Source organism: Herbaspirillum sp. WGmk3, from assembly GCF_023952535.1.
Taxonomy (GTDB): domain Bacteria; phylum Pseudomonadota; class Gammaproteobacteria; order Burkholderiales; family Burkholderiaceae_D; genus Herbaspirillum; species Herbaspirillum huttiense.
In genome coordinates this window covers 812,219-866,407 of the sequence record NZ_JAKYWT010000001.1, presented here as the reverse complement: position 1 = coordinate 866,407, position 54,189 = coordinate 812,219, and the positions used below count along the sequence as shown (strand labels likewise).

The 54,189-nt window shown below is 55.8% G+C and carries 66 protein-coding genes (2 of these 66 only partly in view); 49 read left to right on the top strand and 17 right to left on the bottom strand.

The genetic code is table 11. The annotated features are described in order from the left end of the window. Window positions 1-211 carry the 3' end of a hypothetical protein gene (locus MKD49_RS03785; RefSeq protein ID WP_252695510.1) on the top strand. 518 nt of this gene lie to the left of the window's left edge, so the window shows 211 of its 729 coding nt (coding positions 519-729); its start codon lies off the left edge, out of view; its stop codon occupies window positions 209-211. A gap of 554 nt (window positions 212-765) precedes the next feature. Here the strand turns inward: MKD49_RS03785 and MKD49_RS03780 are convergent. Then, window positions 766-1,296, bottom strand: coding sequence for a hypothetical protein (locus MKD49_RS03780; protein WP_252695509.1), 531 nt, complete (start codon window positions 1,294-1,296; stop codon window positions 766-768). A gap of 203 nt (window positions 1,297-1,499) precedes the next feature. Between MKD49_RS03780 and MKD49_RS03775 the strand changes: the two genes are divergently transcribed. From MKD49_RS03775 to MKD49_RS03735, 9 genes are all read left to right on the top strand, one after another. Next, the gene (locus MKD49_RS03775) at window positions 1,500-1,934 is read left to right on the top strand and encodes a hypothetical protein (RefSeq protein WP_034336444.1); all 435 of its coding nucleotides are present in this window, start codon (window positions 1,500-1,502) and stop codon (window positions 1,932-1,934) included. A gap of 491 nt (window positions 1,935-2,425) precedes the next feature. Beyond that, the gene (locus MKD49_RS03770; RefSeq protein WP_034336447.1) at window positions 2,426-2,737 is read left to right on the top strand and encodes a hypothetical protein; all 312 of its coding nucleotides are present in this window, start codon (window positions 2,426-2,428) and stop codon (window positions 2,735-2,737) included. A 100-nt stretch (window positions 2,738-2,837) separates the two neighbouring features. Beyond that, window positions 2,838-3,623 (top strand): hypothetical protein, encoded by a 786-nt coding sequence (locus tag MKD49_RS03765; protein WP_252695508.1) that lies wholly within the window; start codon window positions 2,838-2,840, stop codon window positions 3,621-3,623. A gap of 59 nt (window positions 3,624-3,682) precedes the next feature. Then, complete coding sequence (locus MKD49_RS03760; protein WP_252695507.1) at window positions 3,683-4,000, top strand: SMI1/KNR4 family protein; 318 nt, start codon at window positions 3,683-3,685, stop codon at window positions 3,998-4,000. A 40-nt stretch (window positions 4,001-4,040) separates the two neighbouring features. Next, window positions 4,041-4,277: a hypothetical protein gene (locus MKD49_RS03755; protein WP_252695506.1), complete on the top strand. Its 237-nt coding sequence runs from the start codon at window positions 4,041-4,043 to the stop codon at window positions 4,275-4,277. 89 nt (window positions 4,278-4,366) lie between these two features. Next, window positions 4,367-5,212 (top strand): energy transducer TonB, encoded by an 846-nt coding sequence (locus MKD49_RS03750; RefSeq protein WP_252695505.1) that lies wholly within the window; start codon window positions 4,367-4,369, stop codon window positions 5,210-5,212. A gap of 845 nt (window positions 5,213-6,057) precedes the next feature. Beyond that, window positions 6,058-6,342, top strand: a complete 285-nt coding sequence (locus MKD49_RS03745; protein ID WP_252695504.1) for a hypothetical protein — start codon at window positions 6,058-6,060, stop codon at window positions 6,340-6,342. Between the two features lie 279 nt (window positions 6,343-6,621). Next, entirely contained in the window at window positions 6,622-8,232 is a 1,611-nt protein-coding gene (locus tag MKD49_RS03740) for a methyl-accepting chemotaxis protein (protein ID WP_252695503.1), read from the top strand. 137 nt (window positions 8,233-8,369) lie between these two features. After that, the gene (locus tag MKD49_RS03735; RefSeq protein ID WP_252695502.1) at window positions 8,370-9,332 is read left to right on the top strand and encodes a chemotaxis protein; all 963 of its coding nucleotides are present in this window, start codon (window positions 8,370-8,372) and stop codon (window positions 9,330-9,332) included. 82 nt (window positions 9,333-9,414) lie between these two features. On the opposite strand, the gene MKD49_RS03730 is transcribed toward MKD49_RS03735, so the two are convergent. Both MKD49_RS03730 and MKD49_RS03725 read right to left on the bottom strand, forming a co-directional pair. Beyond that, window positions 9,415-10,197, bottom strand: coding sequence for an SDR family oxidoreductase (locus tag MKD49_RS03730; protein WP_252695501.1), 783 nt, complete (start codon window positions 10,195-10,197; stop codon window positions 9,415-9,417). Beyond that, window positions 10,194-10,520 (bottom strand): nuclear transport factor 2 family protein, encoded by a 327-nt coding sequence (locus tag MKD49_RS03725; protein WP_252695500.1) that lies wholly within the window; start codon window positions 10,518-10,520, stop codon window positions 10,194-10,196. Before MKD49_RS03725 ends, MKD49_RS03730 begins: the two co-directional genes overlap by 4 nt. 102 nt (window positions 10,521-10,622) lie before the next feature. Between MKD49_RS03725 and MKD49_RS03720 the strand changes: the two genes are divergently transcribed. Continuing rightward, on the top strand, window positions 10,623-11,528 hold the full coding sequence (locus MKD49_RS03720) for a LysR family transcriptional regulator (protein ID WP_252695499.1): 906 nt from the start codon (window positions 10,623-10,625) through the stop codon (window positions 11,526-11,528). Window positions 11,529-11,741: 213 nt separating this feature from the next. Here MKD49_RS03720 and MKD49_RS03715 read toward each other — a convergent pair whose 3' ends face one another. Both MKD49_RS03715 and MKD49_RS03710 read right to left on the bottom strand, forming a co-directional pair. After that, window positions 11,742-12,896 (bottom strand): sensor histidine kinase, encoded by a 1,155-nt coding sequence (locus MKD49_RS03715; protein ID WP_252695498.1) that lies wholly within the window; start codon window positions 12,894-12,896, stop codon window positions 11,742-11,744. A gap of 175 nt (window positions 12,897-13,071) precedes the next feature. Beyond that, window positions 13,072-13,449 carry a response regulator gene (locus MKD49_RS03710; RefSeq protein WP_252695497.1) on the bottom strand — a complete coding sequence of 126 codons (378 nt, stop codon included), beginning with the start codon at window positions 13,447-13,449 and terminating at the stop codon, window positions 13,072-13,074. Between the two features lie 492 nt (window positions 13,450-13,941). Here MKD49_RS03710 and MKD49_RS03705 point away from each other — a divergent pair, with 492 nt between their 5' ends. From MKD49_RS03705 to MKD49_RS03680, 6 genes are all read left to right on the top strand, one after another. Beyond that, a complete protein-coding gene (locus MKD49_RS03705) occupies window positions 13,942-14,508 on the top strand; it encodes a hypothetical protein (protein ID WP_252695496.1) in 567 nt (188 codons plus the stop codon). A 91-nt stretch (window positions 14,509-14,599) separates the two neighbouring features. Then, window positions 14,600-15,874, top strand: coding sequence for a hypothetical protein (locus tag MKD49_RS03700; protein WP_252695495.1), 1,275 nt, complete (start codon window positions 14,600-14,602; stop codon window positions 15,872-15,874). Between the two features lie 107 nt (window positions 15,875-15,981). After that, window positions 15,982-16,647 (top strand): hypothetical protein, encoded by a 666-nt coding sequence (locus MKD49_RS03695; RefSeq protein WP_252695494.1) that lies wholly within the window; start codon window positions 15,982-15,984, stop codon window positions 16,645-16,647. A 126-nt stretch (window positions 16,648-16,773) separates the two neighbouring features. Then, window positions 16,774-17,478: a hypothetical protein gene (locus tag MKD49_RS03690; RefSeq protein ID WP_252695493.1), complete on the top strand. Its 705-nt coding sequence runs from the start codon at window positions 16,774-16,776 to the stop codon at window positions 17,476-17,478. 93 nt (window positions 17,479-17,571) lie between these two features. Next, a complete protein-coding gene (locus MKD49_RS03685) occupies window positions 17,572-17,868 on the top strand; it encodes a barstar family protein (RefSeq protein WP_209567421.1) in 297 nt (98 codons plus the stop codon). A gap of 188 nt (window positions 17,869-18,056) precedes the next feature. Next, window positions 18,057-18,311, top strand: coding sequence for a hypothetical protein (locus MKD49_RS03680; protein ID WP_252695492.1), 255 nt, complete (start codon window positions 18,057-18,059; stop codon window positions 18,309-18,311). A 199-nt stretch (window positions 18,312-18,510) separates the two neighbouring features. On the opposite strand, the gene MKD49_RS03675 is transcribed toward MKD49_RS03680, so the two are convergent. Next, window positions 18,511-19,074 carry an alpha/beta hydrolase gene (locus MKD49_RS03675; protein ID WP_252695761.1) on the bottom strand — a complete coding sequence of 188 codons (564 nt, stop codon included), beginning with the start codon at window positions 19,072-19,074 and terminating at the stop codon, window positions 18,511-18,513. 108 nt (window positions 19,075-19,182) lie between these two features. Between MKD49_RS03675 and MKD49_RS03670 the strand changes: the two genes are divergently transcribed. From MKD49_RS03670 to MKD49_RS03660, 3 genes are all read left to right on the top strand, one after another. Beyond that, window positions 19,183-19,653: an Lrp/AsnC family transcriptional regulator gene (locus MKD49_RS03670; RefSeq protein ID WP_209567419.1), complete on the top strand. Its 471-nt coding sequence runs from the start codon at window positions 19,183-19,185 to the stop codon at window positions 19,651-19,653. Window positions 19,654-20,058: 405 nt separating this feature from the next. Next, entirely contained in the window at window positions 20,059-20,421 is a 363-nt protein-coding gene (locus MKD49_RS03665) for a hypothetical protein (RefSeq protein WP_252695491.1), read from the top strand. Between the two features lie 135 nt (window positions 20,422-20,556). Further along, entirely contained in the window at window positions 20,557-20,778 is a 222-nt protein-coding gene (locus MKD49_RS03660) for a hypothetical protein (protein WP_121043187.1), read from the top strand. Between the two features lie 13 nt (window positions 20,779-20,791). Here the strand turns inward: MKD49_RS03660 and MKD49_RS03655 are convergent, their stop codons facing one another. Beyond that, window positions 20,792-21,139 (bottom strand): hypothetical protein, encoded by a 348-nt coding sequence (locus MKD49_RS03655; RefSeq protein WP_252695490.1) that lies wholly within the window; start codon window positions 21,137-21,139, stop codon window positions 20,792-20,794. Window positions 21,140-22,022: 883 nt separating this feature from the next. On the opposite strand from MKD49_RS03655, the gene MKD49_RS03645 reads away from it, so the two are divergent. From MKD49_RS03645 to MKD49_RS03630, 4 genes are all read left to right on the top strand, one after another. Then, window positions 22,023-22,565 carry a CinA family protein gene (locus tag MKD49_RS03645; protein ID WP_227022754.1) on the top strand — a complete coding sequence of 181 codons (543 nt, stop codon included), beginning with the start codon at window positions 22,023-22,025 and terminating at the stop codon, window positions 22,563-22,565. A 97-nt stretch (window positions 22,566-22,662) separates the two neighbouring features. Further along, window positions 22,663-22,941: a general stress protein gene (locus MKD49_RS03640; RefSeq protein WP_252695489.1), complete on the top strand. Its 279-nt coding sequence runs from the start codon at window positions 22,663-22,665 to the stop codon at window positions 22,939-22,941. 189 nt (window positions 22,942-23,130) lie between these two features. Continuing rightward, window positions 23,131-23,616 (top strand): DUF421 domain-containing protein, encoded by a 486-nt coding sequence (locus tag MKD49_RS03635; RefSeq protein ID WP_121043181.1) that lies wholly within the window; start codon window positions 23,131-23,133, stop codon window positions 23,614-23,616. A gap of 1,129 nt (window positions 23,617-24,745) precedes the next feature. Then, complete coding sequence (locus MKD49_RS03630; RefSeq protein WP_252695488.1) at window positions 24,746-25,246, top strand: spore coat U domain-containing protein; 501 nt, start codon at window positions 24,746-24,748, stop codon at window positions 25,244-25,246. A 315-nt stretch (window positions 25,247-25,561) separates the two neighbouring features. Here MKD49_RS03630 and MKD49_RS03625 read toward each other — a convergent pair whose 3' ends face one another. Together MKD49_RS03625 and MKD49_RS03615 are read right to left on the bottom strand one after the other, a co-directional pair. Continuing rightward, a complete protein-coding gene (locus tag MKD49_RS03625; protein WP_252695775.1) occupies window positions 25,562-25,885 on the bottom strand; it encodes a hypothetical protein in 324 nt (107 codons plus the stop codon). 503 nt (window positions 25,886-26,388) lie between these two features. After that, window positions 26,389-28,125, bottom strand: coding sequence for a methyl-accepting chemotaxis protein (locus tag MKD49_RS03615; RefSeq protein ID WP_252695487.1), 1,737 nt, complete (start codon window positions 28,123-28,125; stop codon window positions 26,389-26,391). A gap of 830 nt (window positions 28,126-28,955) precedes the next feature. Between MKD49_RS03615 and MKD49_RS03610 the strand changes: the two genes are divergently transcribed. Continuing rightward, window positions 28,956-30,653 (top strand): diguanylate cyclase, encoded by a 1,698-nt coding sequence (locus MKD49_RS03610; protein WP_252695486.1) that lies wholly within the window; start codon window positions 28,956-28,958, stop codon window positions 30,651-30,653. Window positions 30,654-30,701: 48 nt separating this feature from the next. On the opposite strand, the gene MKD49_RS03605 is transcribed toward MKD49_RS03610, so the two are convergent. From MKD49_RS03605 to MKD49_RS03585, 5 genes are all read right to left on the bottom strand, one after another. Next, a complete protein-coding gene (locus MKD49_RS03605; protein ID WP_252695485.1) occupies window positions 30,702-31,049 on the bottom strand; it encodes a hypothetical protein in 348 nt (115 codons plus the stop codon). Between the two features lie 725 nt (window positions 31,050-31,774). Beyond that, window positions 31,775-32,197, bottom strand: coding sequence for a response regulator (locus MKD49_RS03600; RefSeq protein WP_252695484.1), 423 nt, complete (start codon window positions 32,195-32,197; stop codon window positions 31,775-31,777). Between the two features lie 197 nt (window positions 32,198-32,394). Next, complete coding sequence (locus MKD49_RS03595) at window positions 32,395-32,604, bottom strand: hypothetical protein (RefSeq protein ID WP_252695483.1); 210 nt, start codon at window positions 32,602-32,604, stop codon at window positions 32,395-32,397. Window positions 32,605-32,606: 2 nt separating this feature from the next. Continuing rightward, on the bottom strand, window positions 32,607-33,656 hold the full coding sequence (locus tag MKD49_RS03590; RefSeq protein ID WP_252695482.1) for a phage portal protein: 1,050 nt from the start codon (window positions 33,654-33,656) through the stop codon (window positions 32,607-32,609). Next, the gene (locus MKD49_RS03585) at window positions 33,656-35,437 is read right to left on the bottom strand and encodes a terminase ATPase subunit family protein (protein ID WP_252695481.1); all 1,782 of its coding nucleotides are present in this window, start codon (window positions 35,435-35,437) and stop codon (window positions 33,656-33,658) included. The genes MKD49_RS03590 and MKD49_RS03585 overlap by 1 nt, the downstream gene beginning before the upstream one ends. A gap of 143 nt (window positions 35,438-35,580) precedes the next feature. Between MKD49_RS03585 and MKD49_RS03580 the strand changes: the two genes are divergently transcribed. The 11 genes from MKD49_RS03580 (at window position 35,581) to MKD49_RS03530 (ending at window position 41,762) form a co-directional block, all read left to right on the top strand. Further along, on the top strand, window positions 35,581-36,423 hold the full coding sequence (locus MKD49_RS03580; RefSeq protein ID WP_252695480.1) for a GPO family capsid scaffolding protein: 843 nt from the start codon (window positions 35,581-35,583) through the stop codon (window positions 36,421-36,423). 51 nt (window positions 36,424-36,474) lie between these two features. Then, the gene (locus tag MKD49_RS03575; RefSeq protein WP_252695479.1) at window positions 36,475-37,518 is read left to right on the top strand and encodes a phage major capsid protein, P2 family; all 1,044 of its coding nucleotides are present in this window, start codon (window positions 36,475-36,477) and stop codon (window positions 37,516-37,518) included. Then, window positions 37,518-38,237, top strand: a complete 720-nt coding sequence (gpM, locus tag MKD49_RS03570) for a phage terminase small subunit (protein WP_252695478.1) — start codon at window positions 37,518-37,520, stop codon at window positions 38,235-38,237. Before MKD49_RS03575 ends, gpM begins: the two co-directional genes overlap by 1 nt. A 90-nt stretch (window positions 38,238-38,327) precedes the next feature. Continuing rightward, entirely contained in the window at window positions 38,328-38,819 is a 492-nt protein-coding gene (locus tag MKD49_RS03565; protein ID WP_252695477.1) for a head completion/stabilization protein, read from the top strand. After that, window positions 38,819-39,028, top strand: a complete 210-nt coding sequence (locus MKD49_RS03560; RefSeq protein ID WP_171940853.1) for a tail protein X — start codon at window positions 38,819-38,821, stop codon at window positions 39,026-39,028. The genes MKD49_RS03565 and MKD49_RS03560 overlap by 1 nt, the downstream gene beginning before the upstream one ends. A gap of 40 nt (window positions 39,029-39,068) precedes the next feature. Then, window positions 39,069-39,443 (top strand): hypothetical protein, encoded by a 375-nt coding sequence (locus MKD49_RS03555; protein ID WP_252695476.1) that lies wholly within the window; start codon window positions 39,069-39,071, stop codon window positions 39,441-39,443. Then, complete coding sequence (locus MKD49_RS03550) at window positions 39,440-39,970, top strand: glycoside hydrolase family protein (RefSeq protein ID WP_252695475.1); 531 nt, start codon at window positions 39,440-39,442, stop codon at window positions 39,968-39,970. The genes MKD49_RS03555 and MKD49_RS03550 overlap by 4 nt, the downstream gene beginning before the upstream one ends. Further along, entirely contained in the window at window positions 39,967-40,536 is a 570-nt protein-coding gene (locus MKD49_RS03545; RefSeq protein WP_252695474.1) for a lysis system i-spanin subunit Rz, read from the top strand. Before MKD49_RS03550 ends, MKD49_RS03545 begins: the two co-directional genes overlap by 4 nt. Beyond that, a complete protein-coding gene (locus MKD49_RS03540) occupies window positions 40,490-40,975 on the top strand; it encodes a phage tail protein (protein ID WP_252695473.1) in 486 nt (161 codons plus the stop codon). The genes MKD49_RS03545 and MKD49_RS03540 overlap by 47 nt, the downstream gene beginning before the upstream one ends. Next, window positions 40,972-41,436 carry a phage virion morphogenesis protein gene (locus MKD49_RS03535; protein WP_252695472.1) on the top strand — a complete coding sequence of 155 codons (465 nt, stop codon included), beginning with the start codon at window positions 40,972-40,974 and terminating at the stop codon, window positions 41,434-41,436. The genes MKD49_RS03540 and MKD49_RS03535 overlap by 4 nt, the downstream gene beginning before the upstream one ends. Window positions 41,437-41,513: 77 nt before the next feature. Next, window positions 41,514-41,762 carry a hypothetical protein gene (locus MKD49_RS03530; protein ID WP_252695471.1) on the top strand — a complete coding sequence of 83 codons (249 nt, stop codon included), beginning with the start codon at window positions 41,514-41,516 and terminating at the stop codon, window positions 41,760-41,762. A 379-nt stretch (window positions 41,763-42,141) separates the two neighbouring features. On the opposite strand, the gene MKD49_RS03525 is transcribed toward MKD49_RS03530, so the two are convergent. Continuing rightward, window positions 42,142-42,291, bottom strand: a complete 150-nt coding sequence (locus MKD49_RS03525) for a hypothetical protein (RefSeq protein ID WP_158601268.1) — start codon at window positions 42,289-42,291, stop codon at window positions 42,142-42,144. A gap of 199 nt (window positions 42,292-42,490) precedes the next feature. On the opposite strand from MKD49_RS03525, the gene MKD49_RS03520 reads away from it, so the two are divergent. The 13 genes from MKD49_RS03520 to MKD49_RS03460 all read left to right on the top strand — a co-directional run bounded on the left by MKD49_RS03520 (window position 42,491) and on the right by MKD49_RS03460 (window position 53,251). After that, complete coding sequence (locus tag MKD49_RS03520; protein ID WP_252695470.1) at window positions 42,491-43,135, top strand: phage baseplate assembly protein V; 645 nt, start codon at window positions 42,491-42,493, stop codon at window positions 43,133-43,135. After that, window positions 43,132-43,476, top strand: coding sequence for a GPW/gp25 family protein (locus MKD49_RS03515; protein WP_252695469.1), 345 nt, complete (start codon window positions 43,132-43,134; stop codon window positions 43,474-43,476). Before MKD49_RS03520 ends, MKD49_RS03515 begins: the two co-directional genes overlap by 4 nt. Further along, on the top strand, window positions 43,473-44,396 hold the full coding sequence (locus MKD49_RS03510; RefSeq protein WP_252695468.1) for a baseplate J/gp47 family protein: 924 nt from the start codon (window positions 43,473-43,475) through the stop codon (window positions 44,394-44,396). The genes MKD49_RS03515 and MKD49_RS03510 overlap by 4 nt, the downstream gene beginning before the upstream one ends. Next, window positions 44,389-45,009, top strand: coding sequence for a phage tail protein I (locus MKD49_RS03505; protein ID WP_252695467.1), 621 nt, complete (start codon window positions 44,389-44,391; stop codon window positions 45,007-45,009). Before MKD49_RS03510 ends, MKD49_RS03505 begins: the two co-directional genes overlap by 8 nt. Next, entirely contained in the window at window positions 45,006-46,238 is a 1,233-nt protein-coding gene (locus MKD49_RS03500) for a phage tail protein (RefSeq protein WP_252695466.1), read from the top strand. The genes MKD49_RS03505 and MKD49_RS03500 overlap by 4 nt, the downstream gene beginning before the upstream one ends. A 2-nt stretch (window positions 46,239-46,240) precedes the next feature. Next, window positions 46,241-46,519 (top strand): phage tail protein, encoded by a 279-nt coding sequence (locus tag MKD49_RS03495; RefSeq protein WP_252695465.1) that lies wholly within the window; start codon window positions 46,241-46,243, stop codon window positions 46,517-46,519. A 25-nt stretch (window positions 46,520-46,544) separates the two neighbouring features. After that, window positions 46,545-47,720, top strand: coding sequence for a phage tail sheath protein (locus tag MKD49_RS03490; RefSeq protein ID WP_252695464.1), 1,176 nt, complete (start codon window positions 46,545-46,547; stop codon window positions 47,718-47,720). Window positions 47,721-47,777: 57 nt separating this feature from the next. Continuing rightward, window positions 47,778-48,287 (top strand): phage major tail tube protein, encoded by a 510-nt coding sequence (locus MKD49_RS03485; protein WP_112076806.1) that lies wholly within the window; start codon window positions 47,778-47,780, stop codon window positions 48,285-48,287. Between the two features lie 62 nt (window positions 48,288-48,349). Then, window positions 48,350-48,673 (top strand): phage tail assembly protein, encoded by a 324-nt coding sequence (locus tag MKD49_RS03480; protein ID WP_112076924.1) that lies wholly within the window; start codon window positions 48,350-48,352, stop codon window positions 48,671-48,673. An 8-nt stretch (window positions 48,674-48,681) separates the two neighbouring features. Continuing rightward, the gene (locus MKD49_RS03475) at window positions 48,682-48,795 is read left to right on the top strand and encodes a GpE family phage tail protein (protein ID WP_006464173.1); all 114 of its coding nucleotides are present in this window, start codon (window positions 48,682-48,684) and stop codon (window positions 48,793-48,795) included. Then, window positions 48,796-51,420, top strand: a complete 2,625-nt coding sequence (locus tag MKD49_RS03470; protein ID WP_252695463.1) for a phage tail tape measure protein — start codon at window positions 48,796-48,798, stop codon at window positions 51,418-51,420. A gap of 11 nt (window positions 51,421-51,431) precedes the next feature. Then, window positions 51,432-52,025, top strand: a complete 594-nt coding sequence (locus MKD49_RS03465) for a phage tail protein (protein ID WP_252695462.1) — start codon at window positions 51,432-51,434, stop codon at window positions 52,023-52,025. Next, entirely contained in the window at window positions 52,022-53,251 is a 1,230-nt protein-coding gene (locus MKD49_RS03460) for a contractile injection system protein, VgrG/Pvc8 family (RefSeq protein ID WP_252695461.1), read from the top strand. The genes MKD49_RS03465 and MKD49_RS03460 overlap by 4 nt, the downstream gene beginning before the upstream one ends. Here MKD49_RS03460 and MKD49_RS03455 read toward each other — a convergent pair whose 3' ends face one another. Both MKD49_RS03455 and MKD49_RS03450 read right to left on the bottom strand, forming a co-directional pair. Next, on the bottom strand, window positions 53,252-53,914 hold the full coding sequence (locus MKD49_RS03455; protein ID WP_252695460.1) for a hypothetical protein: 663 nt from the start codon (window positions 53,912-53,914) through the stop codon (window positions 53,252-53,254). It abuts the gene before it with no gap. A 121-nt stretch (window positions 53,915-54,035) separates the two neighbouring features. Next, window positions 54,036-54,189: the end of a helix-turn-helix domain-containing protein gene (locus MKD49_RS03450; RefSeq protein WP_252695459.1), read on the bottom strand. 284 nt of this gene lie beyond the right edge of the window; the window shows 154 of its 438 coding nt (coding positions 285-438); its start codon lies beyond the right edge, outside the window; the stop codon is at window positions 54,036-54,038.

Here is a 54,189-nt window from a genome sequence, read left to right as displayed (position 1 = left end):
CGAGGGAAAAAACATCCTTGGCCTTACGGTAGTGGCAGACGCATCTCCTGAGATCAGGGATCGCCAGGATCGGGACTTGCCCATCATCAAGAAGAAGTATCCACAATTTGCCGACCGCACGGAGATCAAGCTGCTGCCTCTCGGAACATGGGGAGGTGGTGGAGAGGCAATTAGAGAGATCCAGCCCATCGTCATCGTGCCGGTCAAATGAATCAATGGATGCGCGCGCTTCCTTTCATGATTGCTCTCAATGGCCTGCTTCCGGCCAGTTCATGATGCGCATAACTTACGGGTTTTTATCAATTCGACAGTGCTTTTGATACGCTCCTATCTCATCCTCCAATATCAATACGGGCACCATACGCGGAGTTTGATGCGTTGCTTTGCGAACCTAACGCTTTCATATGGTGCGTAGTTCTACCTAAGAGCGCTAAAGATGATTTCCAGTCACCGTATATTGTCCGATGCAAGGAAGGTGTCATAGGTGGCGACAATCTGGCCGTGCCACAGCCGCTTTCAATGACAAAGCGAATCGCTTCCAAGAAGTCCGCGTTCGGCCAGAAGCTGCCTTTCGGATAAAGAACTCACCAAGAAATTCCACTTTGTATTTTTTTGTGAAACTTGCCCGTGAATGTCAGCCTCGGAGCAGTCGCAGCAGCCCAAGCGTGAAGCAATAAGTCGTAATGGCAGTAATTGGCCGGCGCCATTTCCCACTTCAGATTTCACCTGATACGGCGTTTAGCTTGGGTTCTATAATCAGCGCTCCTATCTGCATTCGCCTTTCGATAAGCGGCGCACATCTTCAACTTTTGTACGCACTATCTTGGCATCAGTTTCAGTCAGCCTATCGATAGCGATACTGCACATTAGACTATTCGCGACATAAGTCATTTCATATTGTTCGTCTTTTTTGGGAGTGAACGCGACTTCGATAGAACATTGGGCAGTGTCCAGTCCCTTGGCACCCTGATACAAGGTAAAGATTTGCATTTCTTTGCCAGCTTCAATTACCCGCTCTACAACGTCCTTGTTTCCATCGCTCGGCTGCGAGCCGTACATGGATACTCTACTTAAATCAGACTTAAGAAACCTGCTGAAGGCTGCAATCACCTTGGCTGAAGCGACCTGGCAACTGGTACTAGCGTACAAGAGAGCAGTGCCGTCGCTCTGATTGATCACTCTGATCTTGGCCGTGTCTCCGGTCGTCGGCGATATGTATGGATTTCTCACTGCACAGCCGGAGGTAATTGTCACCGCAATCAATACCGCGCAAAAGGACAACAGATTTTTTTTCATTTAGTCACCTGGCTTAAAAGTTCCCCATGGAAATTTATTATATTTCGTTTTATAAATACCTTAGCCATAGTGAGAAGTAAAAATACGATGGTGCCATGGGTAATTTTGCCCACTGGAGTTCGCTTCCGTCCGCGCGTCCCCATAATGTTCGCTATCGGCCAAGAACGGACAGCGGGGGTACGAAAAACCATCACGGAGAACCCATGCGGCTGAATACGATATCCAGCGAGCTAGCGGAAAAAATAATGGTGGCTCAACCGCAGCAGCAGCGTGCTGCGGCCCTAGTCGCCTGTCGAATCTCGATGGAGCAGACTTCGATGACCTTGACAGTAGCAACTGAGACGCTAAAGGCTCTGGAAGCAAATGAACAGATCTCCGAGCAAACTAGGGCGGCCCTTCGCAACTTGACTGATGAGCTGGATCTGCGCTACTTCGAGTTGATGAATGGAGAGGCTACTGATTTTGCGGCCGAGACGACGGCTCGCCAATTTTTTAATCAGGCAAGAGCGATAGCGTCATTGGCGTATGCTTCAGAAGGGAATTTTCCTATGTCGGTGGTAGAGGCTGTATATGAAGCGGCGCTATCGACAGACGATCCCCATCGAGTCATCGATTCTGTCGATGCGGCTCTTTTATGACAAGTGGCTAGAGTGTGCTTAAGTCCGCAAACGGCCAGAAGCTGTCGTTGATTTTCAGCTCTGCTCACTGTTGAAACTAATATGGAAACTATGTCGGTATCGCCTGGAAATGGTTTCGAGATCCGGGTAGACGTATGGGAAGCTCGGAACTCGCTATGGGTGTATAGCCCGTCGATATGGGATGCCAAGCGTAACCATTGCTTATTTTTGTTTGAAGACAAAAACTGGTCAGCGGACTCCAGCGCCTGGGAAGATGACGCAACTGTTAGGCTGTGCCTGCGCAAGTTCCCGGGCAATCATCGACCAGACAGCATAAGACTCGAGGTAGATTGCTTAGGTTTAACGGCGAAGCTAATTTCCTTCGCGACAACTCTAGACCTTAGCGAGCTTGAAAGCGCACTAAATGGCGCGTTGGAATTTGAAAAATAGTTTCGGCTATTTGCGGCCGCAAACGGCCAGGAACAGAATTTTTTAGCTACCGGGGAATATGCATGAGCAGCATCGGTTTGATTGTTGTTGAAAAGCGAGAGTTGAAGGAGCTACCTCAAAATTGGGTTCCAATTCCACTCGGCCCTCGCCCGTTGGTACAGAATCTCGTTGAGAAATCTCTTTCGCAGAACGAACATTTGGCATTAGAGATGACCATTGAAGGCGAAGAGGAAAGTGCAGATCCACGGACAATTTCTGTATCAGGTGTTTGGGGAGTGGAGGAAATGCTGGTGATCAAGTCGATTTGTAGTCAGCTGGGCGCTAGGTTTTATGACGCTGAGTCTGGAGAATTTCTAGACCTGAATGCCATCTGACCGCTTTCGGCCAGTAACGGACTTGTCGTCTATTGAGGCTTGATTGATGCATCTCCTGAAGACGCTCTGTCCAATAAACTAATTTGAGCTAGTTGAAACAATGACTGTCTATTCTGAGCACTACATTCCCGTCAAAAATGAGGCTCCATTCTTACTGCCGCAAATATCCAAGTTGGCGGAAATCTGGTTCGACATTGCTGATGATGTGTCGTCTGCAGTCAGGAAATGGGAAGAGATGGACTTCATCAGGTTGAGCTCGACCGATGGTACTAATGAAGGCCCGCAGGATCAGACTAAGTTCATCGACCATGCCATTGCCATAGGTGCCTCGTTAGTTGTTTATAACAAGCGGCGAGTCCCTGTGTATCTAGCACCGTTGTCGCTTTCCGCGCGTCAGCAAGCGGAATTGTTCCCCAAGTGTGGGAGTTGTACTGCCGTTATTCATGGTGCCGTACCGACTGCAGCCACGCATATTGCCCCTAGGATCTTTGATGCGTCGCTTGTTCATTTAGTACATACGACTGACCTATCAGGCGATGTGTCAGCATGGAAAGAGAAGGGTTTTATCCCGTTAGGTACTGCAGATATCGTTGCTAAAAACGGCGACCAGGGAGTTACTCTGCACTTAAAGTCTGCGGCTATTTCTGCCGACGCCTCACTCGTTTTTTTTCAGATAACACCTGCCAAGCTGCGGACCATTCGACGAGATTTGAATGGGCGTATTGATATGGGGGCCGTGCGCGCAGATCCTCCTGCGGGCATTCACGCTAGTGGTAGTACCGTAATGCAGGCCGTATTCCTGGCGCCGATATCGTCCCAAGCCCGGGAAACCGCAAAATCTGAGCTACCTGGTAGTTATGTTCCTGTGGAATTGAAACCAAATTAGAGAATTTATCGTCCGCAATCGGCCCGAAGCCGACGTTCAAAAATAATGGGCTAGATAATATGCTTCCGTCGATACCACGCAGCTATTACGACTACATTCAAGAAAATGGTTTGTTCGAAGGGTTCACTGTCGATGAGGCCCGCCCAGGCTACACTATCCTCTGGGCTAAGGACGAAATTCCTGGAAGCAATTCTGATATTGAAATCGAAACGTACGCGCCCGGCTTCGTTGCTTTTGCGGGAGATGGCGGCGGGGAAGTGCTAGCCTTTGATGAACAAGGCGCTGTCTACATGCTGCCACTAATTGGAATGGCGCCTGAGGCCGCCATCCGAATAGCAGATGACTTTCAATCGTTCGCCAGTAGATTCGTCCGCTAGCGGCCAGTAACGGACGTTAGGAATCTTTGGAAAGGGCAGTATGGAATATCGGTTTCAAATAGCGTCGGACGTTATCCGCGATGGCCTGGGTTTGGAACTGGTAGATCCCATCGGCAAAGTCCTTGCCGAAGTCTTCCGATGTGACGCTGATCATTCGCTGAAAGTCTCTCTTTTTACAGACGAGCTGCCATTTCCGCTGATGGAGAAACTGGTTCTCATGGCACGTACTGAACTAGGTGTTTTTGAAGATGGTAGTCCATTGCCGAAACCAGCATGACGACAATTGGTTGGAAGCTGACAGTGTCGGAACGAAAGCAGTCCAATGCAACTTGAGTAATAAATAATAATTCGGGGAATTTGAATTAAATGAGATATGCCGTCATTGGCTTTATCCTCACATTGATTGCTGGTTCGGCTGCGGCGCAATCAAAGTCCGTATGTACAAAGGCAGACGAAATACGCTGGGAAGCAGCGACAATCCGTGAAGGGATGCCTGCGATCATATATCCACCGCAGGCGCGTCAAGAGGAGCGAGAGGGAAGCGTGCGCATCCAGTTCACCATCGACGGCGATGGCAAAGTTTCCGCAATGACGATTTTATCGACGTCGGGATATCAGGATCTTGATGCCGAAGCCGCACGCGCAATTGGCTCGAGAATTTATCCGCAGATGATGTGTGGAGGGATCGCTCAGGAACATACAACGGCGCAGTCCATCAATTTTCGTCTTGACCATGAGCCCGCACCACCGGCGGCGCCACTCACTGAAACCAAGCGCTCTTTGATCGAATCAATCCTGAGAAAGCTACCGCCCGACCAGATTCCGCCCGCTTATGCGGCACACCTTGTCGACAAGGTTCCGAAACGACTTCTGATGGAATATCCAGGAATTCCACCGACCGCACTCAAACAGATTGTCGACGAAGTTCGGGAGCAACTTGACGCTTCCCGCAAAAAGTCATCCGGGCTGCATGAAAGCCAGGTTCAATATTTCAATAGCCGGTATAGCGACAGCGAATTGGAGCTGCTGGAGCAGCTGGTCAATCAACCCGGCGGTGTGGCGCTGTTGAAAAAGCTCTCTGCTTTGTTTCAAGACCAGCGTGCGGTTACCGCACGTTGGCACGATCGTATTGTCGAGCGTGGCCTCGAAGAGGCACTGGCGAAACAACAAGCGCAATCGTCCAATACAGGCTGGTTGGAAGGGCGCAAGTAGGGCCTTGTCCAAGCGTGAGGTCGCTGGGGTGGCAGGCTTGCTTCCTCTCGGCTTAGGAGTCGATGCCTATTACGCATTGCTCGTGCGGGCCGACCAAAGGGAGCGATTGTTCAACTGGCGGAGGATGCTGGCTTGAACATTCGGGAATCAGACGATGTTAAACATGAGCAATTGCACGATTGTCTCTTTGCGAGAGAAATTGACCCACTGTGATTTCTTCGGTCCCAAGACCCGGCGAAGTAGAAGAGTGCGTGGTCAAGGAACAGGCAAGACCGATTCTCGAGGGGTAAGGCGCCTCAGGCTCAGCTGAGCCACAAGAGCGCGACGACGACGGAAATCTATATTTGGAAGCGGCGGGGCCTGTAGGCTATGCCGAAGAAATGAATTTGCCGCCGTTAGGGGGGGACATTGCGGAGCAAAGCCGGAATTGCGGAAATAAAGTGGCTTGCATCGCTGCAAGCCGCTTCTGTTCTGATGCTGATGGGCGGAATCGACCCGTCGACCTACTGATTACGAATCCGCGGGGAAAATTATATAAATCAATAGGTTGGGTCGGTTTTTGCTCCGCAATTCAAAAAAATGCCGCCAGCAAAGCTAATTTGGCAGCGGGTCAATTTAGATTTGCGGAGCGCTATTCGTCGTGCGGAATGCGAATGGCCTTCTTCGTTATCCGATTGGCGACATACCTAAAGCTACCATGGCCGAGTGCTGTTGCTGAGGATGTCCATCATCCACACAGTGCAGGTCAGTACGAGCCATTGCCAGTAGATTTCTCAGGGATTTCCTGATGCTCCTGGGAAAACAGCTGTTTTATGCTTGAGCTGAAAATTCTCTTGGAGGCAACTATGAGCATCGCCGCCTTAGCCGTCAGCCATCATATGATTCTCGTCAAGAACGTTGCCTATCTGGCAGTCAGCGGATTGGATTTCACCGACCGGATGCTCCCGGTTCTTTCCAATGCGGTTGCCCATATCAGTTCTTCAGGCATTGTCAAAGAGTCTGACGCAATATTGATATTGCGGAATGCGGTGGAAGAGGAACTAGGTCAGCCTCGCATAGAGCATCCTCGATACGCGGAGGCCCTGCGGTTCGCCAAGGAAATGTTGGCGGCTGATTTGTTGCCTGCTTAATCTCATCTCGGCTTGCCAGGCTTGGCCTGGCAAGGGGGTCTAATGGCCATTTTCACCCTTTACAGATTTCTGGCACGGCCGATCGCGGACAAGTCCTTGGGTGAAACTCGTAGATCCTCATTCATCACGCCAGGGGCTGCGGGCTAACTTTGATCCAAATCATGTTTTGCTGCTTTTCTTCAAATATTTTTTCCGGTTACAGGGAATTTCCTGGTCGTTGAGATAGGGTGATGCTCCTATAACTACAAGCTGCGCTTTTTCAATTCTCGTGGGGGGAGTATGAAGAATCTCAAGATCGGCCAGCGTCTTACCTTAGGACTGGCTGCTGTCATCTTTTTGCTTGTCTGTGTCGCCGGATTCGGTCTTCGGCAAATATCTTCACTGAATGACCGTATAGAATTCCTGACCTCAGTGGACGAGGGGAAGCTGAAGGCGCTTGCCAAGACACAGTTTGGCATCACGTTGCGTGCCATTGCTGCGCGCAACCTCACTCTCATCACTGATCCCGCTTTGCAAAAGAACGACGCGCTTCTGGTGGCCAAGACGCAAAAGGATATCAATGACGGGCTCGCGGAATTGAAACGATTGGTGGCCGAGTCGGCAGCTTCTGATGCCGAACGTCAGCTGGTCGAGCAACTGGCCGATCTCGAAAAGCAGTATTACCCGGTGGCGGTAAAGGTGGTAGCGCTCGCTATGGCCTTGAAGAATGACGAGGCGCGAGTTGCCCTGAACAAGGAATGCATGCCGATTCTTCAGTCGGTCATTACGCACGTTCAGAAAATCAACGATTACCTTTATCAAAACTCTCAGGAAAACGCAGCCGCTGCGGAGCGCGCCTATTCACAGTCGAAATTGATGATGGTGGGTATCAGTGTGCTGGCATTGGTCGTCGGGATGCTGATCGCATGGAAGCTGACCCGATCGATCGCAGCACCCTTGGCGAGTGCGGTAGAGATTGCCCGAAAGGTGCGTGACGGTGACCTTACCAGCCGCATCAAGGTGGACAGCCGCGACGAAGTGGGTGAGCTGGTCGGCGCGTTGAAGGATATGAATGAAAGTCTCGCCGCCATCGTCACCGATGTTCGCGAGGGGACACACACCATTGGCGCGGCTTCCGGAGAAATTCAACGCGGAACTGTCGACCTGTCGGCGCGTACGGAACAGCAGGCCAGTTCGCTGGAGGAAACTGCGTCCGCCATGGAGCAGCTTACGGCAACCGTCAAACAGAATTCAGAGAACGCGGTTCACGCCAATCGACTGGCCAACGATGCTTCGAACATTGCGGCCGAGGGCGGCGAAGCAGTTGCTCTTGTGGTCGATACGATGAGAGCCATCAGCGGTTCATCCCGCGAAATCGTGGAAATCATCAGCGTCATCGACGGTATCGCGTTCCAGACCAACATACTTGCCTTGAATGCCGCTGTGGAAGCCGCCCGGGCGGGCGAGCAAGGGCGGGGATTCGCTGTCGTGGCAGCAGAGGTGCGGGCGCTGGCCCACCGGTCCGCCAGCGCTGCGAAGGAAATCGAAGCATTGATCAATCAGTCGGTGACCAGGATCGCCACTGGCGAGCAACAGGTCAACCAGGCCGGCGCGACAATGGGCAGGGTGGTCGAGAGCATCAAGAACGTCTCGGGCATCGTCCAGGAAATCAGCGTTGCCAGCGCCGAGCAGACCCGAGGACTTGAGCAGATCAACCAGGCCATCGCACAAATCGATGAGGCGACGCAGCGAAACGCCGCACTCGTCGAAGAAGCTTCTGCTGCATCGTCAACGATGAAGCAGGAAGCGGCCTCGCTGACGCAACTGGTCAGTACCTTCAAGCTGTCTTCGACGGCCGGCGCAGTAGTGGCCGAGATCCCGCGGCGTCAGTTCGAAACGCTGCCCGCCTGAGGACAAGCTTAACAACCTTACCTTCATGCCTATGCTTTAGGCGGCTGTGCGTTGGTACAGCCGTCCGATAGGCATCCCTCATACGCTCATTGTTCTTCAGCAAAAGAACAAGGCATCTCCATCTTCACCAAACCATCATGGACAATTTTCAAAAAGAAATCGATGAGCGCACGAACCTGACTTCCACCAATAAATTCGAACTGCTGCTCTTCCGTGTCGGAACTCCGGATGGCTCCACCGACAGGCCGGGAGAACTTTACGGCATCAATGTTTTCAAGATCCGGGAAATCGTTCCGATGATGCCCATCACTGCGGCAGCGGGCATGACGTCGCCGATGTTGGGGATGGTCAATATTCGTGGCCAGGTAATGTCCGTAGTGGACTTGTCAGCCGTCACAGGTTGCAGGGCGTCGCAAGGGCTCAATATTCTTCTGATCACGGAATTCGCCCGGCATACCCAAGCCTTTGCGGTTGAATCGGTGGAAGAAATTGTTCGCCTGGACTGGAGCCAGGTGCTGCCAGCTGATGCTCACGCCCCCGGCGGTTTGGTGACCAGCATCGCGCGCATGGATACTGAACGGGACGGAGGCCGGCTCGTGCAGGTCCTGGATGTGGAGCACATCCTGAACCTGGTCTCTCCGATGAAGGAATCGATCGAGCCGAGCAAGGGCGGTGTCCGCCCGGTCACATTGAAACCAGGCACTGTGGTCCTGGCTGCTGACGATTCGCGAGTGGCACGCGCATTGATAGAGCAGTGCCTCAAGGAATTGAATCTGCCGTTCATCATGGCTACTGACGGGCTCCAGGCTTGGAACAAGCTGCAGCAGCTGAGTGCTGAAGCCGAGGCAGAGGGCAAGTCCGTAATGGACAAGGTGGCGATGGTGCTGACTGATCTTGAAATGCCGGAGATGGATGGCTTTACCTTGACCCGCAAGATAAAAAGTTCTGACAAATACAAGCGCCTTCCCGTAGTGATCCATTCATCGCTGACCGGGGCTGCCAACGAGGATCATGTGCGCTCTGTCGGGGCGGATGGATATGTCGCCAAGTTTGCGCCCAGTGATTTGGCTGCGATGTTGGCAAAGGTGCTGCCTGCTTAGTGCTCATTGCCCGGCGATTTTTTCAAAAGAGGACAGCAAGCCTCAGAAGGCTTGCTGTCGCCGCGCCGGCTCCTTCAGCAGCCTATACGGTAGGAACAGTACCGCCGTCTATACGAACCTCGGTCCCGGCGATCGACGCGGATCTCGGGGATGCCAGGAAAGCGATCAGATCAGCGACCTCATCGGGTTTCGCTGGCCGTCCTGCGGGAATTCCTCCCAGCCACTCCATGATGATTTTTTTGCCGCCCTCGTAGTCTGTGCCGGCATGCGCGGCCGTGCGCTGCGCAAACGCTACCGAAGCCTCGGTTTCGATCCAGCCAGGTGCAACGCTGAGCACGCGAACTCCCTTGGGGGTTACCTCTCTGGCCAGTGCCTTGCTATAGGTCGAGAGGGCCGCTTTTGCAGCGGCATAGGCGGTCGTCGATTCGGGCAAAGGCAGCACGCGCTGGATGGAGCTGACGTGAATGATGACCCCCGACCCTTGGTCCAACATGCCCGGCAACAGCGCACGGTCCATGCGCACGGCCGGCATCAGGTTCAGGTTGAGTTCGGCGAACCAGTGCGCATCACTGATTGCGGCGAAGCCGCCCCCGGGTGTCTTCGATCCGCCCAGCACGTTGATGAGGATATCCACGCCCCCCCATTGCTTCAACACCGTCTCGGAAAAATGCTGCGTGCCCTCTGCCGTGGACAGGTCGGCCGCGACGTAGGTGACGCCCTCGGCCGAATGCCGGGGCAAGCTACGGGCCGATGTGGCCACCCGTGCGCCAGCCTGCGCGAGGGTTCTGACGACTGCGGCGCCGAGGCCCTGGGTGCCGCCGGTCACCACGGCGCGCAGGTCGCTCAGGTAAAGGTCAAAGCTCATGCCGTGATCTCCAGTGATGCGATCAGGCCTCGTTCGAGGCCAAAGCGGTAGGACAGCACAATCGGACTCCCGGGGAAGTTGCCGGTGACGTTGGCGCGAACGCGTTGGAGGTCCCCCTCCTGCTGGATGTCCAGGGGCACGCTGGTCGCACCGTACTGGGCCGATGCCTTTGCCAGGAACGCCGTGATCGCCGCGACGCCGGTATAGGTGTGGCCGTCATCTTTCATGACGGCCTGCGGCGTGAAGCAGCGCGCCAGCGCTTCAGGGTTGTGTTCGGCCGCGAAGTACGCAGCGATGGGTGAGGGCAGGATCAAGGTGTTCACGTTGGTTGGCTCCATACGGTCAGTAAGGCCACAGGATGCGCGTCAAAGTGAATTTAGTTAATATCCCTTAATCTTGATGAACCATGTAGTAAACAATACATAATGCGCGGATCCGATTTTAACGAATTGAAGGCATTCGTGGCCGTGGTGGAGCGCCAGAGTTTTGTGCGCGCGGCGGAGCATCTGGGCCTGTCGCCGTCGGCACTGAGCCAGACCATCCGGCAGCTCGAAGAGCGCATCGGCGCTCGACTTCTGAATCGCACCACGCGCAGCGTCGCGCCCTCGGCCAGTGGAGAGCTGCTTTACAGTCGCGTGGCTCCGCTGTTTCGGGAAATGGCGGCGGCCGTCGCAGAGGCAAGCGAGGCGACAGGAAAAATGAGCGGGACGCTGCGCATCAACACATTGGGGATTGCCGCGAGAACCGTCATTGCGCCTCGGCTGGCGCGCTTTCATCAGGCGAACCCTGGCGTGGTCCTCGACATCGTGGTTGACGATACGCTGGCCGACATCGTGGCGGGCCGCTTCGATGCGGGGATCCGCGTGGGTAACCGGGTCGAGAAGGACATGGTGGCCATCCGCCTGACTCCTGACCTGAAGATGGTTGCCGTGGCTTCTCCGGACTACCTCGCGCGCCGGGGGATACCCAGGTCTCCTGCGGATCTGCATGCGCATACGTGCATCAACTGGCGCCTGCAGACGGACGGCAGGCACTATCGCTGGGAGTTCAAGAAACGAGGCCGGCAAGTCGAGGTCCCGGTGGAGGGGCCCGTCGTGACCAATCATGCTGACATCGGCATTGCGGCAGCGCTGAACGGGCTTGGCATTGCGTATCACTTTGAGCGAGATGGCGTCAATGAACTGCTGGCCCAGGGACGGCTGGTCCAGGTGCTGGCGGACTGGTCTATATCGCGGCCAGGATTGTTTCTCTATTATCCGAACAGGCGGCATCGGCCGGCGCTGCTTGGGGCGTTCATTGATTGTTTGCTGGATCGTTGTACAAACGATTGATAGCGAGCTCGCGGGTCGGTGGCTGGCGCAGACAAGCGACCGAACTGGTTGGGCATGAAGTACTCTGCCTGTCGTATTCCGGCTTGCCTGTACGACCAGAAGAATCCTCAAGGCGAACGGATTACTGATGTGTCCGTCTTCTCCACGGATAAGTAGGTAGTCCAGACACATCGGAAAATTTAACTTTGGGCGAGAGCTGCTCTTGCCAACTATTTAGCTTCTGGATTGATCTTTCGGGAGGCGGATGGTGAATGTCGTCCCCTCGTCCGCGGAAGAGCGTACGCTAACTGATCCGCCATGCGCACTGGCCACCTCGCGAACGATATAGAGCCCAAGCCCCATGCTCCCACCTTGCTTGGCCGGTTCATCGGCCTCGGCCACAAGGCGCACCAGGGGATCGAAAATTGATTGAAGCTTTTCTTCTGGTATTCGGGGGGCCTTGTTACTTATGGATACTATGACTTCATCTTGCGCTGCGGTGATTTCTACGCCGATGGGTTCTTCTGCCAGGCCGTGCTGAACAGCATTGCCGAGTAAATTGGAAATTGCCTGCGCGACGCGTTCTCTATCCCACTTTCCATTCAAGTCACCGGACTTTTTTAACGTTACTTCCCGGTCGGGATGGGAAGTGGAAATTTCTTCAACCACACTTTGTGCGATCTCCCCGATATTGACGGAAGTGAGATGGAGCGGGAGACCGGTTCCCAGATGGGTACGGGTATAGTCCAGCAAATCAGCTACCAGCTTTCCCATGCGCTGGCCGCTGTTGTATATGCGGGCCGCGATCTTGCGGTGCCGATCGTCGATGTCCTCCGCCAGCAGGATAATCTGGGCACCCTGAATTGTCGCGCCGAGTGGATTACGAAGATCATGTCCCAGTATTGCCAGAAAGAGATTTCGCGACTGATCAAGTAACTTCGAATATCTGGCAAGTGATTCGGCAAGGGCTTGATCAATCGCCTCATTAAATCGCGTGATATCGTCCACATTTGTCTCGTTTCCCTCTTTCCACTCTCTAGCCCAGAGCCTCAGCACACTGGAGCGTAAAGCACGATATTCAGAGGCAAGCTGATCCACGCTGAAACCCGACAATAATCTGGCGATGGCGTGGGTCTCGGCGGCAGTGTCGTGGGGAGAATTGGGCGCCCGTCCTTCAGACTTTGCAATCTCTTGTGCCTCAGTCTGTGCCTTGTCCAGATCGTCAGCAATTGCAGCAAGCATCAGCGAAGCATGATTTCGCAATGCTTTCGAATCCATCGTAAGTGCAGGTGGCTGAATCGTCTTTGCAAATCCCTCCCAAGCTTCGAGAATGGGCTCCATACGTGACCGAATGAAGTCGGACAATCGCAAAATTGGTCTTTCGGACATGGTTCTCTTTCTTGAATCGTTTAATGCGAGACCGTTTTGCAAGCTCCGCATTTTGAAGGTCTTTGGCTACGCTGTACGTCAGGAGAAATGTTAGCGGGAAATTCAAAGTGGACTAGCGCATTGTGACGATCGGCGCTCAATTGTCTGTCGGTACTTCATTGTCGTACGTGGCTAGTTACAGGAGGGCTTCGATAGTCGAAAGCAGTAAATTCAATGGACAGGGCTTAATCAGCAAAGCAGAAAAGTATTTTCTTGCGTACCAGGAATTCGCCATAGGGGTGGCACTTAAAAGCACAATGGGTATCGCCGAAAGTCTCTCGTTGGATTTTAGCGTTTTGGCCAACTCCAAACCATCCATCAGAGGCATGCGTAAGTCGGTAAGGATGACATCCACCACTGCAGCGTCGTCCAATAAAAGCCCTATGCCCACAGACCCGTTTGACGCTTCAAGGACGCGGTAGCCTTCGCTTCGCAGCAATTCAGAATAGAGTGCACGGACGTCCGCGTTGTCTTCCACAACAAGAATTGTGCGTGTGCCTGCGGTTCCATTCATATGCGAGTTGGGGATAAATTGTCCGGCAAGAACACCGGCTCCAACCGTGATTGTCGGGCGGGCCCATGCAAAAGGGCATCAGCCATTTTCTCAATAATCAGAGAAATTTTCCTACAGATAAGTAGGACAACCACTCGTGCGGACCCTGGGCAGAGCGGAGGAGATCCTCGCTAAAGGTGGTGGGGGCAGCCGAAAAGAGCCACACATTGTGTGTATTTTGACCGCATCAAGGAGCCCCTGCAGTCTGACTGAATAGCACAGCGGTGGGGCAATAGCACAAAGGCTTCCAAGCGCGAGCTTGGAAACCTTGTAAATGGTGCTGATGCGCGGAATTGAACCGTCGAACTACTGATTAAGAATCACACAATAAATTCTCGCAATTAAAGAAAATTTACAAAAATCACCGAGCATCAATTAACATCTTGCCACTCGGCAAGATGATCAGTATCTGCACGGTCGCTTGTTGCATTTCAATTAACCAAGCCACAGATCGTGAAGAACGTCTATCCAGTTTCCCTCATTACCGCCACCACACTCCTGGTATCCGCATGCGGCAGCGTCCAGCCGTACAAGGAACCCTTGCCGGACCAGGCTAGCGCAACGCTCACCATCGCCTTGGGCAATGAATATGGCGAATCCAGTCTCTCCTATGGCCGTGCCGACGAGGATGGATGCCTGGAATTTCCGACGCTGTACGCGAGCGGCAACGTGCGCGATCTGCAGCAAACGCGGCCTGCGCCCAAGACCTTGAAGATCCCGGCCGGGAGCCCGCAACTCCTGCGGTATTACCGCCAGATCGGCCGCAACGCTTCCGCGCGCGCCTGCACGATCAACCTGCGATTCGAACCCAGGAAGGATGCGCATTATCTGGTGACAAGCGACAAGCGCTACGAAACGGGCAAGAGCAAATCCTGGTGGTCCGGTGAGAAAACGACCAGTACGGAAGTATGCATGGTCTACGTCCTGGAGCTGGACGAGACGGAAGGCCTGAAGCCGGTACCCATCAAGCAGGTTGGCGTGAACCCGACGCGTTTTGGCGTTCCGGGCTGCCCGAAGTAGTAACGAGGTGAAATACAGTCTCTTGCCGCATTGGGGGCAATGCACTCGAAACGAGACGCCGATGTAGAAATAAAGACAGGGGAAAGATTAGATGAAACGCAGAAACCTCATGCAGGCGGCACGCGCAGCCATGCTTGCAAGTATCGCCATGATGGCCTTGCCAGCCACGGCGCAAATGGCAGAACAGACCATGCGCGAGTTCACCGCCTGCAACAGCAGCTTCTTCCGCGTACTCGCGAAGGATGGTGCGGCGAGCCAGGTGTTGCCCGCGCTGGAACGAAAGGACGAACTCGCTTGGATCAAGGTCAAGGATCGCAAGAACGCCCCCGACAACCAGGTCAACTTCGCCGCCCCCGTCACCGTGGGTGACATCAAGCTGCTGGGTTATTTCGATGAGATAACCGACCTCCAGGAATTGGGACGCTATTACTACTGGGGATTCATCGTCGACGGCACCGTTGCAGAGGTCATCGGCAAATTACGGCCGATGGTGAGTAACGCCGATCGCCTCCACCCCGACGGAACAGACTACGCCCGCACGGAGGTGAAGATCGGTAGCTCTGACTGGATCGCCATCAAAACGGGTTCAAGCAGCGTGCCGCAGAAAAACACCATCGAACGCGCATTCATCATCGAAAGAATGGAGAACAACAAGCATGCCACGCGCGTTTCATGTTCGCTGCAAGGTGCAGTGACTGCCGCCGTTCTCAAGACCGAACGGCCCGACGTTGGCTCGGATGATCTGCCACCGCTCTCATCACAAGAGCCAGAGGAGTCGGACCCGCCCGCGAATGTGCTGGCCGCTATTGATGCTGCGGCACCTCAAGCCTCGGTATGGCGCCCGCGTTTCAGCAAGATATCCATGCAACTCTCCTATCACGGGAAAAAGCCCTTCACGATGCTCAAGGAGGTTGAAAACGTGAATGGTCTGCTGCATATCCGCGAACACTACTCCGGCACTTTCTACGTAGACCGAGTCTCCTTTGCCGGCCTGCAGCAGCTGCGCGCCGAGATCTATATCAACAGAGTCGCTGCATCGGGCCGACCAGCTCTGACAACCGACCTGACGCTCACCCTTCCTGCCACTCTGGCTGCGGGCGAGACCTTGACGTTCGAGAGTGTGATGCAAAGTGGCAGCACCCCCAAGCGCGCCCCTGAGGCCAGCAAGCAAACCTGCAAGATCGCACAAACAATATCCGCCTCAGACATCAACGCGACCTTGACTGGATCGGCCGTGCTGCTCGACTGCACGTTCGCCAACGGTAGGCGCACTGAATTCGCCTTCCTGCAAGACCTTGGCGTGGCTATTCAGACCAAGGAGGGAAATGATTCCATGACCTATCCGGAATTCACCATCAGCAAGTAAACGAAAATTCATGCATCGGACGCGACCGTTACATAGAGCGAGTACGGGCGCGAATTCACTTACGGTGGCACCTCAACCTTTTTGTTCTATCGAAAGCAAATCGAGTGATGGGCATAGCGCAAGCGGGAATCGTATTTAGACCGTTAGAACCTTTGGTTGATATCGAATCATTTGTTTCAGGTTTGTTCGGCACCAAGGTCGTACAGATTGAGCATCCCGATATTGGCCAGTTCGACATTCGAAATCCAGGTGATGTCATGGTCCAACGCTTTGAAGACGCATATTTTGTCTGCAATAACGACCTCGTCTGGGATCTCCTCGAATTCCCTCAGACCGACGTTACTCAAACGTATCGTAGACTCGGCTCTCCTCATCTGTTCATGGCCTTCTGTCATTATGATTCCGGTGGCAGCTATGGATACGCCTTCTTTGAAGGCGGTAAAAGAACGCGCTCTCGACTGCAAACCGTTGGTAGTGCACATCGACAGGCACTCATTGAGTACGGCACAGCAAAAGACTTTGAACGTAACTGGCTATCGGCAAACTTCTATCTAGAAGAGGAGGACTGTCCAAGGGAAGAGTGGCAGAAAATATATTTTCAAGGTAATCGAGAGATTGAAGTGCCCGAATACTTCCTTACCAAACGCATTCTGGAAGAAGGTATGGTTGGAAACTTCGGCGTCTGTCCCTGGGACACTAATCTTGAACCAAGCTGCTACTTCTTCAAAGCCATGGAAAAGAAGAGGCATTGGTGGCAGTTTTGGAAAGACTAGTACCGGGCGTAATAGCTAGTCTTGTCTAAGTCGGCAATCGGCCAGAAGTAGACTGGACTAGATTTCCTCGTGGAATTCAACTTTCGTCCAAGTCGTCTTAATTTTTTCTGACTAAATTCCTCTGCAATGAGTATCAGTATTCAGACATTTTTAGGGCCAGAAACGGATGACCTCAATCATCGCTTCATTCAGGCTTTTGCCGACCTGGGCTTCGGTGTCGAACTTCATCCGGAATTTGTTTTAACAGAGTCTCCTCCAGTCGGTGCTCTATATTTGAAAATCACCGGTACCCCCTCACGCATATGCAGACTGGAGCCAGACGTCCCATTGCTGGTCGCGTTTGGTTACGGTGTCTCACCCTCTGGTGGGCGCGGGAAAAAACGGCGCACGCGGCTTGGGGTTGGAAGTCCCTGTAGCTATGTTGCTGGATCCAGAACATCTGCAGGCCGAAGTCCTGCTGCGGGAGTGATGCAGCTTCTGGCGATGGCAATCCTTGCAAAAGAAACCGGCGGATATCTTCGTGCGGATGGTGATGCAGTAAGTGTCAAGGGAGATGCTGCCGTTGAAGTGGCCATGCAAGAGCTTGCTCATTTTGAAGAATTCAATTTCGACGCTTACGCTCATCGGTTTGAATCGTGGCCTCCCTTGGACAACGATTTGCCATTCACATGGCCATCTGAGATCGTGCCGCCTGTCAAGCCGGCTCAGATTCCCGCAGAGGCGAAAAAGAAGAAAATTTCAATTCTGTTCGGATACAAATTTTCATGGTTTCATCTGCCTGGAATACTCCTATTCATCTATTTTGGCGTGGTGACGATTGTTTACTCCTGATGAAGGCTTGATACTATCTCGTGCGTATTGATCTGTTGACTGCTCTCGGTTGAAACCGCTGTCAGAAGCAGACTCTTTCATATCCCAAGAAGCATGAAAAAAATCATTCTGGACTGCGCCACGGTAGAAACAGATGACGACTTCTGGAGCCTTTATTGCAAAGCGGTTCAGCCTGAAGGTTCAAATATCTTTGGGCGGAATTTGGAAGCGTTATGGGATGCGGTGTCTGCTGGCGGCCCAGGCTGGCCTGGACCGTGTCAAATTGAATTAATGAATGTAGATGAGTTCGCAAAGCGAAATCCTCGGCTATATGCAGGGTTGCAACGTATCGCGAAGGACTTGCCGGAAAGTTCTTGTGTGCAGATCGTTCTCACCAAATCATTGATGTGATTTGGTCCGCAGCATTTTGTTGTTCGTAATCGGCCCGAAGCGGTCGTTCAACAAGTCAACGCAATAAGGGCGAAAAGCGAGACGTACATCCCTATGGTCAGCGGCAGCGATGATAAAGTGCGATGCGTTGCATCCGCAATCGGACAATATCTGTGATGGAAAGCACTCAAGTCTGGGAGGATATTGCGATGAAAAATACTGATACCTGTCCAAAATGCTGCTCAAACACGCATGTCCGTAAGAAAACAGTCCTCATTGGTCGAGCGAGTCCAAAGGCCCTATTTTTAGAGGAGCGCGCTGGGTATAAGCGCAAGGATCAACTCGCAGTGGATGAATGCAATCCAGAGAAAATCAGCGATGCACCTCTGCAGCAATTTGTTGAGGGTTATTATTGTTCCGTCTGCGACCTCGGCTTCGTCTCCGACGAGATACGGGCCAAGTAGGATTGCCCGGACTAACTTCGCATTTATTCCGCTATCGGCCGGGAGTTGACATGCAGGCCGCTGGTGAATGTCCGCAAATGAACAACCTCTAAATGTTCGACAGTGCTCTAACCTTTAGAGGCTGGTCGCGTCACAAGCCCGTATTGAGCTTTGTTCGATTGGAAACGCAACTGGAATTCTCTTTCCTTGATGAGTATATTTACTTTAGCGTCCCTCTGCCGCAATCGATGGAAGTGGACAATCTTGCGAGCAAATTAAGTCCTTCCGGCCAAGCGCCTAGGTTGCTTTCCGTATTTAGGTGTCCCTTCGCTCCAACCTCGACGAACTCGCTGCCCCAGGCATTGGCGCATTCTCGGCCGTGTTCCACGCTACCGTAGGGATCGTCGGCGCTGCAGACGACGACTGACGGAAACCTTAAGGGAACCAGAGGTAAAGGTGAGAATCCATGCGCCGAGCTACGCGGAAATGAAGGTGCCGCTGGATCGGGAACTGCGACCAGCAAGGCTCCACCAATCTTCTTCCCCGATTGTTCGGCCCAATGTGCCACCGCTAGACATCCAAGGCTATGTGCAACCAGCAGGGTGTTTGCAGGAGCATTGACAAGTTGTCGTTCCAGGGCAGATACCCAGTCGTCGCATTCTACTTTGTCCCAATTTCCGACTATGAGGCGCCGCCAATCCGGATGCGAGGACTGCCATAAGCTCTGCCAGTGAGAAGGGCCAGAATTGCCAATACCGGGAACCACAAGGACGGAATGATGCATTTGCGCAATCTCCATTGATGAAACAGCGCTCATTGTATTGAGGCCGGAACTAGGGCAACATCGACATTCGAATGAATTGGTGGCATTGAATCAATGAATTAACGAAAGATGATGAACTCGGCAAATGAAATTAAAGCGGAGGCATTAGACCGCCTGGACTGGCGCATCTTAGAGGCGCTTCAACACAATGCGCGCATTAGTAATACTGAGCTGGGAAAGCAGATTGGTTTATCTCAACCGGCCATCACGGCACGCATAAAAAAATTAGAAGACCGAGGTGTTATTGAAGGCTATACGACAAGAATAAATTCCCGCCTGGTGGGCCACAATATCTCCGCAATGGTGCGGATTCGTACCACTCACGCGGAGATCAAACGCTGCTTGGCTGCCTTTGAGGCGATGCCAGAGATTATTGATGCGCACCGCATAACTGGGGAAGATTGCTTCATTGTGCGTGTCGTGGTTCAAGAGATGGCACAGCTGGAAGCTGCTATCGATGTGCTGGCACGGTTTGGGCCAGTTACCACTTCAGTAATTCTGGCAAGTTACCCGTCGAAAGTTATCGTTTCAAGGGCTTGAATCATCTTTGCGATTGAGGTCTGTGGTGAATATGATCCCAGTCAGCAGTAAGTCGTCGCCCATGCCCTTGAAATATCTAATTCTTGGATAGAAATCGGTTTCCAGTATAAGCGGGAAACTCTTGTGTGCTGGTGCTATGGGCGGAATCGAACCATCACGTACAAGCTGCATGCAGATTTTTCCGGACCGGCGCTGACTACACCGCCGATTCGCCAGACCTGAATCAATACCATGTGGATTGCGTCGCCTGTTCCCTCCTCATCGACGTGGCCGGCTGGAGCATGAGTGGTGCACACATCGAGGGCCGCAAAGTGGCGGTGGACTGCATCTCTGGGCGGCGCGCGTCGAGAACGAGACGCCGCATTACACAACCGACTGAAAGCCGCTGCCGCGCGTGAGGTGAGCATGCAAGTGATCGTTTATCAGATGCGCCTTAATGGCGTAGAGATTGCCCGCGAGCTGCTGGGCGATGAGGCGCGCAATATCGGCGAGTTACGCGTGGGAGTCTTCGAGGATGGTGACCGTCGTCGGCCGACCAAAGGTGCCCGGCTGCAGTGGGACAGCGGCGAGGTCATCATGGAGCTGGTGGATGTCCAGGTGGATGCCATCAAGGCGTCTCGCATGGTCATCAAGCGGATCGAGCGACGCCAGACCGAGCGTGGGGTGGTTGAGTTCGCGCAGGCCAGGCTTTGCGTGCAGGCGGGAATGCCGTTGTTGGAGACCTCATGCGAAAGATTTTTCAAGAGCAGCGGTGGTGCTCAACATTAGCGGTTCTATGGCTTAGCTTGTCTCATTTCTTGGGACGCATATAATTCACGTCTGAAGCAGAAGACCGAAAAGTATTCACCTGGCATCCATCAGCTCCACACAGCCACCGCGCAGTGAGCGATTTAACGAATACGTATGTCCACCTCTCAAACTTTTAGCTTCAAGTACCGTGGCTACGACGTTACCGTCATTGGCTATGAAATTGATGGGGGCTGGCGAATGGCGGTTGAGCTGCGTAATGGCTCAGATATTGAACTCATCCGCGATACCGCGACCGTATATCCTGACTTTCAGAGCATGCGAAGTATTGCCATCTGGACGGCACATTTGAAAATCTCACGCATACCAAGTGAGTGATGGCTGCGCTAGTTTAATGAAAGCCGAAGCCCTCGCCATTTTTCTTAATCGAGGAAGAATTCAAATTCTGCTGCTCTTCTATAAAGAGCAAAAAGTCAACGTGCAGCTTCATCGCCGTCAGGAGTCTAGAAACCCTTGGTTCCATTGAGGTGAAGACCGCCGATGAAGGATGTTCTAGATCGTCAAAAGCCGCGCGGATATCGTCAGGCTGTGCGCCCACCGCCTGCATCTCATTTAAGCAGCTTCTTACCTGTCTTCGTATCAAATCACCGACGACTTCCCCTCGTGAAGCTTTTTTTTCTATCTCCTCTATCGACCGCGTATATCGTCCCAGTATTTCCTTTAACAACACCTCAAACATTTGTTCCCCTGTTTATTTTGGCTTGTAATCGCACGACATTCCTATGTCACGTGCGGCTGCGCGAAAGAGGCGATTTTGCGTTCGCGTTGAACGCTTTTTCCAGTTCCTCGACTAAGACACCATGTTCCTATTCAAAAGAAGCCACTATACGAAAGCATAGAGACGTAGACGACGAGCCCTGACCATCCGATTAACAATGCGCATTTCGTCCTTCTCGTCTTCGTGCAGAGCTTCATGCCGTGAAACTGAACGAGAAAAACTAGGGGATAGCTGAGGCTTACTGCGAATAGCCTTGCTTGAAGAGAGTGCGCGAAAATCGATGGAAGCTCGATGATGTTCTCAACGAGGAAAAGCGATGCGGCGCTAGGGCCGGAAAGAAATGCGCAAAAAATAATCGGCACCCCTCAAGCGACAAGCCCCGCTTTGGTACAACGGTCGAGCGTCTTTGTGTTATTCAATTTCTGTCCACGCCAAGGAAATAGTTCAGCTGGTAAGAAATCGAACCTGTTCTTCACAAGCGAACGGCCCCTAGCACCAAACTAAGCCATCGGATGATGCTGGCATAGGAGTAGGGCGGCTATCGGGTTTTTCCTTACACTCGGGCATAAACTATTTTAGTTCTCATATCCCGGGATCTTCCGTGCCGTTAGCCTCGCGCAGCTTGTTCACGTCGTTGACGTTGCTGGCAGTGTCGGTCATGTAGGGGATGAAGCCCGTATATGAGCCGTTGAGGTAGTAGCGTCGGCCGAAGAGCGTGGCCGACTCATTGAGCTAGGCCGATTGTAGCGCGCTCACGTAACTGCGGCACCCCATACTCCTCCAGGTTGATTCTGGGGCCTGCAGGTGCAAGAGACCGTCCTGTTGACGGACCAGTGGAGGACACATGCCACAAATTCCATTCAAGGAGACCACGATGAGAGCGATGAGAAGTTCAGGTGAACGGCTGGGCCATATACTTGGAAAACAGGGGATGCATCTGGTAACCGTGGAATCCTGCACCGCAGGTCTTATTGCCGCCGGACTCGGTGACGTCGAAGGTTGTGCAGCGTGGTTGGAGGGAGCCTTTGTCACCTATACGGTAGAGGCTAAACACTGCATGCTCGGTGTTACACAGGATGAGATCGACACCCATGGATTGACGAGCGAATACGTCGCGGAACGCATGGCGCGTGGTGGTCTGGCAGGTTGCAATGCAAGTTTGGCGATAGCTAATACTGGAGTGGCCGGGCCGGACGATGCGCCCGATGGCACTAAAGCCGGAACAGTGTGCTTTGCTTGGCTGTGGCAGCGCGGTGCCCAGCAGCAGCTCCGAACTTCCACCTGCTTCTTCGACGGCGATCGTCAAGCGGTGCGCCATGCAGCGGCGCTTCACGCGATCAACGAAGCCATTCGCCTTTTAGGGAACGAAGACGAGCGACGCTTGTAAGAGGCTCATCTTCAGATGATCTGGCGAATCCGTCAGCAATTTCGTTCACAGGGTTGCGCCCATCGCCGATAGAGCCTACCGCGTGGACCTCATATGCTTGAACCACGTCGCGCCCGAATCGGTTCGACGGCATGTTCTGAAAACTTCGATTAACCACAAGGAGCTCATGATGGCAAATCAGCAAAATCAAGGTTCGACTAGCAACCGTGGCTTCGCCTCGATGGACGAGAACAAACAACGCGAGATCGCCAGCCAAGGTGGTAAGGCCGCTCACGAAAAGGGAACGGCACACGAGTTCAGCTCGGAAGAAGCCCGCGAAGCAGGTCGCAAGGGCGGCCAGAACAGCCATGGCGGCAACAGCGGCGACAACCGCTGACATGCACGAAACAAATAAGGGTCCTGCGGGACCCTTATTTGATTACCGTCGACATAGCTGTGCGGTGGCGCGGCTCAGTCAGCATGGAACAACTTTACTAAATAATTTACCCACCCCAGCCGACGATTTTTCATTCGTGATGCATCACCCGACCTCAAGGCCAAGAATTAATGAGGGGCAGGAGCAATAATGCAAATTCAATGGGATGACTTGATCAGCTTTAGCGTCTCGCCACTTGAAATCATTATTCGTGGCACGCTTATCTATCTCTTCCTTTTTGTCTTCTTCCGCTTTGTGCTGAGGAGGGACGCTGGCAACGTTGGAGTAGGTGACTTTCTGCTGGTGGTAATTATTGCCGATGCTTCTCAAAACGGTATGAGTGGGGATTCCGATACTGTGCCCGATGCCTTATTGCTGGTGGTCACGCTAATGGCGTGGAACTACCTCATCGATATCGCCAGTTACCACTCCGCAGCGCTTCGAAAAGTCCTTGAGCCTCGTCCGCTCATATTGGTGAAAAACGGGAAGCTAATGCGCCGGAATATGCGCAAAGAGTTCGTGACTACTGAAGAGATAGAAGCTAAGGTGCGCGAAAGTAATGCCACGTCCCTAAATGAGATAGAACTAATGACGATGGAAAGCGACGGCGAAATCAGTGTACTCAAGAGGCGTTAGACACGGATAAGGTGTATGAACCACGGCTATTCGAGAAACCGCATATGCTAGACATGTAACGTGAGTTGCATATGTGGTTGGGACTTAGTCTGGCAAAGATTTATGGAACGCGTCATGACAGAGACCAAAGTAAAGAAATCTTTTACGGATCATGATCTGCGAGCTAAGTGCGCAAGTGATGCTGAGACGCTAGAACAAGCGAGGGGGACTGCTAGCTCACGCGGACAGTCGTACGACCCAGCGAGTATCCCGCCAGCGGCCGGAGGTCGTCCAGCCGCTTAGAGCACAGGGCAGCGCATATAGCACAAAAGGGCTCCAAGCAATCGCTTGGAACCCTTGTGTAATGGTGCTGATGGGCGGAATCGAACCGTCGACCTACTGATTACGAATCTGCGAGGAAAACGAGAAAAATCAGTGGTTTAGGACAATTTTTGCTCCGCAATTCAAAAAGCCAGCGGGCCTCAAGGCTAGTTAGGACGGGGCTCAACTTGCAATTGCGGAGCGGATTTTTCGCTGCTAAATGTGAATGCGGAGCCGTTTCCAACACAGTTTGCGATACCCGCAATCGGTCGCACTGGGGCGATCTCGCTAAGGCTCACCTGCGAACCTATCGACCGACCGGCGGACATCGCGGACTCATATTGCAGATTATATAAACTTAGAAGCTGGGCCTTTGAGGAAATGCCTGAGCTGCCCGTGTGTTTTCTGGGGAAAATCACTACAGCCACTAGGGAAGGCATTACCTAAGATGACCTCATATTAGGAGATCATCATGCTGACTACCTTCCTGCTGACCGTCGTTGTCTCTGCATTGATCACTGTTCTCGTAGCTTCGCTGTGCCCCTAGTTACTTGCAAAGTGACGTGGTGCAATTTGCTGGAGCGTCAGATCTGACGGCATCTGGGCAGCCTGACGGTGAGCATCATGTGTTGAGCCGCCCGCGCATATTGATGAGCTTGATCATGGTTCTCGCTAAGGTTCAGGTTTTCCCTGACTTAAATTGTTCTGTGGTAGGGAATCCCCGGATGTCTGGCGAGCTCTTCAGAAATTAGAGTATCTCCATACCACCGCTGCACAGGGAAGTTCTTGCAAGGGGCGAGGACGGGGCAGCCAAACTAGGAGAAACAAAATGTTCTTCATCAAGAAAAATCGTTTCGTTGCTGCTTCCATTGCTGCTGTCGTACTGGCTTCCAGCGCGCCGGCTTCCTTCGCCGCCACCGCCAGCGGCACGCTGACCATTACCGCCTCGGTGGTCGCAGCCTGCACCGTGGTCGGTTCGGCGATCGCCTTCGGTGCCTACACCCAGACCGTGGTGAACCAGACCGGCACCATCACCGTATTGTGCACCAACGGCACGGCCTACAACGTCGGTCTGGATGCCGGTACCGGCACCGGTGCCAGCGTAAGCAACCGCAAGATGAGTGCAGCCGGCGGCGGCACCCTGAACTATGCGCTGTACCGCGATTCTGCGCGCAGCAACAACTGGGGTTCGACCATCGGCACCGATACCCTGACCGGCACCGGTTCCGGCCTGACTCAGACCCTGACCGTCTACGGCCAGATCCCGGCGGCCCAGACGCCGCTGGCCGGTTCCTACTCGGATACCGTCACCGTGACTCTGACCTACTAGATCGTAAAATCGCGGCACCGAGCCGGATGACGCTTGGCCGCGGATTGAACGTCCCACTAATCGCACGTTGAGCTGTTCCCAAATTATCGGGCACCGGTAGCAACCGGCATGCAGCAGATGTCAAAAATACGCGTATTTAACTTAGGGGAAATAGATGAATGCGCTCAAGAATGCCAAGCTCGGTGAGCCTTGGCACTCGGTTGAGTAGATCTGACGTAAGGCAAATCGCCCGCTTCGCGGGCGATTTTTTTTGAGGAGCTCCTGACTAAGAAATAGCTAAGTGATTTTTGAGTATTGCTCATTCCCCTCTAGCTTCTAGTGGTCAAGTACAAAAAGACCCATGTGGAGCACTTCCCGGCATTTTGAATTTGTGGCTTCTCTTGATGATAATTGGAATCTTAGAGCATCCCCTAGCAGGGATTTGGTTTCGGCTGCGCCGCAGCCATGCTTGTACAAAGCTGCCAATGCATTATTGAGCACAAGTTTTAGAAACATCAAAGTCTGCTCGTTTGCTTGAGCCTGTTCTCCGATACATTTCAGAATCTGAGCGTGCCTATGGGCTGTGCTGTATTTGTCTGGAGTCATTTCTCTTCCTTCTCGATTTGATGCAGCGTAAAAAAGGAAGAGCCATTTGGCCATCAGAGAATTCCTTAGTTATCCCCGCCAGTTTCTTGCTCAAAAAAATGCCCTCGACGCGAATGCGGAGGGCGAGATCCAATTTCAAGGAACTGGAAGAGACATAATCAATATATTGCAATGCAGTATAGGATGCAAGGAGAGTATTGCCAGACGCATTGGCGATGTTCCCGTGCTTCTCATGACCCAAGTGCTCGCTCAGTTCGGTTTCAAGGACTCGGTCTACCACCAGCTTGGTGAGATGCTGCAATAGGCTTTATTCTCCTATCAAGTCCTCTGGATTCTTGTAATTGGCTAGCAATCCAGCCAGACATTCTTCTGGTACGTCGTGTTTCTCTTTACGCATTTTGCCTCCGGACAACGCGATAGTTCCGTGCCAACGGTCCGTTTACGCCAAATTATGTACAGGCCCGGTTAAAGCAGCGCTGTTGGGTTACAAGGGAATTTTATATTTTGTAAAAGGCCCGCAAAAAGCGGGCCTTATTAGTATGGTAATTTGCACAAACTTAGAAGGTCTCCCATTCGTCGGAAGCATCGCGGCTCTTAAACGAAGAAGTTTCTGCCTTTTCGACGACTTTTACCTTCGCCGGCAGCGCAGGCTTGGTAGAACTTGCCGCAAGTGGGGGCTCTTTAGCTACCTGCTTGGAAGTGCTGACGGTACGAGAGGGGGCAACTTCCGGTTTCATTGTGGCCCCAGTTTTGAAGATGCTCACCGCACTGCGCAATTCGGCGGCCTGTTCTGACATTGCTTGGGCGGCCGCGGCAGCCTCTTCGACGAGTGCCGCGTTTTGCTGTGTGACTTGGTCCATCTGGCCCAAAGCCTGATTTACCTGTTCAATGCCGGCGGTTTGCTCCGACGATGCTGCTGTAATCTCGTTCATGATGTCCGTCACGTTGCGGACGGCCTGCACAACCTCCCTGATGGTATCGCCTGCCTCACTTACAAGGTGTGTGCCTCGTTCGACCCGATCACCCGAGAGGGTGATGAGCTCTTTGACATCTTTCGCAGCAGCTGCACTACGCTGTGCCAGCGAACGGACCTCACTTGCGACCACTGCAAAGCCACGTCCTTGCTCTCCAGCCCGCGCTGCTTCGACTGCGGCGTTGAGCGCCAGGATATTGGTTTGGAATGCAATTCCTTCGATGACGGTGATGATTTCGGAGACTTTGTTAGAACTGTCGGATATCTCGTTCATGGTATCGACCACGCGATTCACCACCTCACCGCCCTTGACTGCCAACGTCGAAGCATTCTCTGCAAGAGAATTAGCTTGTTTAGCATTGTCTGAGTTCTGTCGTACTGTCGCTGTCAACTGCTCCATGCTAGAGGCGGTCTCTTCCAGCGAGGCTGCTTGTTCTTCGGTACGTTGAGAAAGATCGGTATTGCCGGTCGCGATCTCGCCAGCAGCTACGGAAATGGACTCTCCTGACGACTGGATACCACGCACTATCGAAGTCAGTTGTTCACGCATACTGGCGAGAGAAGCCATCAGGCTACTAGCGTCATTTTTTCGTAAAGGCACGGGCACGGTCAGGTCACCCGATGCGATATGTTGCGCCACTTTAGCTGCAGCCGCCGGCTCCCCGCCTAATGCAGTAACGATGCTGCGCGTGATCGCTAGTCCAGCAGCGATAGCCAGGAGGACTGTCATCGCACCACCGCCGATCAGAACCCACAATGTCGATTTGCTAAGGGTACGCACTAGTTCGCTTCGCTCCGCTAGCAGCGATTCTTCGGCCTTGACAAAATCATTCTGCAGCGCACGGAAACGATCCATAAATATCTTGTCATGGGTCCCGCCGAAGTAAGCTTGTAAGGCTTGCGTTGAACTGTTGGCGTTAGCTTCTTTTCTAAGCTTGATTAAAGTCTGGTCAACATCTTCGATCTTGTTGGTGAGTTCCAGCATCTCCGACAACCGCTTCTGCTGCGTCGGGTTGTCGGCGGTCAGCGCCTTGGCCTGATCGAAAGCCACTTTAAATTCTTTCCGACCACTGTTATAAGGATCTAGGAACGCCTCGTTACCGGAGGCCACGTAACCACGGATGCCGGTCTCGATGTTGACCATATTCACTAGCATCTCGTCAGCCTTTCCCATGACCTCATAGGTATGGATATTCATTGCGCTGGCACCTTCCAGCTTATTGAAATTAAATAGCGATAAACCGCTGCCAACCAGCGATACTATTGCCATGCAGAAAAAAGCCAGCCCCAATTTTCGACCGACGGTCAATGATCCAAACATTTTCTTCCCCTAGTTTGACCAACCCCCAAAGGCTGGTTTAATTAAACGATTATCACGCTGCAGGATCAGAGTACGTGAATGACGTCGCTTCCCCCCTTCCCGCAAGCCTATCTCCTCACTCCCCCAAGAACGCAATACCTCCCCTTATGGCGCTGGCTAATGACTCATGGGCAACAGACGTATCGAAATGCCAGACTCGTAATTAGCTAGGAGAACGATTTCTTAAAAGGTCGGCCTTTTGCTCTCCCGTTGATGAATCAAATTTTCTAGATTGAGCACGCAAAAATGCTTCGGCGCGTCCTTAAGCATCCGTTAATTTTCTCCAACGTAATGGCGTGAAATGCACTAAGTCAGACAACAATGCCCTTTTACCTCTTAATTGGCTTACGGCGTTCTCACTAGGTCGAACAGGTTTCTCAATTCTCAATATGACTTTAGACCCAAAGCTCAACGGGTGCTCTAGGGCTTTTCCTGATCATGTCTAGCACTCATGTGTGCGTCAAAATGCGTCAGATCTTATGGCTACCGGCGGGACGGTGGGCCAGGATGGGCTGGCTTTAGCGCCTGATGCAAATTTGAGTCAAAACTGACCTATGTAGTGGGCAGGCGCGGGGTGGGGGCAACCGCGCGCCGGAGCTAGAGCGTGTGGTTTTGTGTGTTTTTAGGCAATATTTTTATGTGGAAAAAATCGCGTTTTTGGTAATATTCGCGAATGATTTTGGCGAAGCATCAATTCGAGCTTGTTCTCGCTAGATTTTTGAGAATGAAGAAAGCAGCTATCTCAGAGTAGAACCGCCGGTTGACGGAAAGACCAACGATAACAAGGGATCATGCTGTTTAAATTGCTACGGATAAGGCATTTCAAGACGCAGCTATTGACGCTCTTCGGCGGGCTGATCGCATTTTGGCTTGCAGTTGTCGGAGGCTATTTTATCGGCGAAGAGGCCGGCGCCGTAGTTAACAACCGTGGCGAAGCCTTGTACTCCACAGCTCTTGCTGCATCTCAATTGCTTTCTGTAGAGGTTGAAGAGCGTTCCCTAGAAATCGATCTTCTCGCAAGATCTTTAATTTTGGTAAGCGATCATCTTGCAGATCCAAAAATCCTCCAGATGCTTCAGCTTCGGAAAGAGGCTCATAACGAGTATCTTTGGATCGGCATTGGCGACATAACCGGGAAAGTGACTCAAGCTACAGATGGCATTTTATTAGGAGAAAGTATCTCCAAGCGGCCATGGTTCAGGGCTGGTTTAGCCGGCGCTTATGCTGGTGACGTCCACGAAGCGGTCTTGCTGGCAAAGCATTTACCCCAACAAAAGCCAAACCAACCATTAAGGTTTATTGATTTTGCCTCGCCAGTTTACGACCGAAACGGTACGGTCTTAGGCGTACTCGGCGCTCATGCTTCCTGGGACTGGGTGAGCGATGTCGTGGTGAAAAAGATTCGTGACCCGCAATCCGATCAAATGTTGGAGATCTTCGTCGTCAATAGTAAAGGAGATATCCTTTATCCATTTGAGAAGATGGGGAAGACGCGGCTCCCGGATGCACGCCAGCAGTCTGCACACTTTGAGTTATCGAATTGGGAAAATGACGGCGAATATCTGATGAGCGTGGTACCCGTAAAATCCGCGATGGAATTGAAGCTGGACTGGCACATTGTCGTGCGCCAACCTGTAGAAGTTGCATTTGCGCCTGTGCGTGAACTTCGTTATAAGCTCGTCGCTCTTGGGCTTGTTGCAGGCGTCTTGATGGTGATGGGGGCACTCTACTTTGCCAGGAAATTGTGTAAGCCTATCGAGGCTTTGGCTGAAGTCGCCGAGCAAGTTCGCCGGCGCGAGCGTAAAGTTGTCTTCCCAGATCCGCGAGGCGCTGGTTCTGCGGAACTAGCGCAGCTTTATAATACCTTTCATACAATGACAGAGTCGCTCCTGGCCCGCGAACAGGAATTGAGCGAGCTCAATGAGTCACTTGAGCGTCAGGTGGACATACGAACCAACGAGCTGAAGTTGGCTAATCTTAAGCTGTCAGAACTGGCGACGGAGGATCCGCTGACAGGTCTTGCAAATCGGCGGCATTTCGAGGAGCGCTTGTCTGCAGCATTTAAGCAGATGAAGCGGACATCACATGCATATAGCATTTTGATGGTCGATGTCGATTTCTTTAAGAAGGTCAATGATACTTTCGGCCACGAAGCGGGGGACAAAGTCTTGCAAAAACTGGCGGCACTTGTTTCGGTGTCTTTACGGAGCACGGATCTTGTTGCCAGATACGGAGGAGAGGAGTTTATTGTTTTGCTCGCGCCTGTGATTTCGGAGGAGCAGTCATTTACTGTGGCGGAGAAAATCCGCGAGATTGTCGCTGCGGCTGAATTCCCATCGGTAAAAAATATAACTATCAGCGTAGGATTGGCTATGGCGTCGATTGGAGATTTAACTCAAGAAGACGCTATTCGCCGAGCGGACGGGGCGCTTTACAAGGCCAAGGAAAAAGGTCGGAACTGCGTAGTTGTAGGCTCAGTCGCTGCATAGGGTGTTCCGACCTAGAAGTTGCAGCGAGACACTGGCACTATCAGCCAATTAATGGACGCTAAATCTGTCCTTGATGGGCCCACTCGAAGTAGCGGCCGACTGATGGTTTTCCTCTATAAAAAGAAGAAATTCGACGTGAAGTTTAGCGGTCATTAGAAGCTGCCAGAATTTTGCCTCCGATATAGCACTTTCGGAGTGAGTGCACCCCTCTAAATCATCGAAGATTGCGCGTATATCGGCAGGCTCTGCTCCCGCGGCGTGCATCTCAATCAGACATTTTTTGACCTGCGTCCGCACTAGGTCGCCGACAATTTCCCCTTGAGCTGCTTTCTTTGCGATTTCACGTATTGTGAGCAAATAGCGCCCTACGATCTCATTTAAATTTTCAGTTTTCATTTGATCCCCTCATTGGCTAGTTATACCTGGCTGAGAAAGGAGTTGATATCGGGAAGTACCTGATATTTCGCCGCTGTGCAGCACAGGTGCATTTCAAAAAACCTCCTTCCTTTGAGGAACGGAGCATTCAGGAGCTGTAGCGTTAGTGGTGAAGTGGGGGAAGATGAAGATGTTTCCCATCTTGCGCGGAAGCCTTCAATTAATCGATCAGGCTTTTCCTGAAAATTATTTATAAAGATTAATGACTTCCGCTGGGAGGCTGCACGCCAGTATTCATCAGAAGCTCGATACTCTAGGCGACACTGGTCGGCAACTTTATGTCGTTTTTTTTGCGGGGCATTGGCTGTGCCCAACACGGGGGACTTGTCGCTCAGCTTGTAGTGCTCTGTGCGCTGCATATAATGATGCAACAGCTATAAAAAACACAGATAATCACAAGCTTTTGCCAACAATCTCTAAAGACGCTCTGTCTGGCTGAGTATTTCTAGAAGACTCATGAAGACATCGCAAACATTCTGCTTCACTTACAGAGGCGTCGACGTAACTATCATCGGTTATGAGATCGATGGGGGCTGGCGGATGGCGCTTGAGCTACGCCGTGGTTCTAATGTTGAGCTCGTGCGAGATACGACAGCCGTTTATCCTGACTTCACTAGTTTACGAAGTATGGGCATCTGGACGGCCCATCTGAAAATCGCTCGCGAGATGGACGTGCACAGCTCTACTTAGCGAAAAGTAGCTTCATGTCCGCCCTGCAATGCGATATTCGCATTTGAGGGCTGAACCGCTTCAATGGTGGAGAGTAGCAAGGATAGGGGACACGGTTTTACCAGTAGCGCGTCAAAGGTTCTCCGGGCTTCCCAAGAGTTTTGCATCGGAGTCGCGCTCAGCAGAACCACGGGCGTCGAAGAAAAATGCGGATCATTCTTGATCTTGGTAGCAAGCTCCAGGCCATTCATGACCGGCATTCGGAGGTCGGTAAGAATGGCGTCCACCTTCACGTCCACGCCAAGCAGCGTGTCATACGCTTCAGCTCCGTTGGAGGATTCCAGCACGTTATAGCCTTCTTGCACGAAAAGCTCTGCAAAAATAGCGCGCACATCCTTGTCGTCCTCAACGATCAGCAGAGTGCGAGTTCTCTCTAGCATGATCTGTCCCCTCTTTGGGCTATTTGCCCGTCAGGGCATTGTTGATTAGTTTATTATGGTGTGAAATCACAGATATTTCATTGCTTGGATCTCGCCCTGCAGGAATCGCCATTTAAGGAAAATAGATGAAAAACGGCGTCATTTCTGAGACATAACTGCTGAGGGGAAAGTGGAGCTCCCGAGGTGCGAGAAAACGTTCATCGGCCTTTGATCTGCGCTGCCTTCGCGAGCCGCTCGAAATCATCTCGACAATCAGAATTGCAGAACAGAAACTCCGCATCTACTGTTTCGTCGCAAAAGTGGCAGCGACAGTCCGGCAGCATTGCTGGTGCGCGCCGGGCCGCTGCCAAGCCAGCCGCGATAGTCCGATAGATCTTGTTGTCAGCGTTATCTGCGTGATCGCTCATGGTTAAATGCCCTCATTGGTAGGAAGTTGATAGGGACGGAAGCGGACCACGTCCTGGCCCGCCCACTCGTTCAAGGAAAGAAACTGCGCCTGCAAAGGCTCAATCTCGTTGCAACCGAAGACGGCAGCGGCCTTCGTCACATCGCCGAATCCGCCAGTGTTGTTGGGCATCGTCCCGAGTAATTGCGGCGGTACGCGATGCGCGGCCAGCACGTCGTCGCGCGTGCAGTTCTTGATGTTGAAAAATTCGTCCTTGGCAGCGATCTCCGAGACCGGCAGGATCTGGAGACCGTCTTTCTTGCCGCCTGGTGCATACACAAACAAGTTGCGGAAGTTGCCCGGCCCTTTGCTGTTGCGCATCGCCTCGCGCAGCTTGTCTACGTCATTGACGTTGCTGGCTGTGTCGGTCATGTAGAGGATGAAGCCGGCGTGAGAGCCGTTGAGGTAGTAGCGTCGGCGGAAGAGCGTGGCGGACTCATTGAGCCAAGCAGACTGCAGCGCGCTCACGTACTGCGGCACGCCGTACACTTCCTGATTGATGTCCGGGGCCTGCAGGTGCCAGATACCGTCCCGCTCGAATTCGTAGGTATCGCGCCAGCCGTTGACGAAGAAATAGCGCCCTGGCTCTACGCCGACGCGCGTGTATTTGGCCAATGCCGGTTTGAGGTTCAAGAGCTTGCCCGTCATGCTCTCGCGCCGCTCGGCATAGCAGTTGCCGAACAGCAGGAAGTCCAATGCCAGGCGCGTGAAGTCGCCGCGCGACAAGACGGAGGACGGCTGGAAGGTGGAAGCCAGAATATTGACCTTGCACCAGATCGCGCTGGCATGGTGAACGCTGGCGTTCAAGGACTTGGCCAGGCCGACCATGCTTAATGGCGGCTCGTACCAGTCGCCATTGCGATAGCACTCGACATCGGCAAGCATGTCGCGGCCTTCCAGCACGGGTGATGGGTCGCCGAAAGAAAATGCCTCAACGGCTGGCGGCGGTGCATCGACCTTGGCCGGCACGGTGTTGGCGGATGCAGCCGCGCGGCGGCGTGCTCTGTGTTTCATCAGAAGAACTCCATGGAAGAGGTGTTGTTAGCGGTGGTGCCTTCGAAGGGCTCGTAGTCGAGGGCGTGCATGACGGACCAAGCCAAGTCAGCGTGCCCGGTTTCTTCCGAGCGGCCGGCGTCATAGGTGACGGCACGCCCGCTGGGCGTGAGGATCTTGCGGATGGCCATGAAGGACTGCGGAATGTCCGTCCAGCCCGCATCGAACTGCAGGCGGCCACTACGGATGATGTTTTGTGCCTTGAGCACCATCCGTGTTTTGACTTCGGGCGAGTAGCTGATGGCGGTGGCGCCGGGGAAGAACTGCTTCACCAGCGGATAGACGCCCACGCCCATGCCGGTGGTGTCGATGCCGATGTATTGCACGTTGTAGCGGCCGCACATTTCCTTGATGAGCGCGGCCTGTTCCGCAAAGTCCTTGCCGCGCCACTGGTGGCGTTCCAGAATGCGGAAATTGCCGCCAGGGACCAATGGCGGCGCGATCACCGAGCAGCCTGCGCTGTCGCCGGTCAGGGACGGGTCATAGCCGATCCACACAGGCCGGTGACCGAAGGGGCGAGCGGTAAAGGGCTTGTAGTCATCCCAATCCACCCACGAATCCACCATGCCGCGCTGCAGGTCGGCCAGGGGGAACACCGACGCGGAATCGTCGATAAAGTTACACATCAAGAGGTTGTCGAACTGGTCCGGCGAGTATTCGAAGTCGCGCAGTTCATCGATGTCGAAAAGATCGCAGCCACCGGCCGCAGCATCCATGATGGTGACAATCTGCCGCCAGATCTTGTCCTCACCGGTGAATCCCGATGACAGGCGCTTGTGGCTCACATCGATGTTGACCTTCTCGCCTTTGGCGCGGCGCTTGTTGAATGCCTCACCGGTCCAGAAGGGATAAGCCTGGTGCGTGGTGGCCGAGGGCGTGGAGAAGTAGGTTTTTCTCCACTTCTTGTGCAAGGCCATGCCGGACGCCACCTTGTTCAGCTCGGTGAAATTGTGCGTCCAGAAGAATTCATCGAAATAGAAGTTGCCGTGATAGCCCTGGGCAGTTCGTGCGTTCGTGCCGAGGAAATACAGATGCGCGCCATTGGGCAAGACGATAGGATCGCCGGACAGCTCCACGCCGCAAGCGTCCTTTGCAAACTGGATGATGTATTGCTTGAAGACGTGCGCTTGCGACTTCGAGGCCGACAGAAAAATCTGATTGCGTCCGGTCTGGATCGCATCAATCAGCGCCTCGCGCGCGAAGTACCACGTTGCGCCAATCTGACGCGATTTCAGGATGATGCGCGTGCGCTCGCTGCCGTTTCGATACCAGACCTTTTGGTAGTCGAACAGAGAATCGTTGAATGCCTCGACAATGCGCTGCTGTGCCTCTTCGCTGAACTCGTTGCGCACCGGTTTCTTCTTCGGTCCGGCATTGCGATTGGCAATCTTGGGATTAAGGTCGGTTTCGTTTCCGCCCGGCTGCTCATAACGGCGTACGCGCGCGGCCTGCACAAGCTGGCGCATCAGTGCATCGAGTTCCTTGTACTCGCCATTGCCCTTTACTTCCTTAGCGATCAGTTGCACTATGCGCGCTTCAAGGGCAATCTCTACGCGCTCAAGGCGCGAGACCTTTTCCCATTCATCGCGGTGCTTCCAGCTATTGACGGTAGATCGCTTGATCTTCAGATGGCGCGCAATCGACGAGATGCGCCAGCCTTCGAAGTAGAGCCGGCGCGCAACGTGCCGAGGCTCTGTCGCCTGGTCGATGTTGTCCTTGATGTCTTCTGGAATTTCTAACATGCCGCAAGCGTAGGCGGCGCGCGCGCGTAGCGGGGACTTTGCCGAGTCGCTATCCCCCTTTTCAACCCTCAGTTCATTGATGCATTTCGCCCATCGGCAGAAGATGACGTTATCCGATCAACCGATAACGAGCGCGAAAACTCATGGCAACCAAGAGCAAATTTTTCCGCGTCGCGACTGAAGGCGCGACCACCGACGGCCGTAGCATCAGCCGCGAGCAAATCCAGCAAATGGCCGACAGCTACAACGTGAAAACCTACGGCGCTCGCGTGTGGGTCGAACACCTGCGCAGCTTGCTTCCTGATGGTCCGTTCAAGGCCTATGGCGATGTGCTGGCAGTGAAGGCCGAAGAGGTCGACACCGAGAACGGCAAGCGGCTGGCCCTGTTCGCCCAGATTGAGCCGACGCCTGCGCTGATCGCCATGAACAAGGATCGCCAGAAGATCTTCACCAGCATCGAGCTGGCCGACAAGTTTGCGGATACCGGCAGCTCCTATCTGGTCGGCCTGGCCGTGACCGACAGCCCCGCGAGCCTGGGCACCGAGATTCTGCAGTTCTCGGCCACCAATCCCAAGGCCTCGCCCTTTACTCCCCGCAAGCTGAAGCCGGAGAACCTGTTCTCTGAAGCCATCGAGGCCAAGCTCGAATTCGAGGAAGACGGCCCGAGCGTCGCCGAGACCATCAAGCAACTGTTCAGTCGCATCGGGGGTGGTGAGAAGAAGGCCGATGCCCAGCATGCCGACGTGGTTGCCGCCATGACCGCCGTGGCCGAGAAGGTCGGCGAGTTTGCGCAGGCGGCCGCGCATGCGGGCAAGGATGTAGCCGAAGCTGTCGCCCGCCTGGAGAAGCTGGAAAAGCGCGTCGGCGACGAATCGACCGCTGCCGAGCAGTTCCGCCAGACCATCAACCTGACCGACAAGAGCAACGTGCAGCGCCCGCCGGCCACCGGCGGCGGCAACAGCGGCACCGTGCAGACCGAGTTCTAAGCTGCCGGCCGACCAAGTACACCATTTCCGCATTTCACTGGAGCAGAACACATGAAGAATCAGACCCGCGCCGCCTATAACGCCTACACTTCGCGCCTGGCGACGCTCAACGATGTTGCCGGCGGCGCCGTCCATTCCACCTTCTCGGTGGATCCGAGCGTGCAGCAGAAGTTGGAAGAAAAGATGCAGGAATCGTCCGAATTCCTGGGCAGCATCAACATCATCGGCGTGGATGAGCTGGAAGGCGAGAAAATCGGCCTGGGTGTGTCCGGTCCCATTGCCAGCCGTACCGACACGCGCGGCGACAAGCGCCGCAGCACCCGCGATGCGTCGGCCATGACGAATACCCGCTATCGCTGCGAGAAGACCAATTTCGACACGCACATCACCTATGCCAAGCTGGATGCCTGGGCCAAGTTCAAAGACTTCCAGACCCGCGTGGCCAATGCGATCCTGAAGCGCCAGGCGCTGGACCGCATCATGATCGGTTTCAACGGCGTGAAAGTCGCGGCCGATACCAATCTGACGCAGTATCCGCTGCTGCAGGACGTGAACAAGGGCTGGCTGCAACAGATCCGCGAGAACTCTCCACAGCGCGTCATGGGCCTGGTCGGCCAGGACCTGCCCGGCAAGGTGATCATCGGCGGTGGTGCCGGTGCGGATTACGTGAACCTCGATGCTGCCGTGTATGACGCGGTGACCAATCTGGACCCGTGGTATCAGGACGATACGGGCCTCGTGGTCATCGTCGGCCGTGAACTGCTGCACGACAAGTATTTCCCGCTCATCAACAAGGACAAGGCCCCGACTGAGACCCTGGCCGCAGACATCATCATCAGCCAGAAGCGTATCGGCGGCTTGCCGGCGGTGCGCGTGCCGTCCTTCCCGGCCAATGCCATGCTGATTACCCGCCTGGACAACCTGTCGATCTACTTCCAGAACGGCGGCCGCCGCCGTCGCGTGGTCGATGAGCCGAAGGCCGACCGTATCGAGAACTATGAATCGTCCAATGACGCCTACGTGATCGAGGATGAGGGCCTGGCCGCCCTGGTGGAAAACGTGGTGCTGCAGGATGCAGTAGCGGGCGGTGCCTGATGTCCCGCCTGTCTCCTGCTGCGCGCCACCGGGAGCGCATGCTCGGCAAGCTGGCGGCGTCCGCCGGCGAGCCGGGCGGCGTGACCACCGGCAGCGCCTATGAGCTGATGCTGATGAAGCTGCATGAGGACCGGCGCACGCTGTCCAACATCCAATCCATCGAACGCAAGATCGAGATGAAGGCCACCCTGCTGCCGGCCTATCAGGACTGGATTGATGGCGTGCTGTCGGGCGGCCGGGGCGCCCACGACGAAGTGCTGGTCAATGTGCTGGTGTGGCACATCGATGTCGGTGACTACGAACGCGCCCTGCAGCTCTCGGCCTATGCGCTGGAACACAAGTTCACTTTACCGGATCGCTACAACCGTACTTTGCCCACACTGCTGCAGGACGATTTCGCGGGCGCCAGCCTGGGCGGCAAGCTGAAGGATGACCCGGCCCGCGCGGCCGAAATCCTGCAGCAGGTGCTGGCCATGACCGGCAATGCCGACACGCCCGACCAAGCGCGCGCCAAGGTGCATAAGGCGCTGGGCCTGGCCCTGCTGGAGCTGGTCAATCAGGTGGATGCCGAGAACATCACGGCGGCCACGGCCGACCAGGCTACGGCTTCGCTGCAGCACCTCATCCGTGCGAGCGAGCTGCATCAGGCGGCCGGGGTCAAGAAGGAAATCGAGCGGCTGGAGCGGCGACTCAAGAAGTTCGCCGAACCGGTCAAGTAAAGGGCACCCCACGGCGCAGGGGCGGCCCGAGACGGAAGCGACCTTGTTCGTCGGATGTCTCGGCCACCGCCCCCCACTAATTTCAAAACCATGAGCTATATCGACGAGGTGCCGGTAACGGCGGGGACGACCATGCCGGCCGATGTGAAGGCCATCACCAATGACGGCTTTTTCCCCGACATCAGCATGCCGGCCATGCGGGACGCCATGCGGCTGGATTCGACGGTGACGGACGCACGACTGCGCCCGGCCCTGGTGGACGCGATCCTGACCACTAATCGGCTGCTGCGGGATTGGCAGGCGGGCCACCTGGCCAGTGGTATCCAGAAGCTGGAAGAGGTGCCCGCGCTCAAGGTGGACGGCGAAAGCCAGTACATCGCGCACTACCGCCGGGCAGTCTACAGCTTCGCCAAGGCGGACATCTTCGAGAGCTATCGCGACTACGACACCACCGCGAGTGCCCTGACCGACAAGAAAAACATGGAATGGATGGAGACGGCCCCGGACGTGCAGCGCCGTAATGGGCATTGGGCGATCAACGACATTCTCGGCCGCACGCATGCGACTGTGGAGCTGATCTGATGCAGGTGCGCAGCCAGCAGGGCGACACGCTCGATGCGTTGGTGTTTCGCTACCTGGGCGCCAGTAGCGGCTATGTGGAGCAGGCGTTAGCGCTCAATCCTGCCTTGGCAGCCCTGGGCGCCGTGCTGCCAGCGGGAACGATGGTCACGCTGCCTGCAGCAGTAGAAGCGCCCAGCACCACGCAAGACAGCATCAGCCTGTGGGATTGACAACATGAATACGAAAACACTGACAAGGGGAAACCAAGTTATGGCAGCAGAATCCGCTGGTGGCATCGCTGCCATCCTGAAAATCTACGGCATCAAGGCCGTGCTCGGCATGGTCGGCGCCGCGCTGCTGTATATCGTCCTGCCGCCGCGCAATGCTGATGGCTCGTTCAACGAAAAGGAATTCGTGGTGCGCCTGGCGTGCGCTGGCGCCTTCTCCATCATGTTCGGCGACCTGGTGTTTTCGGTTCTGCTGCAGCATGTGCCGACGATTGCCGCCGTGCTGGGGCCGAAGCCTGTCGATTTGATGGTGGGCGCGCCGGCCTGGTGGATCACTCGGGCCGTGGCGCTGTGGTTTCAGCGGCGCCAGGGCAAGGACATTGCCGAGCTGGCGCGCGACGTGAAGGAAACGCTGTGAACGCTATCGACAACCGCCGCGCCTTCCTGGGCATGCTGCGCTTCTCCGAAGGCACGTCCAATTCGCCGACCACGCGCGACCGCGGCTATGACCAGATCGTCGGCCGCACCCGTTTTACCAGCTACGCCGATCATCCGCGCGTGCGGGTCTGGATTCCCCACATCAAGAATTGGTCTACCGCCGCCGGAGGCTATCAGCTACTGATGCGCTACTACGATATCTACCGCAAGCAGCTTGGGCTGACCGGGTTCGGTCCGGACGTGCAAGACGCCATCGCCCTGCAGCAGATCAAGGAATGCCGGGCGTTACCTGATATCGACGCCGGCCGCTTGGCGGACGCCATCGCCAAGTGCAAGAACATTTGGGCTTCCTTGCCGGGCGCCGGCTATGGTCAGTTCGAGCATCGCTATGTGGATCTCGAAAAGGCATTTACGCGGGAAGGCGGTGACGCCATCGTGCTGCCGACCCTGAAAACCAGCGAGGAACTGCGCTTGGCCTTCCTGGATGCCGGCGGGGTGCTGGCATGACGCTGACCGACACCTGGCGCACCTGCCTGCGTGCCGGGCTCGGCGTCGGCTTGCTGGCGGTGGCCTTTGCATCCGCCTGGGCCATCCAGGGATGGCGCAAGGATGCTGACATTGGCCAGCTGAAGGCCGGTATTGCCGTGGCCAATCAGGCAGCGGCCGACGCCAGGGCCGAACGCACGCAACAGGTTCTGCAGGCCGAGCGCAACGCACGCGATGCCATCCAGACCATTACCGACAAGCTCACGAATGAAAGGGATACCGCCCGCCATGAGAAAGACACTTACATTGCTGGCGTGCGCAGCGGCGCTATCCGGCTGTCAGTCCCCGTCGTCGCTGCAGTGTCCGCCGGGGCCCGTTGCACAGATACCAGCACTGCCGGCGGAGCTGGCCAGGAAGCGCGAGCCGAACTTACGCCAGCGGCAGCAGAGTTTTTTGATGACATCGCCAGCGAAGGTGATGACGCCATCCGACAAAGCAATGCCCTGATCGACGCCTACAACGCCTTGCGCGAGAAACTGAATGTACAAGCCCAAGAACCTGCGGGATTACCTGCGCAAGGCCATTAAGGATCTGGCGCAAAATCCTGACAAGCTGCACATCTTCATCGATGAGGGCGGCTCGCGGGCGACCGGCACGGCCGGTCTGTCTTTCGAGTATGACTACGTGCTGAACCTGATCTTGACCGATATCGGCCTGGACCTCGATCTGGTATTCGTGCCGCTGCTGGCCTGGATGCGGGTTCATCAGCGTGAAGCCTTCGCGAATCCCGAGAACGCCAAGAAGGCCATCCGCTTTGAAGTGGACATGAACAGCGCCGATTCCCTCGATCTGTCGATCAAGCTGGCGCTCACCGAGCGCACCATTGTGAAGCGGCAAGATGGCGGCCGGCTGGAAATCATCCACGCAGGCGAGCCGCACCTCACTCCCCCATTCGCGGATGATTTCTGGCAGCTCTACCAGGGCGATAGCTTGCTGACCGAATGGGATGTGCCGTCACTGCCATGAGCGATGATCTGCAACGCCTGGAAGAATGGGCTGCAGCCCTCATCGCTAAGGCGCAGCCGGCGCAACGGCGTCAGCTCGTGCGCCAGGTCGCCAACGATTTGCGAAGGGAGCATGCCCGGCAGATTGCCCAGCAGGTTGCGCCTGACGGCACGCCCTATCCGGCGCGCAAGAATCGCAAGGAACTGCGCGGCAAGTCTGGTCGGATCAAGAGGCAGAAGGCGGCGATGTTCAACAAGCTGCGGACGAACACCTTCTTGCGAGTCCAGGCAGACGCCAATCAGGCGTCAGTCGGCTTTTTCGGCAAGGTGGCGCGTATCGCACGCGTGCATCATGAGGGCCTGAAAGACAAGGTGGCGCCTCGCGGCCCGAGCTTCAAATATCCTGCCCGTCCACTGCTGGGCTTCTCGGCAAGCGACGTTGCAGAGCTTCGTCGGAGCCTTTTGGAACATCTCACAAAGTGACATGACCTTGCTATAAACTGCAAATATAAAGGACTTGTCGAGTTGTTTTAAACTCTTCTCAGATAGCGGGACAAAAAATGGAGCAAAAGAAAAAGTTCGCGAATCAAATCGCTGAGCTACAGCAATTGAATAAGGTATGCGAAGCTGTACTCACCTCGGTAGAAGACCTGAATATGGGAATTCCACCTGAGCGCGAGCAATGCCGAGAAGGGATGCGGGCACTGCGGAAAATGCTGGGGGAGATGAGGATATTGAGCCTTCAGGTAGAGATGTACATAGCTGAATACTCGGATCTCACTGCGGCCTCGAACGACGATATTAAATAGTTGCGAGCGCAGAAAACCATCGTAACTACGCTTTATCTACGGGCTCCAGTACGGCCAGCGAGAACAGACCAAGTTCCACCAAGCATCAATAGCGGGGATATCAGCACCGGTAGCCGCGTTCTCAAAAACTCTCCACAAATATTCGATTCGGCCATGCCGAGCGATCGCGGCTGGCCCAATCTCAGATTGGACCAACCGTCCTTTTAGCGCAGTGCGGTGCTCATCAACTCGCACCGTGCGCCGTGAGCGTCTGGCTCCTCGTAGCAAGTTTGTCCTGCGCGAGCACCAGACGCGGCGATGAGTCCGACTACCACCAAGAAATACACGAGATAGATACGCATAGTTACTCTCCTAAAGTTGGATTGAGACGTGAGGCTGTTCAGCCAGGAGGCATCCGACCGGCTTCGCGCATCCATTCACCCAGCAAGTCCCAATCGATAGAAGTCGACATGATGGTGTCGGCGGCATAGGCTCCAGATGTTCCGAGCAGACCTGCGGTGAGTGCCAGTAGTGCCAGATAGGTACGCATGATGTTCTCCTTTAGGTTGAACCCGAATCCAGATTCGGTATGGATGTATCTTGCTCTCTATGCGTTACGCCTAAATTGCAGAGAGCCACTGTCCCATTTCAGTTGAAATATTGCGGATATTGAGAGTGCAGCGGCAATATCCGGGATAACAACCCGCCGCAAAGTGCCTTCTCGCGCGCGATCCGGCAACATGGGTTGCATGACGCCCGACCTCTCCGAACTCGTTCGCACCATTCCCAATTTGATCCGTACCGGCAAGATTGCCGAGATCAATGCCGACAAGGTGCGCGTGCGCTTGTCTCCGACTTTGCTCACCACTTGGCTGCAGTGGATTGCCCTGCGCGCGGGTGACGTCATCGAGTGGTGCCCGCCGTCCGTAGGCGAGCAAGTCATCGTCTTCTCGCCCAATGGCGACCTGACCCAAGGTAAAGTCCTGGCCGGCCTGTTCTCGGCCGAGTCCCCGGCGCCGCAAACCTCCCTCAACATCCGCGCCATCCACTACCCGGACGGCGCCGTGGTGCTCTATGATTTCGGCAAGCACTCCCTGTCGGCCATCCTGCCGGCCGGCAGCTCGGCCCTGGTGAAGGCCGACGCGGTGACCGCTGACGCGCCACAAACCACCTGCACCGGCAATGTAACCATCAAGGGCAATCTGGTGGTGGAAGGCTTCAGCGCGTTGAATAATGGCGCCAAGGTACAGGGCGGCGACGGTGGCGCCGCGATGGTCATCAATGGTGAGGTGAATGCGACCGGCGACGTGAAGGCCGGCAATATCAGTCTGCGCACCCATCCGCACGGCGAGATCAAGCGCGGCGATGAGAAATCCGGAGCACCGCTGCCATGATCGCCATGAATGCGTCCACCGGCAGCAGCCTATCTCTGCTGGATCACATCCGGCAGTCCGTGCGCGACATCCTCATGACGCCGCTGGGCACTCGTATCTACCGCCGTGCCTATGGGTCGGAAATCCCCGAGCTGATCGACCAGCCCCTGAATGGGGTGACGGTCATGCGCATCTACGCCGCCGTGGCCTATCGCCTGACGCTGTGGGAACCCCGCATTTCGTTGTCGTCGGTGAACCTCAACCGGGATGCCAGCGGCGCAATCTCTGTGGTGCTGCAGGGCGTGACCAATGGCACCGCTGTCGAATTCTCTGTGCAGATCCGCGAAGGGGTGACGCAATGAGCTCGCCCATCGACCTGTCCCTGCTGCCGGCACCGCAAGTGCTGGAGACCCTGGACTTCGAAACCATCCTGGCCAGTCGCAAGGCGGCCGTGCTGGAGCTCCTGCCGGAAGACGAGCGCGAGGCCGTTGCCAATGTGCTGTCGCTGGAGTCTGAGCCGGCTACCAAGCTGCTGCAGGAGAACGCCTATCAAGAGCTGTTGCTGCGCAACCGCGTCAACGATGCCGCCAAGGCAGTCATGTTGTCGTTTGCCATCGGAGCAGACCTCGACCAGATCGGCGCCAATACCAACGTGAAGCGCCTGGTATTGGTCGAAGCTGATCCGGACGCCTCCCCACCGGTGGCCGAGGTCTTGGAAGGTGACGATGCGTACCGTCTGCGCATTCAGGAAGCGCCTGACGCGCTCTCGACGGCCGGCCCGCGCAATGCCTATGAATTCCATGCGCGCAGTGCTGACGGCCGCGTGCTTGACGCGCGCGCCGTCAGCCCGGCACCGTGCGAAGTCGTGGTGGCCGTCTTGGCGAACTCGGATGACTGGCAGGCGCCGGCCGACCTGCTGCAAACCGTCGATGCCGCACTGTCGGCCGAGGATGTCCGGCCCCTGGGCGATCTGGTCTCGGTGGTACAGGGCCAGGTCACCGGCTACGAGCTGGAAGCGGTGGTGTATGTCGAGAAGGGGCCAGAGGCGCCCATCGCTCTGAACGCAGCCCGGTCGAACGCGGCCGCTATCTCCAAGCCGCTGCGCCCGCTGGGCTATAGCGTCTATCGTAATGCCTACGTGGCAGCGCTGAAGGTCGAAGGCGTGCGCAATGTCGTCGTGAAATCCCCAGCGGCGGACATCCTGTGCGGGCGCACGCAGGCGGCACGCTGCACCGGCATCAAAATCACCGCCGAGGTGCTGGAAGAGGTGGACGATGTATAACCCGGTCCCGACCCTGCCGCCCAATACCACGCCCCTGGAGCGGGCTCTTGCGCGCGCCTGCGCCGCCCTGGCCGACACGCCGGTGCCGCTTCGTCTGCTGTGGAATCCCGACCGTTGCCCGGTAGAGTTGCTGCCCTTCCTGGCTTGGTCCTTTTCGGTGGATCGCTGGGACGATACCTGGCCCGAGACCATAAAGCGCGGCACGATCAAGGCCGCCCGCTACATCCACCAGCACAAGGGCACCATCGCTGCCGTACGCGGCGTCGTGGAGTCCCTGGGCTACATCATCAAGATCAGTGAATGGTGGCAGACCGAACCACGCGGCCCGCGCGGCACCTTCGCTCTTGAGGTCGGCGTGCTGGATTCAGGTATCACCGATGAAACGTTCCTCGAAATGGAACGCCTCATTGACGACGCCAAGCCGCTATCGCGTCATCTGACTGGGCTGCGCATCCATCTGGAGTCCCGTGGACAGATCAACGTGGGCGCATACGCGCAGTTTGGCGAGGCCGTCACCGTCTATCCCTGGTCCCCTGACAGCATAGAGACCGCCGGCGGGCCATTCATCAGCTGCGCCACCCACATTATTGAAATCATGAGCATCTACCCATGAGCACCTATTTTTCTATTCCGACCGAGATTGGCGAGGCTCGAATCGCTAATGCCTTGGCGCTGGGCATTCCGCTGAAGCTCACGCACATGGCCGTGGGCGATGGTAATGGCGTTGTGCCGGTGCCCGACCGCAAGCAGACAAGCCTGATCAAGGAACAGCGCCGCGCCCCGATCAACACTCTCGACAAGGATCCGAAGAACGCCAGCCAAATCATCATCGAACAGGTGTTGCCGGCCGATGTCGGCGGTTGGTGGGTGCGTGAAATCGGCATCTTCGACGATGCCGGCAACTTGTGCGCAGTAGCGAACTGCCCGCCCAGCTATAAGCCTTTGCTGAGTGATGGTGCCGGAAAGGATCAGGTCGTGCGCGTCGTCCTGCTGGTGTCGAGCACCGCAGCCGTCGAGCTGAAAATTGACCCGGCGGTGGTGCTGGCCACCCGCAAATATGCGGATGATGCCATCGTGGCCTACGCGGCACCGAAAGCGCACACGCATGCCGACTTGGCACCACTCAAATCACCTGTGTTCACTGGCCAGCCGGTAGCACCTACCCCGGCGGCCGGTGCCGATGTGGGACAGGTGGCCAATATCGAGTTTGTCGCCAGCGCGATTGCGCAAGCCATGGCGGGCGTGATTCCCTTCCTGACGGCCGTTCCTGCAAAGAAGCTGGTCGATGTCGTGATGGTCAAGAGCATTGGCCTGATGGAGTGGGTGGACGTAGCCGGCACTGGCGAGTTTCATGGTTACCGGACCTTGCGCTGTGGTGCATTGGAATTCGGCACCACGGCTGCACCTCGATCGTATGAGGCCGATTTGGTCGGCGGGCTTGGCTCGAAGGTTAGCCAAGCATCGATTTGGGCATGGGCACAGCAGAACGGGCATAGCGTTGCCGCCGCGAACTGGACGGCGAAGGCGTTCAAGTTTGCCGACGTGGATGCCAATACCTTCCGCTTTCCAGATCTGCGCGACGTGTTTCCCCGTTTCACCGGCACGGATGCCGATAACGGCAGTGCGCGCACGCTCGGCGCTTATAAGGGGGACACGGTCAAGGACCACAACCACGGCCTGATCTTTTCCAGCGGGGTGGGCGGCACTGATGTCGTTCCCTACGGCGCGGGGGGCTCGCAAGCCATTGGCACGCGGGCCGTGACCGGTGTTGTGGCCGCCGGCATCGCAGGCGCAGAAACAGCCCCCAAACATACCGCATTCAATCCACGTATTCACCTCTGATCATGCCCCCGATTACTTGCTACCAGACCGACGACAACGGCATTTTTCTGCATACCGTGACTGCTTACCCCTTCCCAATGGAGGATCGTCTTAACGTGCCTTATCAGGCGGTGCAGACAGCCGTGCCGGAAATCCCGACTGGCCACCGCGCGCGCTGGCTCTCGCCCTTCCGTCCGATGGATCCGGAATACGACACCGCCGGCGAGTGGGTCATCGAAGAAATTCCCGCGCCGGCGGAACCGGCGGAAGAGCCGACCGCAGAATCCCTGGCGCAAGCCTAAACCGTACTCACTAGGAGTTATCAATATGGCAGCTGACTATCACCATGGCGTGCGCGTCATCGAAATCAACGAAGGCACGCGCCCCATCCGTACCATCTCCACCGCCGTCATCGGCGTCATCGTCACGGCCGATGATGCAGATGCTGCTGCCTTTCCGCTGGATACCGCAGTTCTGATCACGAACGTCGTCGCGGCGCAGGCCAAGGCTGGCAAGCGTGGCACCATGCGCCGCGTGCTGGAAGCCATCGCGGCACAGGCCAAACCGCTGGTCGTCCTGGTCCGTGTAGCCGAAGGGGACGATGAAGCAGAGCAAACCAGCCTGGTCATCGGTGGGGTATCTCCGGAAGGTCGCTACACGGGTGCCAAGGCGCTGTTGGCAGCGCAAGCCAAGCTTGGCATCAAGCCGCGCATCCTGGGGGCGCCGGGCCTGGATACAAAGGCGGTCACCAATGCACTGGCCTCCCTGGCGCAGACCCTGCGCGCGTTCGTCTACGCATCGTGCTGGAACTGCGCCACGGTGGTGGCCGCCACCGCCTACCGTGCGGAGTTCGGGCAACGTGAAGTAATGCTGATCTGGCCGGAATTCGTGTCGTGGGACACGTCCTCGAACGCCGATGTGAGTATCTCGGCCGTCGCCTATGCACTGGGCCTGCGCGCCAAGATCGACGAGCAGACCGGCTGGCACAAGACCCTCTCCAACGTGGTGGTGAACGGCCCGACCGGCATCAACCGTGACGTATTCTGGGATCTGCAAGACCCGGCGACGGACGCCGGCGTGCTCAATGCCAAGGAAGTGACTACCCTCATCAACATGAGCGGCTATCGCTTCTGGGGCTCGCGCACCTGCGAAATCCAGGGCGGTTACTTCCCCTTCGAGAACTACACCCGCACAGCACAGGTGTTGGCCGACACCATTGCCGAGGCGCACATGGTCTATGTCGACCTGCCGATGACGCCCTCGCTCGTCAAGGATCTGGTGGCGAGCATCAATGCCAAGTTCCGATCCTTGAAGGCCAGCGGCTACATCATCGACGGTGAAGCTTGGTTCGACGAGCAGTTCAACGAAAAGGAAACCCTGAAGGCCGGCCAGCTCGTGATCGACTACGGCTATACGCCAGTTCCTCCCGTGGAAAACCTGCTGTTCCAGCAGCGCATCACTGACCAATACCTGGCCGACTTCGCCGCGCGCGTCGCCGCCTAATGGGTAGTTGGCCGGTACGCCCGGCCGCCTCCCGACATCACATCATAGGAGCAAGACATGGGCATGCCCCACAAACTCAAGGATTTCAACCTGTTCGAGAACGGCATCAGCTTTGCCGGCATGGCCACGGAGGTGACCTTGCCGAAGCTGTCGCGCAAGATGGAGGAATATCGCGCGGGCGGCATGTCCGGCCCCGTCTCGGTGGACCTGGGCCAAGAAGCTATCCAGCTGGAGTGGACCGCCGGCGGCCTGGTCAAGGAAGCACTGAAGCAATACGCGGCCAAGTCCCACGGCGCCGTGCAACTGCGCTTCGCGGGCGCCTATCAAAACGACGATGACGGTTCCGTGCAGGCGGTGGAAATCATCGTGCGCGGCCGCTATAAAGAAGTCGATATGGGTAATGCCAAGGTGGGCGATGACACCTCGCACAAGTTCAGCATGCCCCTGAGCGCATACAAGCTCACCATCGACAACGAAGTCATGTTCGATTTCGATTTCATGAACGGCATCGAGATCGTCGGCGGTGAAGATCGCCGCGCCGACATCCGCAAGGCCATCGGCCTGTAACGGCCAGCCGGAGCACGCCGCCGCCTGCCTCTCCGCTATTCCCTATCTCACAAGGAAACATCATGACTACCACCACCGCACCCGCTACCAAGATCGAAACCGTCGTCATTGAGCTGGACGAGCCGCTGACGCGCGGCAATACCCAAATCAGCGAACTGACCCTGCGCCGCCCGAAGTCCGGCGCCCTGCGTGGCGTCAGCCTGATGGATCTCATGAATATGAACGTGAGTGCCCTGCAGGTGGTCTTGCCGCGTATCAGCGAACCCGCGCTGACGCAGTTCGATGTGGCCGCCATGGACCCGGCCGACCTGATCAAGTGCGGCATGGAGGTCTCTGTTTTTTTGGCACCGAAGGCGGACCGCGCCTTGGTCTCCCAATCGAAGTAGAAGACGCCATGGCGGACATCGCGACGGTATTCCACTGGCCGCCGGCCGCGATGGACGACTTGGAGCTGGCAGACCTCATGAAGTGGCGCGAGCGCGCGCGAGTAAGAAGCGGGGCAGAGTAAATGGCAAATGAACTGAAAATGCAGGTGGTGTTCTCCATGATGGAGAAAATCACCGCCCCGCTGAAGAAGATCGCCGGCGGCGCCCGTGACACCGGCCGAGCACTGAAGGACACCAGCGACCGCCTGCGCGAGCTGAACAAGCAGCAGAGCGACCTCAACGGCCTGCGCGACCTGCATCAGGGCATGCGCAAGACGAATGCCGAATTGGCGACCGCGCAGCAGCGTGTCGCCGAGCTGGCGGCCAGGATGAAGGCTACCGAGAACCCGACCCGCGCCATGACCCGCGAATTCAACGCGGCGGTGCGCAGCGTCAAGTCGCTGCAGGACGCCAGTGAGCGGCAAGGCACGCAGTATCGTGCCTTGCGCGAACGTCTGGCCGATGCCGGCATTGGCTCGCGCCAGCTCGCCACCGCGCAGACCTGGCTCAAGAACAGCATCGCCGCCACCAATGCCGAATTGGCTGACCAGCAAAAGAAGCTGACCGCCAGCAATCGTCAGCAGCAGGTCATGGCCAATGCGCGCCAGCGCGCCGACAAGCTGCGCAGTACGGCCGGCGGCTTGGCAGCGGCCGGCGTCGGTGCCACGGCCAGTGGCGCCGCGATGGGCGCGCCGATGCTGGCCGGTCTGAAAGAGGCCAAACACTACGAAACAGAGAACGGGCGCGTTCGGGCGCTCGGGCTGGGGCCGGCGGCGACCGCCGAGGCGATCAAGTTCGCGCGCGACATGAAGACCTACGGCACCAGCCAGCTGGACAACCTGCAATTGCTGCGCGACGGCATTACGGCCTTTGGCGATACGCACCACGCTGAAATGGTCGCGCCGATGATGGCCAAGATGAAATTCGGAAATCACGCCTTCTATGGCGAGGCCGAGGGTGCCGAGAACGAGCGCAAGTTCATGGACATGCTGAAGGTCATCGAAATGCGCAACGGCACCAAGGACATAGCCACCTTCTCCAAACAGGCCAACATGGTGCAGCAAGTGCTGACCGCCACCGGTGGCCGTGTGGGGCCTAGCGAATGGCTGAACCTGATCAAGACGGGCGGTATTGCGGCCAAGGGCATCAAGGATGAGGCCTTCTACTACCAGATGGAATCCCTGGTGCAGGAAATGGGCGGTAACCGGGTCGGCACATCAATGATGAGCGCCTACCAGAACCTCTATCAGGGCCGCACCACCAAGCGGTCCATTGGCATGCTGGCGGACCTGGGCCTGATTGGCGACCAATCCAAGGTCAAGCATGACAAGGCCGGCCAAGTCTCTTTCCTGAATCCTGGCGCCATCAAGGGCGCGGACCTGTTCCGCGAGAATCAATTTGAATGGATGGAGAAAGTGCTCTTGCCGCAACTGGCCAGCAAGGGCGTCACGGACGAAAAGGGAATTCTCGACGCCATCGGCGGAATCTTCTCTAATCGAACCGCCGCGCAGCTCTTCTCCACCATGTACCAGCAGCGTACGCAGATCCACAAGAACGAGAAACTGAACCGGGGCGCCGCCAATATCGACGAACTCGACAAGCTCGGGCGCGACACGGCCAGCGGCAAGGAACTAGAAACCCTGGCCAAGGTGGCGGACTTGAAACTGGAGCTGGGCACCAAGATTCTGCCGCTCTACGCTTCTGGACTGCAGATGGCTACCAATGCCGTCCAGGCGCTGACCGGCTTCATGGAGCGTAACCCGGCCACGGCCAAGGCCATGATCGTGGGTTTTTCTGCCATCGCCGCCATCATGGTGGTGATGGGGCCGCTGATGCTGGCCCTGGCGTCCGTTATCGGCCCCTATGCCATGTTGCACGTTTTGTTCGCCAAGATCGGGCTGCAAGGGAATTTGCTCATGCCGATTCTGCGCGGCGTTGGCACGGTCTTCATGTGGCTGGGACGGATCTTCCTGATGAACCCGATTGGCCTGGCGGTGACCGCCATCGCTGCCGCAGCCTATCTGCTGTACCGGAATTGGGAACCCATTGCCGGCTTCTTCGGCAACCTGTGGCAGCAGGTACGCGGTGCCTTCGCCGGCGGCCTGGCCGGCATTGGCGCGCTGATCTTGAATTGGTCTCCGGCAGGGCTGTTCTATCAGGCCTTCGCGGGCGTACTGAGCTGGTTCGGCATCGAGCTGCCGGGCAAATTTACCGAGTTCGGCGCCATGATCCTGCGCGGCCTGGTCAATGGCATCACCAGCGGCATCGGCGCCGTCAAGGATGCGGTGCTGGGCGCCGGGGCCAGTGTCATTGGCTGGTTCAAGGAAAAGCTCGATATTCACAGCCCAAGCCGGGTCTTTGCCGAGCTGGGCGACTACACCATGCAAGGCCTGGCCGTGGGCTTGAATCGCGGCCAGGACGGCCCGCTGTCTACCGTCAGCAGCATCGCCGGCAAGCTGGCCAGCGCCGGTGCGGCCGTGGCCATTGGCGCGGGCAGCGTGCCGGCGATGGCCTTTGACAGCCGCCCGCCGATCAGCGCTGCAGGCGGGCAGCCTGTCGTCTACCAGGGCGACACCGTGCAAATCATTATCCAGCCGACGCCCGGCATGGATGAGCAAGCCATCGCCCGTGCGGTGGCCGCCGAGCTGGACCGTCGCGACCGCATGAAGGCGTCGCGCCAGCGCTCGAATCTCGCAGATTGGGATTAAGGAAAAACGTCATGATGATGGTCTTGGGAATGTTTGTCTTCAGCTTGCCGACGCTGGCTTATCAGGAGCTGCAGCGGCAGACGCAATGGAAGTTCGCCAGCAATGCCCGCGTGGGCCGGCGCGATGCGGTGCAGTTCACCGGCAAGGGGGATGATCTCATCACCCTCACGGGCTGGATTGCACCGGAGCTGACCGGTAGCGCCTTCTCGCTGGATGCCCTGCGCCTGATGGCCGACACCGGCAAGAGCTGGTTCTTGATCCAGGGAACGGGGCGCATCTATGGTTCCTATGTCATCGAGAGCATGGACGAGGGACGCACCGTGCTGGATGGCGACGGCGATGCCAAGCGCATCGAGTTCACCATCAAGTTGAAACGCACTGACGATAGCGTGCTGTCGTCGCTGGGCCTGGGAGATATCTCGGATCTGCGCAACATGGTCGACATCGACGGCATCACCAACAGCATCGCCGACAAAGCGCGTGATGTGGTCGGCAGTGCCATCGGCGGCGTCACAAGCACGGCCAGTGCGATAGTGGGTAAGCTCAGTGGGGCGGCCAGCGCGATGAGCAGTGCTGCCGGAAAGATCGGGGGCATTGGGCAATGACGACCACCGCGCCAGCTTTCCGGATCGTCATCGAAGACAAGGATATCAGCCGCCCCGTTTCGGACAGGCTCATGAGCATCACCTTGCGCGAATGCCGGGGTGATGAGGCCGATCAACTGGATATCGAGCTGGACGATTCGGACGGCAAGCTCAAGATTCCACCGAAGGGCGCCAAGCTGAATTTCGCGCTTGGCTGGCTGGGTTCGCCGCTGGTGGACAAGGGCGCGTTCGTGGTCTCTGAAGTGGAGCATAGCGGTGCCCCGGATCGGCTCACCATCCGCGCCAGGTCGGCTAGCATGATCGATGCGTTTCGGCAGCAGCGAGACCGTAGTTTCCATGAGACCACGCTCGGTGCCGTGGTGGACGCTATCGCCGCCGGCAATGGCCTGGCATCGGGGATATCCGCCGGCCTGCGCTCCATCGCCATCAAGCATCTGGACCAGACGCATGAAAGCGATTCCGCACTGCTGCGTCGCCTGGGCAAGAAATATGATGCTGTGGCCACGGTGAAAAATGACACGTTGTTGTTCATGCCGATCAACGAAAGTCGCACCGCCAGCGGCAAGCCGCTGCCAGTGGTGAAGGTGGTGCGTGCGCTGGGCGACCAGCACCGATATCACAGCTCGGAATCCGACGCGTATAGCGGCGTGCGCGCGTTTTGGATGGATGAGAAATACGGGCGACGCCGCAGTGTCGTCGCGGGCCAGGCTGGCAACAGCAAGCGCTTGCGCACCACGTTCGCGAATGAGACTGATGCGCGTGCTGCCGCTGTGGCCGAGTGGCAGCGCATTGAACGTGGCCTGGCTACCTTCGAGATGCAGCTCGCCCTTGGTGATGCCCACATCATGCCGCAATCGCCTGTCGTGGTCTCCGGGTTCAAGGCAGATATCGACGCCACCGAATGGCTATCGAAGACCGTCACGCATTCCATCAGCGGCAGCGGTTTTACTACGCGCATTGAGTTTGAAACGAAATCCGAGGAAGCCGATTCTGAGCGAGAGCTAGATCACGATCCGGAGGAAGGTATCACCGGCGTGAAAGCGGAATGGCACGACAAAGCGAAGAAGAAAAACAACAAGGGCACCGAGCTGGCAGGCAAGGCCGAGAATTCCAAGACACTGTCGCGGATCTATGCCACCAAGCAAAGCGCCACCCGCGCCGCTGCGTTGGAGTGGGCAAAAATCAAAGAGGTCCGCGAGATCATCGCGGAAAACAACGCCGATTGACTATCGTGGCTTCGACCAAAATGATTTACCGGCCGTCGCATCGTAGATGCATTCCTTGATCAGATCGCCGTCCACTTTGATGGTGCCGCCGGTCGAGTACGCCTTGCCTTCAGAAAAACACGTGTTGTCTGCAACCTGTTCTGGTGCTGCCGGCGCGGGCATTTTGTAGAGTAGCCATCCGCACGTCATCGCCAGAACCAAAACCAGCAACCCAACGACGAACATTTGTTTCTGCGCTCGGGCGATCGCTACATCCTTTTCGTTGCAGACCGCACACTCATGGGCCTTGTGCTGTTCGGAAGTCGGCGGCAGCAGACGCGCTTGGTCTAAGGCTCGATCAATTTTGGCAGTGCCCGCCTCAATCCAACCTTCGAGTGTCTCCTTGACCTTCGTGTAATGCTCGATGGGTAATTCCCGGAAATATTGGAGGCCGTAATCTGCGATGAAAATTTTATAAATTTCGATCTCTTTATCACCGCATATCGCTGCCCACTCCTTCACCAGCATATTGATTCTTTTTCTCTGGTACTCAGTAATTCTTTGCACTTCCTTTTTGGCTTCGCTCAAGTTCAGATTTACCACGTTATTAAACCGCGGGGCCTCATGAACGTTGCCTTCGATAATCTGGCCGATATCGCCCTGTGCTTCTATTTTTTCTGACATTCAAAACCTACTGATTTACACCTTCCGCGTAACTCCCTGTCACGCGTCACGGCAAATTGAAACGCGCGCAGCTCCCCAGGACACGCGCAAACCGAAATCGGCACCCCTACACCGATATTCTTTACTTCTTCTCTATTTTGTTGCCCATGACTGGGCCTTGGAGCGTCCCGTGAATATCGCCAACAATATGCTGGCCGATGCTGCCACCGACGCTTATGTGTGAGGCGTTTTTGCGACCGGCCTCCGCTGGTGCCGCGCCTTCGATAACACCGAGC

Bases quoted from the DNA above. Each gene is read 5' to 3' on its own strand.
- MKD49_RS03780 (WP_252695509.1), bottom strand. From the start codon at position 1,296: ATGAAAAAAAATCTGTTGTCCTTTTGCGCGGTATTGATTGCGGTGACA.
- MKD49_RS03775 (WP_034336444.1), top strand. From the start codon at position 1,500: ATGCGGCTGAATACGATATCCAGCGAGCTAGCGGAAAAAATAATGGTG.
- MKD49_RS03770 (WP_034336447.1), top strand. From the start codon at position 2,426: ATGAGCAGCATCGGTTTGATTGTTGTTGAAAAGCGAGAGTTGAAGGAG.
- MKD49_RS03765 (WP_252695508.1), top strand. From the start codon at position 2,838: ATGACTGTCTATTCTGAGCACTACATTCCCGTCAAAAATGAGGCTCCA.
- MKD49_RS03760 (WP_252695507.1), top strand. From the start codon at position 3,683: ATGCTTCCGTCGATACCACGCAGCTATTACGACTACATTCAAGAAAAT.
- MKD49_RS03755 (WP_252695506.1), top strand. From the start codon at position 4,041: ATGGAATATCGGTTTCAAATAGCGTCGGACGTTATCCGCGATGGCCTG.
- MKD49_RS03750 (WP_252695505.1), top strand. From the start codon at position 4,367: ATGAGATATGCCGTCATTGGCTTTATCCTCACATTGATTGCTGGTTCG.
- MKD49_RS03745 (WP_252695504.1), top strand. From the start codon at position 6,058: ATGAGCATCGCCGCCTTAGCCGTCAGCCATCATATGATTCTCGTCAAG.
- MKD49_RS03740 (WP_252695503.1), top strand. From the start codon at position 6,622: ATGAAGAATCTCAAGATCGGCCAGCGTCTTACCTTAGGACTGGCTGCT.
- MKD49_RS03735 (WP_252695502.1), top strand. From the start codon at position 8,370: ATGGACAATTTTCAAAAAGAAATCGATGAGCGCACGAACCTGACTTCC.
- MKD49_RS03730 (WP_252695501.1), bottom strand. From the start codon at position 10,197: ATGAGCTTTGACCTTTACCTGAGCGACCTGCGCGCCGTGGTGACCGGC.
- MKD49_RS03720 (WP_252695499.1), top strand. From the start codon at position 10,623: ATGCGCGGATCCGATTTTAACGAATTGAAGGCATTCGTGGCCGTGGTG.
- MKD49_RS03715 (WP_252695498.1), bottom strand. From the start codon at position 12,896: ATGTCCGAAAGACCAATTTTGCGATTGTCCGACTTCATTCGGTCACGT.
- MKD49_RS03710 (WP_252695497.1), bottom strand. From the start codon at position 13,449: ATGAATGGAACCGCAGGCACACGCACAATTCTTGTTGTGGAAGACAAC.
- MKD49_RS03700 (WP_252695495.1), top strand. From the start codon at position 14,600: ATGAAACGCAGAAACCTCATGCAGGCGGCACGCGCAGCCATGCTTGCA.
- MKD49_RS03695 (WP_252695494.1), top strand. From the start codon at position 15,982: ATGGGCATAGCGCAAGCGGGAATCGTATTTAGACCGTTAGAACCTTTG.
- MKD49_RS03690 (WP_252695493.1), top strand. From the start codon at position 16,774: ATGAGTATCAGTATTCAGACATTTTTAGGGCCAGAAACGGATGACCTC.
- MKD49_RS03685 (WP_209567421.1), top strand. From the start codon at position 17,572: ATGAAAAAAATCATTCTGGACTGCGCCACGGTAGAAACAGATGACGAC.
- MKD49_RS03680 (WP_252695492.1), top strand. From the start codon at position 18,057: ATGAAAAATACTGATACCTGTCCAAAATGCTGCTCAAACACGCATGTC.
- MKD49_RS03675 (WP_252695761.1), bottom strand. From the start codon at position 19,074: ATGCATCATTCCGTCCTTGTGGTTCCCGGTATTGGCAATTCTGGCCCT.
- MKD49_RS03670 (WP_209567419.1), top strand. From the start codon at position 19,183: ATGATGAACTCGGCAAATGAAATTAAAGCGGAGGCATTAGACCGCCTG.
- MKD49_RS03665 (WP_252695491.1), top strand. From the start codon at position 20,059: ATGCAAGTGATCGTTTATCAGATGCGCCTTAATGGCGTAGAGATTGCC.
- MKD49_RS03660 (WP_121043187.1), top strand. From the start codon at position 20,557: ATGTCCACCTCTCAAACTTTTAGCTTCAAGTACCGTGGCTACGACGTT.
- MKD49_RS03655 (WP_252695490.1), bottom strand. From the start codon at position 21,139: ATGTTTGAGGTGTTGTTAAAGGAAATACTGGGACGATATACGCGGTCG.
- MKD49_RS03645 (WP_227022754.1), top strand. From the start codon at position 22,023: ATGCCACAAATTCCATTCAAGGAGACCACGATGAGAGCGATGAGAAGT.
- MKD49_RS03635 (WP_121043181.1), top strand. From the start codon at position 23,131: ATGCAAATTCAATGGGATGACTTGATCAGCTTTAGCGTCTCGCCACTT.
- MKD49_RS03630 (WP_252695488.1), top strand. From the start codon at position 24,746: ATGTTCTTCATCAAGAAAAATCGTTTCGTTGCTGCTTCCATTGCTGCT.
- MKD49_RS03625 (WP_252695775.1), bottom strand. From the start codon at position 25,885: ATGGCCAAATGGCTCTTCCTTTTTTACGCTGCATCAAATCGAGAAGGA.
- MKD49_RS03615 (WP_252695487.1), bottom strand. From the start codon at position 28,125: ATGTTTGGATCATTGACCGTCGGTCGAAAATTGGGGCTGGCTTTTTTC.
- MKD49_RS03610 (WP_252695486.1), top strand. From the start codon at position 28,956: ATGCTGTTTAAATTGCTACGGATAAGGCATTTCAAGACGCAGCTATTG.
- MKD49_RS03605 (WP_252695485.1), bottom strand. From the start codon at position 31,049: ATGAAAACTGAAAATTTAAATGAGATCGTAGGGCGCTATTTGCTCACA.
- MKD49_RS03600 (WP_252695484.1), bottom strand. From the start codon at position 32,197: ATGCTAGAGAGAACTCGCACTCTGCTGATCGTTGAGGACGACAAGGAT.
- MKD49_RS03595 (WP_252695483.1), bottom strand. From the start codon at position 32,604: ATGAGCGATCACGCAGATAACGCTGACAACAAGATCTATCGGACTATC.
- MKD49_RS03590 (WP_252695482.1), bottom strand. From the start codon at position 33,656: ATGAAACACAGAGCACGCCGCCGCGCGGCTGCATCCGCCAACACCGTG.
- MKD49_RS03585 (WP_252695481.1), bottom strand. From the start codon at position 35,437: ATGTTAGAAATTCCAGAAGACATCAAGGACAACATCGACCAGGCGACA.
- MKD49_RS03580 (WP_252695480.1), top strand. From the start codon at position 35,581: ATGGCAACCAAGAGCAAATTTTTCCGCGTCGCGACTGAAGGCGCGACC.
- MKD49_RS03575 (WP_252695479.1), top strand. From the start codon at position 36,475: ATGAAGAATCAGACCCGCGCCGCCTATAACGCCTACACTTCGCGCCTG.
- gpM (WP_252695478.1), top strand. From the start codon at position 37,518: ATGTCCCGCCTGTCTCCTGCTGCGCGCCACCGGGAGCGCATGCTCGGC.
- MKD49_RS03565 (WP_252695477.1), top strand. From the start codon at position 38,328: ATGAGCTATATCGACGAGGTGCCGGTAACGGCGGGGACGACCATGCCG.
- MKD49_RS03560 (WP_171940853.1), top strand. From the start codon at position 38,819: ATGCAGGTGCGCAGCCAGCAGGGCGACACGCTCGATGCGTTGGTGTTT.
- MKD49_RS03555 (WP_252695476.1), top strand. From the start codon at position 39,069: ATGGCAGCAGAATCCGCTGGTGGCATCGCTGCCATCCTGAAAATCTAC.
- MKD49_RS03545 (WP_252695474.1), top strand. From the start codon at position 39,967: ATGACGCTGACCGACACCTGGCGCACCTGCCTGCGTGCCGGGCTCGGC.
- MKD49_RS03540 (WP_252695473.1), top strand. From the start codon at position 40,490: ATGTACAAGCCCAAGAACCTGCGGGATTACCTGCGCAAGGCCATTAAG.
- MKD49_RS03535 (WP_252695472.1), top strand. From the start codon at position 40,972: ATGAGCGATGATCTGCAACGCCTGGAAGAATGGGCTGCAGCCCTCATC.
- MKD49_RS03530 (WP_252695471.1), top strand. From the start codon at position 41,514: ATGGAGCAAAAGAAAAAGTTCGCGAATCAAATCGCTGAGCTACAGCAA.
- MKD49_RS03525 (WP_158601268.1), bottom strand. From the start codon at position 42,291: ATGCGTACCTATCTGGCACTACTGGCACTCACCGCAGGTCTGCTCGGA.
- MKD49_RS03520 (WP_252695470.1), top strand. From the start codon at position 42,491: ATGACGCCCGACCTCTCCGAACTCGTTCGCACCATTCCCAATTTGATC.
- MKD49_RS03515 (WP_252695469.1), top strand. From the start codon at position 43,132: ATGATCGCCATGAATGCGTCCACCGGCAGCAGCCTATCTCTGCTGGAT.
- MKD49_RS03510 (WP_252695468.1), top strand. From the start codon at position 43,473: ATGAGCTCGCCCATCGACCTGTCCCTGCTGCCGGCACCGCAAGTGCTG.
- MKD49_RS03505 (WP_252695467.1), top strand. From the start codon at position 44,389: ATGTATAACCCGGTCCCGACCCTGCCGCCCAATACCACGCCCCTGGAG.
- MKD49_RS03500 (WP_252695466.1), top strand. From the start codon at position 45,006: ATGAGCACCTATTTTTCTATTCCGACCGAGATTGGCGAGGCTCGAATC.
- MKD49_RS03495 (WP_252695465.1), top strand. From the start codon at position 46,241: ATGCCCCCGATTACTTGCTACCAGACCGACGACAACGGCATTTTTCTG.
- MKD49_RS03490 (WP_252695464.1), top strand. From the start codon at position 46,545: ATGGCAGCTGACTATCACCATGGCGTGCGCGTCATCGAAATCAACGAA.
- MKD49_RS03485 (WP_112076806.1), top strand. From the start codon at position 47,778: ATGGGCATGCCCCACAAACTCAAGGATTTCAACCTGTTCGAGAACGGC.
- MKD49_RS03480 (WP_112076924.1), top strand. From the start codon at position 48,350: ATGACTACCACCACCGCACCCGCTACCAAGATCGAAACCGTCGTCATT.
- MKD49_RS03475 (WP_006464173.1), top strand. From the start codon at position 48,682: ATGGCGGACATCGCGACGGTATTCCACTGGCCGCCGGCCGCGATGGAC.
- MKD49_RS03470 (WP_252695463.1), top strand. From the start codon at position 48,796: ATGGCAAATGAACTGAAAATGCAGGTGGTGTTCTCCATGATGGAGAAA.
- MKD49_RS03465 (WP_252695462.1), top strand. From the start codon at position 51,432: ATGATGATGGTCTTGGGAATGTTTGTCTTCAGCTTGCCGACGCTGGCT.
- MKD49_RS03460 (WP_252695461.1), top strand. From the start codon at position 52,022: ATGACGACCACCGCGCCAGCTTTCCGGATCGTCATCGAAGACAAGGAT.
- MKD49_RS03455 (WP_252695460.1), bottom strand. From the start codon at position 53,914: ATGTCAGAAAAAATAGAAGCACAGGGCGATATCGGCCAGATTATCGAA.